Here is a 57,671-nt window from a genome sequence, read left to right as displayed (position 1 = left end):
GATTCCCGTGCCCCATGTTCCCGATCCATAGCGCTATCTTCCCATTCCACGGAAAGCGGACCTTGATAGCCAATTGAATTCAAAGCACGGATAATCTCCTCAAAATTAATCTTTCCTCGTCCTAAGCTACGGAAATTCCAATATCGACGGGGATCGCCGAAAGTAACATGACCGCCGAATATACCCACCTGCTTAGGGGTATCACTCCAATATACGTCCTTCATATGCACATGGAAGATACGCTCCGGAAACTGATAGATGAAATCCACATAGTCCACCCCTTGATATCCTAGATGACTCGGATCATAGTTAAAACCGAAAGCAGGATGGTTATTTACCGCCTCCAATGCCCTACGTGCGGAAAAAGTATCGAACGCGATCTCTGTAGGATGTACCTCCAACGCAAAACGTACACCCAGTTTCTGAAACTCATCCAAGATGGGCGTAAAGCGACGGGCGAAATCATCATACCCCTTTTGTATCATAGCGTCCGTTACCGGAGGGAAAGAATACAAATAATGCCAAATAGAACTACCCGTAAAACCTACAACCGTATCGACTCCCAACATCTTCGCCGCATGGGCGGTCCGGATCATCTCCTCGGTAGCCCGTTGGTGAACCCCTTCCGGATCGCCATCTCCCCAAATGTAATCCGGCAAGATTGCCTTATGACGCTCATCGATATTATCGCAAACAGCTTGTCCAACCAGATGGGTAGAGATCGCATAAAGCCGTAAGTCATATTTCTTTAACAGATCCTTGATTCCTTGATAATAAGCCGTATCCGTACGTCGGACATCCACATGATCGGGAAGTCCCAATTCCACACCGTCGTATCCGAATTCTTTCGCTTTTTGACAAACTGTTTCCAGTGATAAATCTCCCCACTGGAGGGTATATAATGTTACAGGACGTGCCATATATAGTATTATTTTTAGTCGATTATTTTTATCCATTTATTCTCTGTCGATCCGGTAGCTACAATCGTCTCGATAAACCGCATGCCACGGACACCGTCTTCGGCGGAAGGGAAATCCAAGGTTTCAGGAGCCGGTTCCTCACCAGCCAGAATCGATCGCAAAGCCAAGGCGAAATTCCGATACAAATTAGCGAATGCCTCTATATAGCCTTCCGGATGTCCACCCGGTGTACGGGAATTATGAGCGGCGATACCCGACATATATCCATTGGAAGTACGGACGATCTCCGCCGGACGATCCGGCCAACGCATAACCATCGTATTCGGTTCTTCTTGACGCCATTCCAACCCACCTTTCTCTCCATACACACGAATATTCAAGCCATTCTCTACACCTACGGCGATCTGGCTAGCGGTCAGCACCCCTTTCGCGCCTCCCTCATAACGGATCAATGCCGCCCCATCATCATCTAAAAGACGATCCGGCACGAAGGTATTCAATTCACCGCATAATTCCACGGCCTTCAGCCCTGTTATATATTCCGCCAGATTAAACGCATGAGTCCCGATATCCCCCATGCAACCAGCCTTGCCCGACCGACCGGGATCCACCCGCCAAGCCGCCTGCTTATTAACATCAGCGCAATCATTATATAGCCAGCCTTGAGGATATTCCACATAAATACGGCGTATCTTACCTAAATCCCCCCTGCGTATCCTTTCCCGAGCCTCCTTCACCATCGGGTAAGCGGTATAGGTATGAGTCAGCATAAACAATTTTCCGGTTTCCTTCACTTTGTCTCGTAATTGCTTCGCCTCATCCAAGGTATATGTCATCGGTTTATCCAGTACGACATGGAAACCATGTTCCAACGCCATCATGGCCGGACCGAAATGCACATGATTCGGGGTAACAATAGACACAAAATCCATCCGTTCGCCTTCAGGCAGGGCGGCCTCTTTCTCTATCATTTCCTGATAAGATGCGTAAATACGATTATCCGGTAAAAATAAAGATTGTCCGGTAGCCAATGAATTCTCCGGGCGAGAACTGAAGCATCCACAGACCAACTCGATCTGTCCGTCTAAATTAGCGGCGATACGATGAACGGCCCCGATAAACGAGCCTTGTCCTCCACCGACCATTCCCATTCTGATTTTTCGTTTCATGGTATTATTCCGTTTTATTAAACTAAGGTAATTACATTGTTGATTCACAAAGCTATGAAAAATAACCCTGCATACGCCAATTTAACAGCTTAATATTTTTTAATTCACAAAATATATCGTTCCTTTGCGTCAAACATTTACCAAAAATATCAACTATGAAGAAAAATGAATTAGTGGCTATCGCCTGTCTGCTTTGTTTTTGTTGTTGTAATGGAACGGAAAAGGAAGTACCTAACCCCGACCTACAAGAGGAATTATCCCCCATACAGTTTACGATCGATTTACAAAAGGAAGTATTACCCTTCCCCGTAACCAAGAGTATTCCCGAGCTGAATATCCCTGAGCCTATTCCCCAAAATCCCGATGCCGAGGAAGATCCTTCTACACCGGATATCGATCCGGATAATTTATACAACCGGATCGATTATATCGTATACCAAAGCGGAAAACCGGACATTCTGGTAAAACATAAGCAATTCACGCCTCAAGATCCGGATTTCACGATCATTTATGATTCACTGCCCTCCGGCAACTATCATATTTGTTTCCTAGCCCACTCAGACAAGAATATCTCCGTGTCCGGACAAACCGCACTATTCAGTAAAGTATCAGATACGTTTCATCTTTTTCTCACCCAAGAAGTACAAGCGGGAGAAAGAATCATTAAAGATATCACCTTACAAAGAATCGTCGGCAAAATAGAGTTCATATCCGCCGATGCCGTACCTAAAGCCCTAAAAAGCTTCACGATAAATGTCTCCAATTATCAAAACAAGATTGACTTAACCACCGGGAATGGCATTTCTCAAAACACGCCTTATACACAAACCGACACTTTTAACGACTCTGATATCGGGAAAACAAATTTCTCCCATTCCTTCTTCACGTTTATCCCGGCTCCGGAATTCATGCTCAAAGCACACCTCTCGGCCAAAAATCAGATAAATGAAGTAACCCGGGAAAGAGAGGTTAATGACATCCTGCCTCTCAAAAATCACATTATTCGTTATACTGGGATTCTCTACACCCCGAAGGAATCAGACGATACCTTCACCCTTGATATATTAAACGGTGGCAAATGGGATAGCCCCATCGACAAAGATCTAAAAGATTAATACAAAGCCGGTGTACCAAATTTGACACACCGGCTACCTTTTTCCTAACCTTCACACTTATTTTGCGTCTTCTATCTTGAAGAGAGCGTTAAATCCCGTCAAACTAAAGGTCTCACGAACCACATTCCGCATACCGATCAAACGTAAAGACCCTTTCTTGGCAGTCGTCATTTTTTGTAATATTAAAAACAATCGGAGGCCCGCACTACTCACATATTCCAAATCAGAACAATCGACACATACTTTTACTCCCGGATTCTCCCATACCGGCAAAACCTTTTCCTCGCATTCGCGAGCCGTATTCGTATCCAATCTTCCTTTGATCTTAATTACAGTCTCTTCACCTTTTTGGTCAATAACTACTTCCATATCTTTATATTTTATTCGGTTATTTTTTTCTTCATGATAAAGACATTCCGCTCATCTACTCTCTGATAAGAGACCTCATCCATAATCTTCTTGATCAAGAAAATACCCAACCCTCCGATTGGACGGTCTTCGGCAGATAAAGTAATATCAGGGTCTTTTCTTAAAGTCGGATCGAAAGCAATCCCATGATCTATCAAAGTCACGATCAATTCCCCACCTTCCCTGACCAACGAAATGTCTACGGCATCCTCAACATCTCCCTTATACGCATAAAAAATTATATTTGAGACAGCTTCTTCCATCACCAGATTCAGGCTCATCATGAAAGCGGTGCTTAATCCCAATTCTTCTCCAGCTTCCTCCAAGAACTGATTCATCATGGAAAGCTCATGAATATCGTTCTTAATGCGTAATGTTTTTTGCATATATCTGAAAATTTTGCGCTAAAGATATAAAAAAAAGAAATATCCTTTCCTTAAATTTGTATCTTTACCTCCGAATAGTATTTAAAGGTATAGAGTTATGGCTAAAAGATATTTAATAAACATATTCTTATTGATCGCCGTCTTATGCGGGTTCAGTAGTTGCGAGGAGGATCCGTATTATGATCCGTATGAGGAAATCACCTATGATTTATGTAATTATGTATGGACTGATTGGTTTGTCGTAGACGGTTTAGATTGTGAGCAGCAACTTACATTTAATCCGGATGGGAAAGGATGGGATACAAGAATTTATCATTACCCAAGCGGACGCATAGATCGAGAGGAAATTCCATTCTACTGGGACTGGGACAATTACTATACCGATATACTTTATATGGACTATGAAGACGGCCAGACGGTCTTGAAGGACATATGGATAAGCGGCCGAACTTTTGAATGTCAATACAATGGCGAATGGGTGACGTTTAAAGCCTATTAAATGATACTCACCTCTGTTGCGATCATATTAAGGGTATTATCGAATCCGCTTGGTAATGTTTTCCAAAAGCAATTAACCAATCGGTATAACCACCCTTTATTAATCAACTTCTTGACATTCCTACTATTGAGCGTATTCTGTATCATCCCGGCGATCCAAGTTCGCTGGCTTGAGTTGCCTTTCGAATTCTGGAAATATTGTATTCTAGCCGGAATCGTGGGAGCTACCGGGAATGGATTCTTAGTAAAAGCTTTACAATGCGGGGATCTATCGGTACTGGGCCCCATCAATTCCTACAAATCCGTAGTAGGTATTATTGTCGGTATCTTCTTATTAGGGGAGATCCCGAACCTATGGGGTATCGCAGGAATGTCACTGATCGTATATGGGAGCTATTATGTTTTGGATACGATGGATGAGCATTTTTCCTTGGCTCTTTTAAAACGGAAAGAGATTCAATACCGGATATGGGCTATGGTCCTTACAGCTATCGAGGCGGTCTTTATCAAGAAAATCATCTTATATTCATCCACCACCATCTCGTTCATTGTTTGGTGTTGGTTTGGCGCGATTTTCTCTTTCGCTCTTTTATTCGCTTTCAAGGTCCATCTTGTCAAAGAATTCAAGCGAATCAAAATACGGGATCTTTCCTCCTACTTTTATTTGGTCCTTTGTATCGGCACCATGCAATACACCACCAATTACGTATTCGATCATATGGAGGTAGGTTATGCGTTAGCCTTGTTCCAACTCTCTACGATCGTAAGTATCTTCTTAGGATACCGTATATTCAAAGAGGAAAATATAACGAAGAAATTGATTGGCTCCGTTATCATGGTAGCGGGATCGGTCATGATCATCTTATTAAAATAATACATTGAGCTTATTTACAGATCAACCGTTCTATCTTATCCTTAAGCGGAAATAGATCTGTTTGAATGGTTCCCCACACTATCTCATCCCGAATCTGATAATACCCATGCACTAACACATGGCGCATGCCTATGAGCTCATTCCATGCGATCTCTTGATGTTCCTCCCGAAATTCCTTTGTAATCAAATAAGCCGCCTCCCCTATAATCTCCAAATTCTTGATGACCGCAAAACGCAATATCTTGTTCCTGGAATACTCCTCAAAAGTCACATCTGTCGTGAACTCAATGACATTATTTATCGCCTCCAGCATATGCCGTAGACGTGTATTGTCTTTAGGCTTCTCTCTCATATACCAATATTTTATCCCGATCTACAGAAGAAACGGCAAAATCCTTCAATTGTCCTTCCTCCACCAAATCAACCTTACGATGCAACAATTGGCTTAGAGCTTCCACCATACCCGCATACTTGAATAATGTAATACGAGCGTGGGAGTCAAAACGAACCAGAATATCAATATCGCTATCCTTCGTCTCCTCTCCACGTGAACAGGAACCAAACACCCATGCTTTCTCTATTGGTTGCAAAGAGAAAAAGCCTCTTAGCTTATTAATTATCTGTTGTTTCATCTTTTAGTGATTACCTTGCGCAAATATAAACAATATTCTCACCACAAGAAACAACCTGCAGTAAGAAAACGCTTATTTTATTTACTCTCTCTTTATACAAGAGACAAAAAAACGTTTAACAATAAGGAGATCAACTTACTTGTTTTGACCAAGTTTGATAAAAAAGAGAGGAAATAAAAGTAGTCTCGCCGGGAATCGAACCCGGATCTAAAGTTTAGGAAACTTCTATTCTATCCGTTGAACTACAAGACCAACTCTTTTGAGATTGCAAAAGTATAATCTTTTCCTCAAATAGGCAACCGTTATCGGATGTTTTTCCCGCCTATCCGGAAGCTTCTCATTATTTCCGAAAAAACATGTACGTGTTTCCGGAAAAACATGTACGTCTTTTTCAAAAAACACGTACGTGTTTTCAAGAGCTAATATAACATCAAATAGATCAATCAAATAAGCTTTGCATCACCGATAACGATTTGATTTCCGGAAAATCCGGGAGATGTAGACGGTAATACTCAAGAATACGATGAATAATACGGACCCGCTCTTGCCGGGAAAAACCATAAAGCGACATATTCTCAAAACTGATACGCAGCAAACGGGAAAAGAAAGCGCTCTCCACCTTATTTAAATAATGCCGATGCATCGGGATATGATCCGTAAACACCCCATTCAACATATCGAAATAATATCCCACCCTATGCGATTCCATATTCGGGAAAATACCGAGATGGTGGAGAAGACCTAACAAGAAAACCATATGAAAATTAGCTATACCTTTATCCGCATACTCCAATAGATGTATGGACTCGTATAAATAATCAAATAAACGGGGATCCGGCTCCGTATCTTTCACGACCCTAAAAAGAACCTCCGAGAGGAAAAGCGCCAATACATTCTTAACCGGATCACAACAAACATCATTCAGCGGAAAACAAATGCGGGTCTCCTTAATCCGGTGCAAGTCCCGCTTATTCAAGTGCTCCACCTCCATTTCCAGAACGGACAAAGGTATAAACAAAGCCTTCGATACCGTGCTTTTCTTCCCTCGGCTACGACTAACCAGATACGAGGCCCGGCCAAACGCCTCCGTATACATATATATAATAGAATATTTATCATTGTAAGGGATCGTATGCAAGACAATCCCCCTCGTTTTACACAACATAATTCGTATCTTTGCGACGATGATTAAGAACAAAGATACTCAAATTAACGTTATACATATAATTAAAGTATAGAATTATGTTGGACTTAACGACCCCTTCTTTATTATTTTCCGCCATATCATTGATATTGTTGGCCTATACGAATCGCTTCCTTTCATACGCCAGCGTAGTGCGTGCCTTGAAAGAAAAGCATCAGCAAACCCATGACCCCAAGGATATCGCCCAGATAGCGAACCTGCGGAAAAGGCTCTATCTGACCCGTTCCATGCAAATATTAGGGATACTCAGTTTGCTGCTCTGCGTGATCGCTATGTTCTTCATTTATGTATCGTGGCAGGTTTTCGCCGCATGGATATTTGGCATAGCCTTATTGCTATTAGCGGCGTCGTTATGTGTATGTATCTGGGAAATAAATATTTCCGTTAAAGCCTTGGAAATTCATCTGGAAGATATAAGTTCTAAAGAGAAGTTAAAACAGTGAGTAGCATTAAATTTTCCTTCGAAATGTTTTGCCAGTTCAGAGAGATCGTCTATCTTTGCACTCGCAATCGGGAAATCACTTTCTTAGAACGCTATAAGTGAGAGCTTTGACATTTTGGCCCATTCGTCTATCGGCTAGGACGCAAGATTTTCATTCTTGAAAGAGGGGTTCGATTCCCCTATGGGCTACAATAAACAGGATTAAAAAACAATAAAGAGAAGATCTAGAAATGGCAAATCATAAGTCATCAATCAAGAGAATCAGACAGACAAACGCAAGACGTTTGCGTAACAGATATTACGCAAAGACAGCTAGAAACGCTATGAAAGTTTTGCGCGCTACTGAAGACAAGAATGAGGCACAAGCTTTATTCCCTAAGGTATGCTCTATGTTGGATAAGCTTGCAAAAAAGAACGTTATCCACAAGAACAAGGCCGGTAATCTGAAATCTAAGTTGGCTAAGCACGTTAACGCGCTAGCATAAGCAGAAGGTAATTACTTTTACAAGTATAAAGCCGGACTCTCAATAAGCCCGGCTTTTTTAAACCTAATGGCCCATTCGTCTATCGGCTAGGACGCAAGATTTTCATTCTTGAAAGAGGGGTTCGATTCCCCTATGGGCTACCAACCAAAAGGAGAGAGATAAGTTCATGGCTTATCTCTCTCCTTTTTTATTATACCCGTCCTTTTTTCGCTATTTTCACATCCCCCACTTCGCTATCTCGATAAAAATCACTACATTTGTTAGATTTTTTTTGAGGACATAGATAATTACAGATTTTAAAGAAAGATAAACTCATGAGTGAAGAAATTAAGAATACTTCTACAGAGTACTCCGCAGATAGTATTCAAGTACTTGAAGGGTTAGAGGCAGTACGAAAAAGGCCATCCATGTATATTGGCGATACCAGCGAGAAAGGTCTCCATCACTTAGTGTATGAGGTCGTAGATAACTCCATAGACGAAGCGCTAGCCGGATATTGTACATACATCGACGTGGTAATCAATGAGGACAACTCGATCACGGTTACCGACGACGGCCGTGGTATCCCCGTGGATATTCATGAGAAAGAAGGTAAATCAGCCTTGGAGGTAGTATTGACGGTGCTGCACGCCGGCGGTAAGTTCGACAAGGGAACCTATAAAGTATCCGGTGGTTTGCACGGTGTGGGTGTATCTTGCGTAAACGCCCTCTCTACTTATCTGAAAGCGGAAGTTCGCAGGAACGGCAAAGTACATATGCAGGAGTTCTCTTGCGGAAAGCCGTTGCACGACGTACAGGTTATCGATAATACGGATAAAACAGGTACTACGATCTCTTTCAAGCCGGACGGTTCTATCTTTACGGTCACGGAATACAAGTATGATATCTTGGCTACCCGTTTGCGTGAATTAGCGTTCTTGAACGCTGGTATTACGCTACGTCTGACAGATAAGCGAGTTCTGAAAGAAGACGGTTCATTCAAGTCCGAGGTATTCCATTCGGATGAGGGATTGAAAGAGTTTGTCCGCTATATCGACCGTTCTAAAGAGAAACTGATTCCAGACGTAATCCATATCGTTACCGAGAAGCAGGGTATCCCTGTCGAGGTGGCGTTAACTTATAATACTTCTTACAATGAGAGCGTATTCTCTTACGTAAATGATATTAACACGATAGAAGGTGGTACACACTTAGCCGGTTTCCGCCGTGGCCTGACCCGTACGTTGAAAAAGTACGCCGAGGATTCTAAATTATTGGAGAAAGCCAAGGTGGAGATTCAAGGGGATGACTTCCGTGAAGGTTTGACCGCCGTTATCTCTATCAAGGTAGCCGAACCTCAGTTCGAGGGACAGACAAAGACGAAGCTGGGTAATAGCGAGGTTACCGGTGCAGTGGATATGGCGATCGGTGAGGCGTTAGGCTATTATTTGGAAGAACATCCGAAAGAGGCGAAAATAATCGTCGACAAGGTGATCTTGGCCGCTCAAGCCCGTCATGCCGCTCGTAAGGCTCGCGAATTGGTACAACGCAAATCTCCGCTGACAGGAGGTGGGCTTCCCGGTAAATTGGCGGACTGTTCCTCTAAAGACGCGTCAATCTGCGAATTGTTCCTTGTCGAAGGAGACTCCGCAGGTGGTACGGCTAAGCAAGGACGCGACCGTAACTTCCAAGCGATCCTACCATTGCGCGGTAAGATCTTGAACGTGGAGAAAGCGATGGATCATAAGATCTTCGAAAGCGAGGAAATCCAGAACATCTATCGCGCGATGGGCGTAACCGTCGGTACGGAGGATGACCCGAAAGCGTTGAACATGGAGAAGCTGCGTTACCACAAGGTGATTATCATGACCGATGCCGATGTGGACGGTAGCCACATCGCCACATTGATCTTGACCTTCTTCTTCCGCCGTATGCGTTCCTTGATCGAGAACGGATATGTGTATCTGGCGACTCCTCCCCTCTATTTGTGTAAGAAAGGTAAGGTTGAGGAATACTGCTGGACCGAGCAACAACGTCAGCAGTTCATCTTAAAATATGGAGGAGGCAACGAGAACTCGATCCATACACAACGATACAAAGGTTTGGGAGAAATGAACGACCATCAATTGTGGGATACGACCATGAACCCGGAAAACCGTACGTTAAAGCAGATCACGATCGACAACGCAGCCGAGGCTGACCAAATCTTCGCCATGTTGATGGGTGAAGACGTAGGCCCTCGCCGCGAGTTTATCGAGGAAAACGCTACATATGCTAACATAGATGCTTAAAATCATGAAAGTCCGTCGTCCGAATCTAGAGGCCCTATACAAAGAAGTTGATAATTATATACCGGCTAAAGAAAGCCTTCAACCTCCCCGAATAGGAATATCCGCTAACCGGAGAGACGGACTTTCCTGTATAGCCGAGACCTACGTGCAAGCCGTGCTGGACGCAGGGGGAGCCCCGGTACTTATCCCGGTGATCACGGATCTGAAAGCATTGACCGTACTGGTTTCCGAACTAGACGGATTAGTTATGAGCGGGGGTGGAGACATCAATCCGCTCTATTTGCATGAGGAGCCTATCCCGCAATTGCAAGACGTAGATACGTTACGTGACGAATACGATTTGATATTGCTTCGCTTGGCCGCTAACCGACAAATTCCGATCATGGGTATTTGCCGGGGGCATCAGATCATGAATGTAGCGTTCGAAGGAAGTGTCTATCAAGACATCCATTCACAAGCCAATCATGCTCTATTGAAACACAGCCAGACATTGGCTCGGGAATATCCGTCGCATACGGTAACACTCGAACCGGGAATGAACCGCCTACGTACTATTTTCAATGGAGAAGAACAAATCCTTGTCAACTCTTTCCACCATCAAGCGGTAAAAGAGGTCGCCCCCGGATTTAGAGCGACAGCGACCGCCCCGGATGGAATCAATGAGGCTATGGAACATACGGAGAAAACGATATTCGGTGTACAATGGCATCCGGAGGCCATGGCTCCGCAAGGGGATGAGGCCATGAAAGCCCTATTCGCTTACCATATCGAGAATGCCCGCCGTTTCGCGAAAGCCAAAGCGATCCATCAACGGATCGTGACGATCGATTCCCATACAGATACCCCGATGATCTTTCCCGGTGAATTTAATATCGGGGAGAAAGAAGGAGGGAAAGTAAATCTTCCTTTTATGGAAGAAGGGCGTATCGACGCAACCTTTATGGTCGCCTATATCCCGCAAGGTAAACGAGATGAGGCATCCTTACAGGCAGCGACAGCGTATGCGATAGAACGGCTGAATCAAGTAAAACGCCAGCAAACCTTGCATCCGGACCGGATGGCTATAGCGACTACCCCCCAAGAGATCCGGACGATTAAGGCGCAAGGGAAAAAAGCGATCTGCCTCGGCATCGAGAACGGGTACGCTTTAGGGAAGCAGATCGAAAACCTACGGATGTTCAAGGATATGGGAGTTTCTTATATCACCTTATGCCATAATGGGGATAACGATATTTGTGATTCCGCTAGAGGAAAACAAGAATGGAAAGGACTAAGTCCTTTCGGTAAGGAAGTGGTAAAAGAAATGAACCGGTTAGGAATCATGGTTGATATCTCGCATGCGGCGGAAAGTACCTTTTATCAGGTACTGGAAGTGAGCGAGACGCCAATCATAGCCTCCCACTCTTCCGCACGTGCGCTTTGCGATCATCCTCGCAATTTAACGGATGATCAACTGAAAGCGCTGGCCGCTCAAGGGGGTGTCGCCCAAATCTGCCTATACAAAGGATTCATCAATAAGGAAGAGGACAAAGCTTCTTTAAGCGACGCTATCCGCCATATCAATCATATCGTGGATTTAATCGGTATCGATCATGTAGGAATCGGCTCGGATTTTGACGGAGACGGGGAACTGATCGGTTGCTCGGCTACCAACGAGTTGATTAACATTACCGTCCGACTTTTAGAAGAAGGATATACGGAAGAAGATATACGGAAAATATGGGGTGGAAACTTGCTAAGGGTTATGACCGCTATACAAGATTTCCCAAACAAATAGCAAACGAAAACAACTACATATTATGAAAAAGATCTTATACACAGCAATATGCGCCTGTAGTATCTTATGTGGAGCACAGGCACAGACACCCGGATCGGAGGTACCCAACTTAAAAAAGCTATATGAGTTGACAGACTCTTGCGATGTAAACGTGCGGGCACGATTCTCCCCATTGATCGGGATTTCCGCTAGTATCTCCAATGGTGCTTCCCGGGTGGGGGCCACCTATATCCAATCCATCGTAAAGGCAGGGGGAACTCCGGTTATCATCCCGGCTGTTACTGACGGTAAGGTACTCAGGAATATCGTATCGAATTTAGACGGGCTAGTTCTTATAGGAGGAGCGGATGTAAACCCTCTATGGTATGAGGAGGAGCCTCGGGAAAAGCTGGAGGAAGTCGATCCGGTACGCGATTTGTATGAGTTGAAACTAATCAAGATGGCTACCGACCAAAATATTCCCGTCTTAGGCATATGCCGGGGATTGCAACTGTTGAATGTAGCGTTTGGCGGTACGCTTTACCAAGACATCCCCTCACAACGTGGCGATCATTCTGTCAAGCATAGGCAAGATTTACCCAGTTCGTATGGCTCACACCGTGTCTTTGTTGACGCAAACTCACAGCTAGCCACTATTCTAGGGAAAGATACCTTAGCCGTAAACTCTCTTCATCATCAAGCGATCAAGGAGTTGGCGCCTATCTTCAAGGCTACCGCTTATGCGCCCGACAGTATTATCGAGGCTATCGACGCTTATCCGAACCGATCCATCATGGGAGTTCAATGGCATCCGGAAGCATTGACTTACGGAGGCGACACTACGATGTTAAAGATATTCCACCATCTGATAGGAAAGGCCGAGACTTTCCACCAAGCCAAAGAGATGCACAAGCATTTCCTTTCCGTAGATACACATACCGATACTCCTTTCTGGTTTAAACGTGCCGGATTCAGCATCGCCGACCGGGAACGTAACCGGGTAAACATCCCTAAGATGCAAGAAGGGAAACTAGACGGGGTGTTCCTTGCGGCCTTCATCGGACAAGGTAAACGTGATGAGGCCTCTTTACAAGAAGCCGTACAAAAAGTAACAGGCTTGATCGAAGGTATTCGCAAGCAAGCTGAATTGAATAAGGATTTATGTGGCATCGCCGTTACGAACCAAGACTTCATCCGCTTGAAGAATGAAGGGAAAAAAGCGTTCTTTATCGGTATAGAGAATGGATACGGCATTGGTAAGGATCTGGCGAATATCGCTAAGTTCAAGGCGATGGGTGTCAATTATATCACGCTCTGCCACTCCTACGATAACGATATTTGCGACTCATCCACCCATACCAAGAAAGAATGGGACGGTTTAAGTCCGTTTGGCGAAGAGGTCGTGAAAGAGATGAATCGCCAAGGTATCATGGTGGATATGTCTCATGCCTCTGAGAAGGCATTTTGGGATGTTATCAAATTGTCCAAGGCCCCGATCATCTGCTCGCATTCCTCATCCATGGCGATGTGCAAGCACGACCGTAACCTGACCGACGAACAACTAAAGGCCCTTGCCCAAAATGGAGGCGTAGCGCAAGTTTGCTTGCTCGACCGCTATATCAATGAGGATTATAAAAACGCGAGCCTTACCGACGCGATCGAACATATCGATCATATGGTGAAAGTCGCCGGTATCGATCATGTAGGTATCGGCTCTGATTTTGATGGCGGTGGCGGAATTATCGGTTGCGAGAGTGACAACGATTTCATACAGATCACTGTTAAATTAATAGAGAAAGGATATACAGAGGAAGATATCGCCAAGATATGGGGTGGAAACTTGATGCGTGTATTAGACGAGGTTCAAGCGACTGCCTCCGTAAAAACATTATAAACAAAACAGATTTATGATCAGATTATTTTTTGCGTTATTGAGTTTTGCTCTTTTATCATGTGGAGCCAAAGGAACCAAAGAGACAGGTAATATGCCGGAGATCAAAAAACAACCGATCGCCTCAGCTGTTCCCGATTTCAACGCAGACAGCGCTTACGCCTATGTAGCGAACCAAGTCGCTTTTGGTCCCCGTGTACCTAACACGGCGGCTCATAAAGCATGCGGGGATTACTTAGCATCTGAATTGAAGCGCTTTGGCGCCAAAGTCTACCAACAGGAAGCGATACTGACCGCCTACGACGGAACGAAGCTGGAAGCGAGAAACATCATAGGCTCGTTTGATCCGGAGAATAGTAAACGTGTTTTACTATTCGCGCATTGGGACAGCCGTCCCTATTCGGACCACGATCCCGATCCTTCCAAGCACCGGACCCCATTGGACGGGGCGGACGATGGCGGTAGCGGCGTAGGTGCCTTATTGGAGATCGCCCGCCAAATCGGACAAAAAGCCCCGGGTATCGGTATCGATATTATTTTCTTCGATGCGGAGGATTATGGTACGCCGGAATTCGTAACCGATTATACACCGGATAGCTGGTGCCTAGGTACCCAGTTCTGGGCAAAAAATCCGCATGTCCCTAATTATACGGCGGAATACGGAATCTTATTGGATATGGTGGGCGGCAAGAACGCCACGTTTTTCAAGGAGCAACAATCCTTACGTGCGGCAGCCCCGATCGTCGAGATGGTATGGAGCGCGGCCCGCGATCTGGGATATGGCAAATATTTCATTAACGCCGCAGGTGGAGCCATCACAGACGATCACCAATATGTGATTAGCGGACGTAATATCCCGAGTATCGACATCATTAACTACGACCCTGAGTCTAAAACAGGTTTCGCCAGTTATTGGCATACTCAAAAAGATAATATGGAGAATATAGACCGTGAGACTCTAAAAGCTGCCGGTCAAACCGTACTGGAAGTAATATACAATCGATAAAATACTGATAAAATGACAATCAATGAACTTCAAGACAATGTAATCGAAGAATTCTCAGTCTTCGACGATTGGATGGATAAATATGCGTTATTAATAGATCTGGGAAACTCCCTTCCCCCGCTCGATGAGAAATATAAAACGGAAAGCAACTTGATCGAGGGTTGCCAAAGCCGGGTTTGGTTCCAAGCGGATTATGCAGATGGAAAGATTATTTTCCAAGGAGAAAGCGACGCCGTGATCGTAAAAGGTATCGTATCCCTTTTGATCAATATCCTATCCGGCCATACCCCGCAGGAGATACTGGATGCCGATCTTTACTTTATCGACAAGGTAGGATTAAAAGAGCATTTATCCCCTACTCGTTCCAACGGGTTGGTAGCGATGGTGAAGCAAATGCGTCTGTACGCAATGGCTTACCGGGCAAAGGAACAACAATAAAAATAGGTGTTTTCACACGTATATAGGCACGAGCCGATACGTATATACGTGTAAGCCTACACCGATATAGGCATAGCCTCATACGTATATACGCATAAGGTTATGCCTATATACGTATTAAAAACCTAGTGTAAGCTGCTCCGGTAAGAGCGTAAAAGTCTTGCGATGATAGGGTGTGATCCCACAGGTACGGATCGCTTCCCTGTGGGCCTTGGTAGGATAACCTTTATTGTCCAGCCAATGATAAGCGGGGTATTCCAAGGCCAATTCATTCATATAATCATCCCGATATGTTTTAGCTAATACAGAAGCGGCAGCGATACTCAGGTATTTTCCGTCGCCTTTTACTACGGTCGTATGCGGAATATCGGGATAAGGGATAAAACGGTTTCCATCGATCAATAAATGTTCCGGCTGTACTTTCAATTGCTCGATCGCACGATGCATGGCCAAGAAAGAGGCTTTCAAGATATTAATCTTATCGATCTCTTCCGGGCTAACAATGCCTACCGCCCAAGCGATCGCCTCACGCTCGATGACGGGACGAAGCTTATACCGTTTCTTCTCGCTTAATTGTTTGCTATCATTTAAATTCTGATTCTTGAAATCCTCCGGAAGAATCACCGCAGCCGCAAATACCGCACCCGCCAAGCAACCTCTTCCCGCCTCATCACATCCGGCCTCTATACGCCCGGTTTCCATATATGGTAATAACATGTGTCTATCTCTTTTTATCGTAAAACACGCCACATGCTTACGATGCTCATTCAAGCATCCTTACAATGGGCATCGTAAGCTCCTTTGAATGGGCATCGTAATTTTAACTATTCAAATCCTTCACAATCCAAGGGCGAAGCACGAACCAAGCGAATGCCGTAGCGGCGATCACCCCGCAAGTATTCGCCAAGAAATCAAACCAATCCCCACCCCGGTACGTCGTACAATATTCTTGCAATATCTCAATAATCCCACTCATAACGATCGGGCATAAAACCGCCCCGATCCAAGCATGCCATAATACCGTCTCATACTTCCGGTGATTCCGCAAGAACTCCAGCCATAGCATACCCGACATCCCCCCATACATACAGAAATGAACCACCTTGTCCACACCCGGGAATAAAGGGATATCATCCATCTTCGGCGGCTTAAAGAACGACAAGTAAATAACGATCAATATAATCGCCAGTGAAAACGGATATTTCTTAATATAATACATCATACTCAAAACATCTTCCGAACTCGTTCCACGCCTGCGATGAACGTATCGATCTCCTCTTTCGTATTATAAAAAGAAAAAGACGCCCGCACCGTACCTTCGATCCCTAAGGCATGCATCAAAGGCTGGGCACAATGATGCCCTGTACGAACCGCTATTCCCAAACGATCCAGCAACATCCCCATATCGTAATGATGGATATTACCCACCAAAAAAGAAAGCACCGCTCCTTTATGATCCGCTTGTCCGAAAATACGCATCCCTTCGATCGTATTTAATCCAGCGGTCGCATACCGCAAAAGCTCATCCTCATAAGCAGCTATATTCTCTATACCGATCCGGTCTACATACCGCAAGGCTTCCGCCAACGCCGTGCTACCAATATAATCCGGAGTTCCCGCCTCAAACTTAAAAGGAAGCTCATTAAAAGTTGTCTTCTCGAACGAGACCGTAGCGATCATCTCGCCTCCTCCCTGATACGGAGGAAGTTTATCCAACCACTCCTCTTTGCCATACAAGACCCCGATACCCGTCGGTCCGTAAATCTTATGACCAGAGAAAACATAGAACTCCGCATCCAAGTCCTGCACATCCACCTTCATATGCGGAACGGCTTGAGCCCCGTCTACCAACACCGGTACGCCTTGTTCATGAGCGATCTCGATCATCGCCTTTACCGGATTTACCGTACCCAAGACGTTAGACACATGAGTCACGGAAACCAGACGAGTCTTATCCGAGAATAATTTACGATACTCATCCAAATTCAACTCCCCTTTCTCATTCATCGGGATCACCTTCAACGTAATACCTTTCCGGGCCGCTTGTATCTGCCAAGGAACGATATTGGAATGATGCTCCATCACGGACACGATCACCTCATCCCCTGCCGACATACATTCATCCGTAAAGCTGGAAGCGATCAAATTAATGGATTCCGTAGTTCCCCGGGTAAAAATAATCTCATTCGAGGAACGGGCATTCAAGAAATGCTGTACCGTTTTGCGAGCCTCCTCATGCGCCTCTGTCGCCGCTTGGCTCAAGAAATGTACGCCTCGGTGGATATTAGCGTTTACGTTATAATATCCATTCTCTATCTTTTCTACCACTTGACGAGGTTTCTGGGTAGTAGCGCCATTATCGAAATATATCAGCGGTTTATCGTATATCTTATGATCCAAGATCGGAAAGTCTTTTCGGATCGCTTGAACGTCTAACATAGTCTTACTTCTTTTTGTCTTAAAATTACGAGAGCCAAAGATACAAAAAAAAGGCTTTCTCGCTGAAAGAAAGCTTTTTTATCATTACCTAACAGATATTACGCCTACACTTTATCCTCTACTCGCACGCCTACTTTTCTCTTCCAAAGTCAAAGTACGGAGACTCTGTACGGGCGTTGTCCATTAAGGATACTAGTTCTTTTACCTTATCGGGATACTTCTCCGCTAGATTCGTATCCTCATGTATATCATTACTTAAATCATACAGTTCCAATATAGTTTCACCCACGATCGGTTGCCGGATTAGTTTCCATTTACCGGAGCGCAATGCTTCCCGGCCATTCAACTCGTGAAATTCCCAATATAAATAATTATGGGCCTGTTGATTTTTCTTTGATAACAAGGTTGGTAAGAAAGAGATTCCATCCGTCTGCTCGGGCAAAACCGTACCTGTAAGCTCTGCCAACGTAGGCATGACATCCCAGAATGCGCTTATATGATCCGATTGAGCTCCGGCCTTGATCGTACCCGGGCACCATGCCACCATAGGTATACGGATACCTCCTTCATATACATCCCGTTTGATCCCCCTGAAAGGTCCGTAGCTCTTGAAAAAGTCCGGATCAGCTCCACCCTCATGATGCGGGCCGTTATCGCTGGTAAAAATCACGATCGTATTCTTATCCAAACCCAACTCTTTCAATTCAGCCATTACATCCCCCACGTATTTATCCAACCGGGAGACCATGGCGGCAAAGGAGGCCAAGGGCTTCTCCGAGGTGTTATAACCGCCATACACTTTATCAAACTTACCAATATAAGGAGTCTCCTCGAATGAGTTCTCGTACATCTTATAAATAGAATCATGCGGAAGATTCAATTCCGCATGAGGCAGCGTATAAGTAAGCATCGCAAAGAATGGTTGCTCCTTATGATCCCGGATGAACTTCAATGCTTGCTCATGAATCAAATCTTGTGAATATGTCTTGCAAGCATTGTTCTCGTTTTCAGGAAAAAGAACCTTCTCCTCATTATGCCATAAATGATCCGGATAGAAGGAATGCGACTGCCGTTGGCAATTATACCCATAAAACTCATCGAAGCCCATCTTATTGGGAATGGAGACAGAGCCCGGATTTCCCAATCCCCATTTACCAAAGATACCGGTCGTATAACCGGCCGATTTCATTAATTTACCCAACGTATAGGTATCCTCCCGCATCGGCTGTTGGCCTTCGGGCGTGATCTCCCGGTTTCCCCGGACTTGCGTATGTCCCGTATGCAATCCGGTCATCAAGGAACAACGGGAAGGGGCACTCACCGTACATCCGGCATAATGCTGCGTAAACAACATTCCCTCCTTCGCCATCCGGTCTATATTGGGAGTCTTGATAATCTGTTGGCCATAACAGCCAACATCTCCATATCCTAAATCATCCGCTAAGATATACACAACATTCATAGGACGCTCCGGAGTTTTTTCGCAACCGGACATTCCGATAAGCAGCAATGTCCCGGATATACATAAAGTCAATTGTGTTTTCATATACCTTTAAAATAAATAGAAGTGTTAGAAACCAATTACAATCTTCTGATCCTGATTCGTAGACAAACGGTTCGTCCGTACCTTAACCCTTCCCATACGATCCGAGGCATCGAAGTACCAGCCTTCTTGTCCGGCATTGAACACTTCGGAGGAGATAGCAGATAGCGGCTTCCCGGCTACGGTTACGTTTGACGGGCTGGACTCCGAGCGGACATCCAATAGGTAAGTACGCTCTTGGTAACGTCCTTTATAATCTCCTTTCGCTTTCGCAATATCCACGGTGATCGTGCCTTTCTCTCCTTTTGGGGAGGAAACAGAGATTAAGGTACGGGCAAATTCGCCTTTCTTATAATCACGGGTGAGACCGTCGTCTTCATATAAGTTGAAAGAGGTATTCCCGTAGGGATATAAGTCCAAAGTCAAGACATCCGCAGGTTTCTCACCGACATAATTCATATCCGGGTACATCGGGATAATGGCGCCTTGACGGATAAATACCGGGCAAATATCCAGTTTAGCCTCATATTTATCCAACCACTTGCCACCCTCGTATTTCTTTCCGGTCCAATAGTCGTACCATTCTCCGGCAGGGAAGTAAATACTATCACGTACGTTCTTACGGGTATATACAGGAGCAACCATCATCCACTCGCCACTCATAAATTGATATTGGGTGATCGTATCACGGGTAACCACGTCATCCGGGAATTCCAGTACCATCGCACGAGCCATCGGTACACCGGTCGTATGCGCCTCATGACAATAGGTATAGGCGTACGGGTTCAGACGCATCTTCAGCTTTAAGAATTTACGGTTGATATCCGTGTACGGATGCCCATATACCCAAGGCTGACGGTCGGCATCCGCCCAGCCGCTCATGGTCATAAAGATCGGGGTGAAAACCTTCCATTGCAAGTCGCGGGTATAGGTTTTCGGAGAACCGCCGAAGATACCGTCCACATCGCTAGTAGCGGCGTTCATGGCGGAAAGGCCGGCACCCGTGATCGTCGGGATATGGTAACGGATATAATCCCAGTTGCTCACTTGGTCACCGCTCCATACTGTAGAATACCGCTGAGTTCCGGCCCAACCGCAAACAGCCCATACGAAGCCTCGTTCGTTCGTATTGCTCTCGATCCCCTCGAATGCGGATTTACAGCCATTCAAGGCAAACTCATAGCCTTCTCCAACCCAAGCCACATCCAATTTACACAGGCGGGTACCACATTTACCAACCTCGTAGGCAATCTTATCCACACCATTCTCTGTCCACAAGCCCGTATGGAAACCTCGTTTACCTAATTCCGTCACAACAGAATCCAATTTCACATAGCCGCAACCATAGCCATCGTTCGGCAAGATCCAGCCACGGGGCATATCATATTCCACATATTTATCGGCAACTTGGCTGATTACGTCCGGGGTGGATTGAGGCCATCCGGTGCGCTGTTCCCCTTTGTTATAGCAGTCGGCGTCTCCCATCGTAAGCATCCACATCGCCGGCATAAAAGGTTTTCCGGTGATATCCGTATAGTCGTTCAATAGGTCTTTCAAGGAAGGGCCGTAGAAGTAGAACGCGTCAAAGCGATTCTCGTTATGCGTCAACTGACTGGTGAAGCCCATCAGCTTAAAGCCATCATCATAGCTCTTGTCCAGCATCTCCGTGCCGTTGAAGGCATAATGGCCCGGGGCAAACGTATTGCGGAATACGCCATATCCTTTCGTGGACATATAGAAGGGAGCCGGGTTAGAGGATTGATCCTCATCCCAACCGGTCACCTCGATATCCGCTTCCTTCCCAGCGTATGAGAAATTACCTTGTTGCATACCGCAACCGTAGAAATCCTCATCACCGCTACGGCGCATCGTTTGGGTCGTTTTTAGTCCGAAGGCAAGTGGTTCGGCCTCCTCGTAGATCACGGCACAGTTATTCTTGTCATACATGGCGAAACGAATAGGGTTTTTATAGACACGTACGACACATTGGGGAGTCGTGAACTTATAATAGCTGCCGTTGTCGGCCATGGAGACTCTCGGGTTCTTTACCCCATAATCTACAACGATCGAGTTTGCCGCCGGATTGGTATACTCCCCATCCGGCGCCAACCAGATACGGAAGATATCATCCCGGTAAAACATCAACTTAACCTTAGCGTACCCGGAGACGAACTCATATTCCGTGTTGCTGATCTTATTGAACTTCGTCAACTTACCCAAGTTCATACGGGCAGCGAACAGGTTCGCTTTTAATACGTTGTTTGACGAACGCTCATCCTTCGGATATTGGATAGCGAACTCTATTTTATAGGAGCCCATCTGGGTTAGGTCGGTAGCAGGGAAAGCTACCTCATATTCCTCTTGTTTAGCGATCGGATGCTCGGAAGCGGTTACCGTGGCGGTTAGTTTCTGACCGTTGTTCAAGGAGGCGGTTACCGTGAAATCCTCGTCTACGGGCTGGGAACCAACGTTCTTCAGCTTCACTTTCAACACGTCTTCCTTCGTGAACGTATTCCCGGTTTCTTGGTGTGAGGTCACTTTCTCCAAAGCCAAATCATGCGCGAAAGGCTCTGTCAGCTCAATATCATCGACCATCCAGTACCAAGAGAAGATATCCCGCCAGAAGAAACGCAAGTAGACGGTTTTCTGGTTCGCGGCTACCTCGCTGATGTTAATCTCCTCATTCACCGGGGCGTGAAGCTGAGTAGCGGCGGGGATCTTATCCATCACGTTATACTCTTTCCAATTCACCCCGTCGTTGCTGACGCCAACCCAAAGGCCGGCACGTTTTCCGGTGAACCAATTATTCCAACGAAACAAGTGCTGGAATTTCAATACCACATCGTTCTTTCCCGCACAATCGATAGCGCTGGTCTGGAAATAGCCGTTCGGGTATTCCTCCCGTTGATTCCACTTCGTGATCTCCTCCCCGGTGACTACGCCCGGCCGGAATTGCATATGATAGCCACGACTCGTAGAGGCGATGGGAGGCGCTTGTTGCTCAAACTGGAAAGAACCGGGATAAGGCTGATCGGTAACAATCCATTCACACTTTGCCGATTTCGTCGAATCGACAATCATCCAGCCGTCGGGTAATTTCCCGGCGGAGAAATCTTCTTTCCAAAAACTTTGTTGTGCGGACAGGGAGGAAACGCAACCTGTCAGAAGCATGGATACAATTAGACTTTTTATCATTTGAATTAGTTGATTAGATTTAGGCAGTAAAGATAGTCTTAATTTACGAGGGTTCGCAAACGTTCGCGTGATTTTTATTCTCTTTTCGCTGGGCGGAAACGTGTTATTATCAATGGAATCCTTCTATCTTCGCGTATGTACAACCTTGTCATATAAATCAATAAACATATATCATGAACAGACATTTATTCTTGAGCCTTTTACTGGCCCTTTTCGCTTCCAGTACGCTTTCTGCCGATAACCTTAAAATCGAGCCGGCCTTCTGGTGGAGCGGTATGAAGAACCCGGAACTCCAGCTGATGGTGTATGGTAAGGATATCGCCGGATATCTCCCTAGCGTGAAATATCCCGGCGTACAGTTGAAAAGCTCGGTAGCGTTGGAAAGCCCGAATTACCTATTGATCTATCTGGACGTGGAAAAGGCCAAGCCCGGCAGGTTTGATATCACGTTCACGAAGGACAAAAAGAGTTTCAATTACTCGTATGAGTTGAAGGCCCGTAAACCGAACGCCGATCGGATCAAGGGGTTTGACTCTTCCGACGTGCTTTATCTCATCATGCCGGATCGTTTCGCGAACGGAGATCCCTCGAACGATCAAATCCCGATGCGTACCGCTTATAAGGTAGACCGTAACAGCCCGAACGCCCGTCACGGAGGCGACTTGGCCGGTATCGAACAGCATTTGGATTATATCGAGGATCTGGGCGTTACCGCTATCTGGCTGAACCCGGTATTGGAGAATGACATGGAGGGAGGCTCTTATCACGGATATGCCACGACGGATTATTATCGGGTAGACCCACGCTTCGGCACGAACGAGGACTACGTCCGCTTGATCGAGAAGACGCACGAGCGGGGCATGCGTGTCGTAATGGATATGATCTTCAACCATTGTGGGAGCGATCATCCTTGGATGAAAGATATCCCTAGCCACGACTGGTTTAATAATCTCGATAACTACGTGCAGACCAACCACGATAAAGAGGCTTATTTCGATCCTTACGTCTCGGATTATGATAAGGAGACGATGCTGAACGGCTGGTTTGTCCCGAGCATGCCGGACTTGAACCAAAAGAACCCACATGTAGCCAAGTACCTTATCCAGAACTCTATCTGGTGGATCGAGTATTGCGGCGTGGATGGTATCCGTCAAGATACGTATCCGTATGCCGACGTGGACATGATGCGGAATTGGTGTACGGAGGTCATGAACGAGTATCCGGAGTATAACATCGTAGGCGAGGCGTGGATGAACTACACGATCGGTTCCGCTTATTGGCAGAAAGGCAGCCGGTTGAACTTCGGACAGGATACCGAGCTGAAATCGGTAATGGATTTCCGCTTGATGGGTATCGCGAGCAAGGCGTTCCATGAGGAGACTGGGTATTCCGGAGGCTTGCATACGATCTTCGAGCATATGTGTTATGATTATGTATATCCCGATATCTATAATGTATTGCGTTTCTTGGAGAACCATGATACGGATCGTTTTCTTCCCTCCATGCCTAAGTCTGTCGATGATTTGTACGCGTTCAAGCAAGGGGTGACATTCTTGTTGACGATCCCCGGTATTCCCCAGCTCTATTACGGGCAGGAGTTGCTGATGAATGGCACCAAGGAGAAGGGAGACGGATATATCCGCTTGGATGTTCCCGGTGGCTGGCCCGGCGACAAGGTGAATCAATTCGAGGCATCCGGTCGCAGCGAGGTGCAAAATGACGCATGGAATTTCCTCCGGACTTTATTGAAATGGCGCAAGGGCAACGATATCATCGCTAAGGGCAAGATGAAACATTTCATGGTGAACCAAGGTGTCTATGTTTACGAGCGCAGTCTGGATGGCCGGAGCGTATTGGTCTTGATGAATGGCAGCGATAAGGAGGTGAACCTCCCGTTGGCCCGCTATGCGGAAGTATTGCGAGGTAAAACCTCCGGAAAAGAGATATTAACCGGAAAGGAGATTCCATTGGGAGACGAATTATCCTTGGCACCGAAAGGGATCTTCGTACTGGAAATGTGATGCCATTAGCCCCGATGATTTTTCATTCGAGGACCTATTCATAGATTACTAATAATTAAATCGGGAGGCCTTAAACCTCCCGATTTTCTTTTCATATATACTATTTTAATCGCTTTTCAAGAATCAATTGATGCCTGCATTGAATGCCGTTCTCCCAGATAGGCTCGGCATAGTTCCGTACGAAATAATCGCGATCTACGGCTACCAAGTCAAAGCCTTCCTGTTGATAAAGCATCATCGGGCCGGCGGCTGAGGTTCCGGTGCAAATACGCAAAAGCTCGACACCTTGGGCCGGAGCCCATTTATTAGATACATGCCGTAATAGTTTCCGGGCGATTCCTCGCCGACGGAAGATATCCGCCACGGCAAGGTTCATGATCTCCGCCTTGCCACCCTCCTCCTTGCGAACCACGATCACGCCGGCAACGGAATTTCGTACCGTAGCGATAAAGCAATCCGAATCCTTTAGGTAAGCCTCTACTTTCTCCCGATCCGGATCGGCTTCCAGCAGTAACTCATAAGGAGGAAATAAAGCTACTTGTATCTCCGGCTCCCCGCCCACGACGATCTCTACTATATTTCCGTCAGGATCTCGGATTACACCCTCATAGTAACCATCCCCGGAAGTGCGGGTCTCACCGGCGATCGTGTATCCATCCATCCGGAAACGTTCGATCATTTGATCCACTTGCTCCTTCGTATCCGCATGAAAAGCCAGATGAGCCAAGCCGATATGATCCTTGTCGTAAGCCTCAGTAATATCTTGCCGTTGCATGATCTCCAAAGCGGGGCCACTCTCGAAAGAGACGAAATAAGAGGCGAACCCTTTCTTTGGATTCACATATTTCTCATTACTCTTACCGTTGAAATACTTTACATAGAAATCCCGTAAACGTTCCAGATGATTCGTCCACAAAGCGATGTGTGTTAATTGCATAAGTTGGAGGTTTTAATTTGTCACTGCCAAAGATACGAAAAATCAGACATGGTTCCCTACATAATCGTCGGGATAATCCATGTCTGATTACTGTTTTCTTCTTATTCGCGATTATTTACAAATCCGGCAACCGGCGCATTTAGCCAGCTCACCGCGGAAACGTTTCTCTACCAGTTTATGCAAACGGTCTTTCAACGCCTCCAAGCGTACATGGTCGATCACGTCGGAAGTGAAAGCCACGCTCAATAACATACGGGCCTCGTCACGCGGGATACCGCGACTTTGCATATAGAACAAAGCGTTCTCATCTAACTGACCGGTCGTCATACCGTGCGAGCATTTTACGTCGTCTGCGTAAATCTCCAGTTGCGGCTTGCTGTACATACGGGCCTCACGGGTAGCGCACAGATTACGGTTCGTCTGGTAAGCGGCAGTCTTCTGGGCATCCTCTTTCACCAAGATACGTCCACTGAAGACACCTACGGCATGATCATTCAGTACGTTCTTGAACAACTCGTTGCTGGTACAATTCGGAACCGCATGGGTAATATGGCTATAGGTATCCATCTGTTGCTCCTTGTCCAGAACGGACATACCGCATAAGGTAGACTCGGCATACTCGCCATTCAGTTCCACATAATAATTGTTGCGAGTCAAGCCATTCGTCAACGTAATGCCGTTTACCAAGACATTGGTCGAAGCCGCCTGCTTTACGTGTACGGAAGAGAAACGGGTCGTAGACTCGCTGCTTTCTTCCAAATCATAATAATCAAAGCGAGCGCCTTCCTTCGCGAAAATCTCAACCACTTGAGTCGCCAAGAATTTCACGTCATCGATACTATGATCGCAAACCAATAGCTTCGCTTCCGAATGAGGTTCCATAATCACCAGAACACGACGGTTCGCCATCGTATCCACATCGCTACGGAAAATATTCACCAATTGGATAGGACGCTCAACCACGACATTTTTCGGTACATACACCACGAAACCATCTTGGGCTAACATCGTATTCAATGCGATAATACCATCCTTGCTACTCGGTGCCGCCTTTCCGTAATACTTGGAAGCGATCTCCGGATATTGCTCCGTAAAAGCCTTCAACCCTCCAGCATACACGCCTTCCGGCAAATGCGCTTTTGGCAATTCCTTATCGTAAAACGTATCGTTCACGACAAAGTATAACGATGTGCTCAGGTTCGGCACGTCACAACGGAACACGTCATAAGGATTCACCGGGATAGCGACCCGGTTGATATTCAAACCGTAATCCGGAGCGAACGCTTGGGCTACATCCGTATATTTATAATCCTCGCTTCTCGTGGAGGGGAATCCGAGTCGCTCAAAGTTCGCCAAGGCCTCAGCCCTGAGGGCATTCATCACCGGCGTACTATGACGACATACCAGATCCTCACATTGGGCGAAAAGATCGATATATTGTTGCTCGGCCTTCATATTACTCATCTCCCATCTCTTTCTTGATCCAGTCGTAACCTTTCTCTTCCAGTTCCAAGGCCAATTCCGGACCGGCGGTCTTCACGATACGGCCTTTGTAAAGCACATGAACCACATCCGGCTTGATGTAATCCAGCAGACGCTGATAGTGCGTGATTACGATAGCGGCATTCTCCGGAGTCCTCAACTGGTTCACGCCATGCGCCACGATACGCAAGGCATCGATATCCAAACCACTATCCGTCTCATCCAAGATCGCCAATTTCGGCTCCAGCATCGCCATCTGGAAGATCTCGTTCCGTTTTTTCTCTCCACCGGAGAAACCTTCGTTCACGCTACGGCTGGCTAGTTTATTATCCAGCTCGACGATCGCACGTTTCTCACGCATCAATTTCAAGAAGTCCGTAGCCGAAACCGGTTCCAGACCGTTATATTTACGGTGCTCGTTCAACGCCGCACGCATAAAGTTCACCATACTAACTCCCGGGATCTCGACCGGATATTGGAAGCTCAAGAAAATACCCTCACGGCTACGATCCTCGGGAGAAAGATCCAGCAGATTCTTACCGTTGAAGATAACCTCTCCTTCCGTTACCTCAAAAGCGGGATTACCTACCAATACACTACTTAACGTACTTTTTCCGGAACCGTTCGGTCCCATGATAGCATGTACCTCACCCGCTTTCACCGACAGGTTGATACCTTTCAATATCTCTTTGCCATTTACGTTGGCATGTAAATTCTTAACCTCTAACATCTTTTCTAATTGAAAATTGAAAGTTGAAAATTGAAAATTATTCTATCCTACGCTGCCTTCCAGCGAGATCGTTAGTAATTTCTGAGCCTCGACGGCGAACTCCATCGGTAACTTATTCATTACCTCACGGGCATATCCATTCACGATCAAACCGACAGCCTCTTCTACCGAGATACCCCGTTGCTGGCAGTAGAACAATTGCTCCTCGCTGATCTTACTCGTCGTAGCCTCATGCTCCACGATCGCCGTCTCATTCTGAATATCAGCGTAAGGGAACGTATGAGCTCCACAAGTAGAGCTTAGTAACAAACTATCGCATTGGCTATGGTTACGGGCGCCTTCCGCACGGGCGGACACCTTTACCAATCCCCGATAGCTATTCTGGCTATGACCGGCAGAGATACCCTTGGATACGATCGTACTTTTCGTATTCTTACCCAGATGGATCATCTTCGTACCCGTATCGGCCTGTTGGTAATTATTGGTCACGGCAACCGAGTAAAACTCACCTACCGAGTTATCACCCGCCAAGATACAGCTCGGATATTTCCAAGTGATCGCCGAACCGGTCTCTACTTGCGTCCAAGAGATCTTGCTACCCTCACCTTTGCACAAACCTCGTTTCGTCACGAAGTTATAGATACCGCCTTTACCTTCCTTATCACCCGGATACCAGTTCTGTACGGTAGAATACTTCACCTCGGCACGCTCGTTCGCCACGATCTCCACGATAGCGGCATGCAATTGGTTCTCGTCACGCATCGGCGCCGTACATCCTTCCAGATAACTTACATACGCCTCATCGTCTGCGACAATCAAGGTACGCTCGAACTGTCCGGTATTAGCGGCATTGATACGGAAATACGTACTCAACTCCATCGGGCAACGTACGCCCTTCGGTATATAAACAAACGAACCATCCGAGAACACGGCCGAATTCAAGGCGGCGAAGAAATTATCACGATAACCAACCACGCTGCCCAAATACTTCTGCACCAAGTCCGGATGATGTTGTACAGCCTCGCTGAACGAACAGAAAATAATCCCCTTCTCCGCGAGATTCTCCTTGAAAGTTGTCTTCACGGAAACACTATCCATCACGGCGTCTACCGCCATTCCGCTTAAATGCTTCTGTTCTTCCAAAGGAATACCCAGTTTATCGAATGTTTTCAACAACTCAGGATCTACCTCATCCAAGCTCTTTGGTCCCTTTTTTTTCTTAGGGGCGGCATAATAGATAATGTCCTGATAATCGATCGGCGGGATATTCAAGTGAGGCCATGTAGGCATCTCCAACGTCTGCCAATGGCGAAAAGCCTTCAAACGGAACTCGAGTAACCATTCCGGCTCGTTCTTCTTGGCAGAGATAATACGGACCGTCTCCTCGTCTAATCCACGATGGATCACCTCCGTATCAATATCGGTAACGAAGCCATATTTATAATCTCCGCTCGTTACCTCATTAATTATATGATTTGAATCCTGCATAATTAAAAATTAACCATTGATAAAAGCCCTTCATTCTCCTAATGAAAACAAATTATGTGGGAAAATTGTTGGTACTATTTGCTTCACGCTATAATAAAAACGAGATTCTATCTTCGATTGGCGATGAATCAAGACCGATCCACGATCCACGAACTCCAGCGCGTTCAACAGCAAACTGGTAAAGACCAAAACGACCAGCAACCCGAAAAAACCACCAAACAAATGGTTTATAACACTCAACGGTGTCGCCCCTACCACCTTGGTAACCAGTTCACCCGCTAGGATAAATACCCCCATAATCAAGATAAAACCCGCTATATAACTCAAGATCATAACCCCTTCTTCCGGAAACCAACCCAACGCCAAGATATATCCTTTCAGCCAAACCGCCGCTTTTCCGCAGAAAAATATCGCGATCACTAGGGCTATAAGCGAAACAACCTGTTTGATGATTCCATCAAACAGGCCTTTCACAAATCCTATCCCTGCCAGACATAGCAATGTAATGTCCAACCAGTTCATCGTTATAACGTCTTCTTAATTTCAGTCTCTTCGTAAGCCTCGATCATATCGCCCACTTGGATATCGTTGAAGTTCGTAATATTCAAACCGCAATCCAAGCCAGCCACGACCTCTTTCGCATCGTCCTTGAAACGTTTCAAAGAGCCTAGCTCGCCGGCATAGATAACGATACCGTCACGTATCAAGCGGATCTTGTTCGTACGTTTGATCTTACCTTCCTTAACCATACATCCGGCAACCGTACCGACCTTGGTGATCTTGAATACCTGCTGAACTTCCACATAAGCGGTAATCTCCTCCTTGATCTCCGGAGAAAGCATGCCTTCCATAGCGCTCTTCACCTCCTCGATCGCATCGTAGATGATAGAGTACAAACGGATCTCCACACCTTCCTTCTCGGCGTTTCTACGTGCTTGCAAAGACGGACGAACTTGGAATCCGATAATGATAGCGTTCGAAGCCGCTGCCAAAACCACATCCGACTCGGAAATCTGGCCAACCGCCTTGTGAATTACGTTTACCTGAATCTCCTCGGTAGACAAACGGATCAAGGAGTCGGACAATGCCTCTACGGAACCATCTACGTCACCCTTCACGATCACGTTCAACTCTTGGAAGTTACCCACGGCGATACGACGTCCGATATCATCCAAGGTAAGCATCTTCTGCGTACGAAGACCTAACTCACGCTGCAATTGCTCACGACGGTTAGCGATCTCACGCGCCTCTTGCTCAGTCTCCAATACATTAAATGTATCACCGGCCTGAGGAGCACCATTCAAACCGAGGATCAATACCGGCTCGGAAGGACCGGCCTTCTCCACCCGTTGATTACGCTCGTTGAACATCGCCTTGATACGTCCTTGATGAGTTCCCGCCAAAACGATATCTCCCATCTTCAACGTACCGTTCTCCACCAATATGGTAGATACATAGCCACGTCCCTTGTCCAAAGAAGACTCGATGATAGAACCAACCGCACGTTTTTTCGGATTCGCTTTCAAATCCAACAGGTCGGCCTCCAACAAGACCTTCTCCAACAACTCCTCGACACCGATACCTTTCTTAGCGGAGATCTCCTGACTCTGGTACTTACCCCCCCAGTCTTCCACCAAGTAATTCATATTCGCCAACTCCTCCTTGATCTTCTCAGGATTAGCATGTGGCTTATCGATTTTATTAATAGCGAAAACAATAGGAACACCGGCAGCCGAAGCGTGATTAATCGCCTCGATCGTCTGAGGCATCACGTTATCATCAGCGGCCACGATAATAATCGCGATATCCGTCACCTTTGCGCCACGGGCACGCATAGCGGTAAACGCCTCATGACCCGGAGTATCCAAGAACGTGATACGGCGGCCATTCTGCAACTTCACGTTGTAGGCTCCGATATGCTGCGTGATACCACCGGCCTCACCGGCGATTACGTTCGCGCTACGGATATTATCCAATAAAGAAGTCTTACCATGGTCAACGTGTCCCATCACCGTTACGATAGGCGGACGGGCTACCCAATCCTCCTCGTTATCATCTTCCTCATCAGCGTTGATCGCCTCGACAACATCCGCGCTTACATATTCAGTCTTATAACCGAACTCCTCAGCCACGATATTGATCGTCTCCGCATCCAAGCGCTGATTGATCGAAACCATAAGGCCGATGCTCATGCAAGTACCGATAACCTCCGTTACAGATACGTCCATCATGTTCGCCAAGTCGTTGGCCGTAACGAACTCGGTCAGCTTCAATACCTTGCTTTCCAGTTCTTCCTGTTCCATCAACTCGTGCTCACGTTTCACAGCGGCGTCACGTTTATCACGACGGTATTTAGCCCCCTTATTATTCTTATTATTCTTGTTGGTCAAGCGAGCCAAAGTCTCCTTGATCTGCTTTTGAACATCCTCTTCACTAACTTCCGCTTTCACCGGCTTCTTCAAGCGAGGCTTACGGTCGTTATTCGGACGATCGTCACGATTCGGGCGCGGATAATTCGTACCCGGCGTATTATTCACGTCTACCCGATCTTTCTTGATACGTTTACGCTTCTTCTTAGCGTCACCTTCCTCACCCGGTTTAGCAGGAGCGTTCGGTTTTATCAAAGTCGGCGAATTCGGACTCTTATGAGGAGCGCCCGGACCGTTGCTATTATTACCCGGCCGATTGTTATTAAACTTTTGCTTCTCATCACGCTCTTTCCGCTTCTCCTCCTTCGTTTTCTTTTTCGGACGAGTCGATTGGTTAAGCGCATCCAAGTCAATCTTACCGGTTACCTTGATCTTTGACTCCAATTTAACCGAGTTCAAACGGAAAAGATTATCATCCTTTTCCTCGGTCTTCTCTACTTCCTGTTCCGGTTTCACACTTTCCACCTTAGGTTCCGCAACAACCGGTTGCTTCTCTACGGTTTTTTCTTTTTCCACTTCCACTACTATAACTTTTTCTTCTTTTTTCTCCGTGGGAGCCTGCGCAGGCTGCGCGGGTTTAACAGGAGCTTGAGCAGCGGGAGCGGCAGGCGCTTCCTTCACTTTCGGCTCTTCCTTTACCTTAGGCTCTTCTTTCACCTTAGGCTCCTCTTTAGCCTTCGGCTCTTCCTGCTGTTTTTTATGTTGTCCACCATCCAAATCGATATGACCCTTCATTACGATCTTAGGTCTGAATTCTTCCGGTATCACTGTCTTTATTTCCGCGGTCTTCTCTTCTTTCACAGAAGGAACCTCTTTCCGCACACGATCCGCCGCAAAATTACGATCTTTCTCTGGCAGATCCTTTCCAAACTCTTTTACGAGCAAAGCATACTGTTCATCACTGATCCTCGTGTTGGGATTATCCTCAACCGAGAACCCATTCCGGTGCAGGAACTCAACCACCGTGTTGATTCCCACGTTCAATTTTCTCTGTACTTGAATTAATTTTATAGGCATATCTAACTTTGTCGTAATACTTATTCGTTACCTTCATCTTCAAATTCCGCAGATAAGATAGCTAAAAGATCGTCCACGGTCTGTTCTTCCAGATCGGCACGTTCAATAATCTCATTGCGGTCCATAGCAAGGACACTCTTCGCCGTATAGCATCCTATATTCTTCAGTGCGTCGATCACCCAGCTGTCGATCTCGTCGGAGAACTCATCCAAGTAGATATCCTCCTCGTCCGCTCCTTCGATATCACGGAATACGTCAATCGTATACTCAGTCAACATACAAGCCAACTTAATATTCAGACCGCCCTTACCGATCGCCAAAGAGACCTCCTCCGGACGTAGATAAACCTCAGCTTTCTTTTCTTCCTCATTTACACGGATAGAAGAGATCTTAGCCGGGCTTAAAGCACGCTGGATAAACAAAGAGAGATTTGAGGTGTAATTAATCACATCAATGTTCTCGTTTCTCAACTCGCGAACGATTCCGTGGATACGAGAGCCTTTCATACCTACGCAAGCCCCCACCGGGTCAATACGGTCATCGTATGACTCGACAGCCACTTTGGCACGCTCTCCCGGGATACGGGCGATCGCCTTGATCGTAATCAAGCCGTCATTAATCTCCGGAACCTCCAACTCAAACAACCGCTGCAAGAAGACCTTATCCGTACGGGAAAGAAGGATCTTCGGGTTGTTATTATAGTTATCCACACGTTGAACGATCGCACGTACGGTCTCTCCCTTACGATAGAAATCGGTCGGGATTTGCTCGGATTTCGGCAGTAGCAACTCATTACCATCGTCATCCAGCAACAGGATTTCTTTCTTCCACACCTGATAAACCTCAGCGGCGATGATGTGGCCGATTTTATCCTTATACTTAGCGTACAAGCTGTCTTTCTGCAATTCAAGTATCTTTGAAGCCAAAGTCTGGCGCAAGTTTAAGATCGCACGACGTCCGAAGTCCGCGAAATGCACCTCGTCGGTCACTTCCTCGCCCACCTCACAGTCGGCGTCGATTTTACGGGCCTCCGTCAACGTAAGCTGCAAGTTCTCATCCTCCAATTCATCATCAGCCACAACCGTACGGTTTCTCCAGATCTCGAAATCACCTTTCTCAGGATTGATAATCACGTCATAGTTCTCATCCGTGCCAAACATCTTGGCGATCACGTTGCGGAACGAATCTTCCAAAACGCTAATCATCGTATCTTTATCGATATTCTTCAACTCCTTGAACTCCGCAAGGGTGTCAATCATACTGATTGTTTCCTCTTTCTTGGCCATAATCTTACTTGAATCTTATTAAGTATTTTGTATATTTTATTTCATCAAATGTATACGACTCATCCTCTATCACGGTTACCTTCCGCTTAGCGCCCTCCGGTTTCACCTTCTTCTCAACAGAGACAACCACACCGTTCTCGTCGGCAGATTTCAACACACTTGTCAGCTTCGAGCCGTTTTTCAACAGCATCTCCACCTCGTTTCCGATGTTCTTGACGTATTGGCGAAGTACCTTAAAAGGAGAAGTAATGCCGGCGGAGCCAACCTCCAGCTCATAGTCCTCGACGTCACGATCCAGATGCTCCTCCAAATACCGGCTCAACTCAGCGCAATCATCAATGCTTACCGCTTCATCGTTATCAATTTCAACGACTATCAGGTTCCCCGGTTTAATCACTACGTCTACTAAATAATTGCTTGAAGAGGCTAGTTTTTCCTCTACTAATTGGCTTACCACTTTCTTTTCTATCATACACATATCTGTTAAGAACAAAAGAAGGGGACTACCCGCCCCCTCCTCAACTTCACTTAATCGCCCGCAAATATACAAAAAATCAATGAGTTCTCAAAATATCCTCATCTTTTTGCAGAAAAAATTAATACGACACAAACCGGATTACGATCGATAGTAATCAGAATTAATATCTATCGAAATCCGATTTACTATTGATAGTAATATTTATTAACACTTTTATGCCTATCTTTGCTGCCGAATACGAAGGGGTGCTCGCAAAATCATTCATGAAAGGAGCGGGCTGAGATCATACCCATAGAACCTGTACAGGTAATGCTGTCGTAGGGATTCATGCTTCTCCGATCCTTTCTATTCATCTATTTAGTTTTAAAGCAAAAAGATGAAAAGATGAAAAATGTATTGGTTATCTTGGCCGGCTCCTTACTGGCTACAACCGTCAAGGCACAAATGCCCAGTCCGGTCGACTCCTTGAAAATCTCAAAAGACGTATCTTTGGATGAAGTAGTTATTACCGCTACCAAAGTCGGGAAAGAAACCCCGGTAGCTTATAGCGACATCTCCAAACAAGAGCTAAGCAGCCGGAACAACGGGCAAGGTATCCCATTCCTTATCTCCCAATCCCCGTCTGTTATCATGACCTCGGATGCCGGAACGGGTATCGGTTACTCCGGTTTTCGTATCCGGGGTACAGACGCGAACCGTATCAATATCACGATCAATGGCGTACCGGTTAATGACTCCGAGTCTCATACCGTATTCTGGGCTAATATGGCCGATATAGCCTCCTCGGTAGAATCGATCCAGATCCAACGAGGTGCCGGAACCTCTACGAACGGAGCCGCGGCTTTTGGCGCTACGGTCGCCATGCAGACCGAGAAACCGTCCTTAAAGCCTTACGGCGAATATTCCGTATCAGCAGGTTCTTTCGGTACGCTGAAGCATACGGTAAAAGGCGGTACCGGATTACTTTACGATCATTTCGCTTTCGACGCCCGCTACTCCAATATCCGTAGCGACGGCTTTATCGATCGTGCCTCCGCCCGTATGAGCTCTTACTATGCCTCCGCCGCTTTCTATGCCGATAATACATTGATTAAATTCCAAGCCTTCGGGAACAGCGAGAAGACCTATCAAGCATGGAACGGTGTTCCGTCTTATTTACTTGACACAGATCGTAGCTATAATCCATGCGGAGAATATGAGGAAGATGGAGTGAAGAAGTTTTATAACAATCAGACGGATAATTATTGGCAACACAACTACCATTTAATGGCCAGCCAGCGTATCGGAGATTTCTGGAATATGAACCTGACCCTTCATTACACCGATGGTAACGGATATTACGAGGATTATAAATCGAAAGCCAAATTCAGCAGTTATAAGCTACCGGAATATATCGATCCGGAGGGTAATACCGTAAAAAAGACGGACCTTGTGCGTCGTAAATGGCTCGACAATTATTTCTATGGAGCCGTTTATAGCGCGAACTATCAACATGACAACACCCGCCTTACGCTGGGAACCGCCGTCAACCACTATGTAGGCGACCATTTTGGCCGGGTAATGTGGACCAAAAGCGCAAACGTCTTGCCACAACCGGATTACGAATATTACCGCAATACCGGTAAGAAATTAGACTACAACGTATATGCGAAATTGACCCAACGTCTTTCCCCTCTTTTCACCGGCTATCTGGACTTACAATACCGTGGGATCCATTACACCATTAAGGGAAACGATGACAAAGCCGAGGAAGAGCTGGACATTCATAAGAACTGGAACTTCTTCAACCCGAAAGCCGGTATAAACTTCCATAATAACGGCCATAACGCATTCGTCTCTTTCTCCGTCGCAAATCGGGAACCGAACCGTGACAATTTCACGGAGGCAGGCCCCGAAGAACGTCCTACCCACGAGACCTTATATGATTACGAGGCCGGTTATAGTTTTGGTAACAACCGTTTCCGGGTTGGAGCCAATCTCTATTTCATGGATTACAACAACCAATTGATCCTGACCGGCAAGATCAGCGAGATCGGTGAGGCCCTCACTTCCAATATAAAGGATAGCTACCGAATGGGCATCGAGCTTACCGGAGGTGTACAAATCACCTCTTGGCTGAATTGGAACGCGAACGTAACCCTCAGCCAAAATAAAATCAAGCATTTCGTGGAATACGTGGATAACTGGGATACCGGAGTACAAGAGATCAACGATCTAGGTACAACGAATATCGCTTTCTCCCCAGACCTAATCGCAAACAGCATGTTCGATTTCGCTTACAAAGGATTTATCGCTAGTTTCAACTCGCAAGTAGTAGGCCGCCAATACATAGACAATTCAAGCAGCAAGGATCGTTCCATCGATCCCTACTTTATCAATAGCCTACGTATCGGTTACGCCTTCCAGCCTAAGTTCATGAAAGAAATAACCCTAGACGTGACTATCAACAACCTCTTCAACGAGAAGTACGAGACCAACGCATGGGTATACTCGTATATCGAAAACGGCACACGTAAAAAGGATGACGGTTATTTCACCCAAGCCGGCACGAACGCCATGGCCAGGATCACCTTCAAATTCTAACTTAATTTTCAATTACTAAAATGGTTTGGCTAGAATACTTCGGAGTAATAACCGGTCTACTCTATCTCTTTCTAGAGATTAAACAACATAAGGCCATGTGGGTGGTGGGATTCCTCACCTCCCTCGTGTATGTATTTGTCTTCCTGTCCGCTAAGATCTATGCGGACATGGGATTGCAAACCTATTACGTAGGAATCAGCATATACGGTTTCTATCAATGGACCCGGAAGAAACATGAGACACACACGGAAAACGACAGTCTTCCCTCCGACCGTATCCTATACACCCATCTGAGCCTTCCGCTTTTCGTGGGGATTATCGGAACATTGGCCGTTGTATTCGCCATCTTATGGTATCTCCTTCATCAATTCACGGACTCTCCCATCCCCGTAGGCGATGCGTTCACCACGTCGGTAGGCATTGTCGCTACTTGGATGCTGGCAAGGCGAATTATCGAGCATTGGATTTTTTGGGTAATCGTAAACCTCGTTTCCGTATATCTTTATTACCTTCGGGGCTTGTATCCGACGATGCTACTCTATTTTTGCTATGCGACACTAGCCATAGTAGGCTATTACAATTGGCGGAAGAAAGGGGAAGAGTTTTGAATTATGAATTTTGAATTATGGGAGATAATATGGAAAGTCTGGAAGGAGGATGTGTGATCGTAGCGAATGGGAGATTTCCTTCCGCTGAGTTACCCTTGAGATTATTAAAGGAAGCGAAAACGATTATCGCTTGTGATGGAGCCGTAAAGACACTTTATGAAAAGGGTATTCATCCGGACGCTATCGTAGGAGACTTGGACAGCATACCCGCCGGCCTGCGCAAACGCTACGCAGACCGAATCCATCATGTAGAGGACCAAGAGATCAACGACCTCACCAAATCCGTCCGCTTCGCCCATGCCCAAGGCTATCGAGAAGTTCTTATATTAGGAGCTACCGGATTGCGTGAGGATCATACATTGGGAAATATATCCCTTCTTATGGACTATGCCCACTTATTCAAGCGGGTGGAGATGTTATCCGACTATGGCCTTTTCACTCCTATCTTAGAAACAACAACCTTCGCTTCTTATCCGGGACAACAAATCTCCATTTTCGTTCTTTATCCCGAAGGGGAGATTAGTACGGAAGGACTCCGTTGGCCCATTCGCCGACGAAAGCTCACCTCATGGTGGCAAGGAACTCTCAACGAGGCTTTGGGAGACCAATTCACTGTCACTCTCTCCCCGGATTGCCGGGTAATCATTTACAGGGAGGCATCCCATACAAAAGAATAGTCCTGAAAAGTATCACTACTTTCCAGGACCCTTACACCCCTCAACTTTACATGCTTAAATAAGAAGCGTTCGCTTCCTTATCAAGCTGATAATTTTTTTAACTCATTCTCTTTCCATTCGGAAAAACCTTCTACCCTATCCCTTATCTGGAACTGTAGCTTATCGTCGGCAACCAACTTCAGCACAGCCGTGGGAGAAAGCGGCAAATACATATCATTCACGGCGAAAAAAGCTTTCAGTAAGACCACATCATAGTCGCTGCGGATCACTTCTTTCTTTAATACAACCGGTACCTCCATCTGAGTCAGATAATAGGCTGAACGTTCGTATGCGCACCAAGCATCTCCTTCCAGATACAGATAGACACTGTTTGGATTATCTACCTCATGAGGCAGAACCAACTCTACTACATCTGATGCTTGTTCCATATAAAAGAAATTATTATTAATATTTGTCTTCATGACATTTACAAATTAAGTGCCTTCTGCCCTATACCTAGGGAGGAATAGCTATCATTTTACAGCGTTGAAACTATCAAATACCGCATTATCCTCTATTTTCTTGCGCAATTCCTCTAAATTTATCGCCGCGGCCTTTACACCCATATCCTGAGCCTGCTTCAATAGGGTCTCCGCTTCTGTCAAATCACCGGTCAACATACTTAACACTCCTTTTGCGTGAACCGCCTCCGGAGCGTTCCCCGCCTTCGCCAAATAGTTCTTAGCGGAAGCATAATCACCCTTGCCCATAGCGATATTCGCAGCGTTAAGATTCGCTACCGGATCATTCGGGAACATACGGACAGCAATATCAAATACATTATCATATTCGTCACTACCGATCTCATAGCTGTTAGCCACCGCGAACATCTCCCCTAAACTTAGCTGTTGCGGACGAGTCTTGATGATCTCACGCCCCTCATCCACCGTAAACTCACGTACCGTATAATCAATCTTATATTCCGAACGACGTAACGAAGGGAAAATATCTTTCAACACATAACGGAAAGCGGCGCCACCACCCAAGGCACGTAACTTAGCCTCCTTGCGATCCGGATCATCCGAGCTATCGATAATCGCCAATACCTCGCTACGATTCGGCACATTCGGATCGGCCTCTACCTTTTCCTTAAAACCGACCCAATCTTCCGGTTCCGAGCTCATCGTGAAGAAATCAGCCTTGAAGTCATTCTTCTGGCGGATATAGTCACGTAACGCTTTGACACGATTATCCGCCAATTTCTTATTACTAGCGTAAGAGCCTTCCGGTGAGGCATATCCTTTCAGTACGATACCTGTCGGTTTCACGTTCTTATCCTCTGTAACGGTACGGATCGTATTATTGATCTTCGCCAACTCCACCGCATTATTACGGAAATCAGGAAGAATCTGATATTTACCCACTTGGAAGTCCAAGAAAGCCGTACCGACTTCCGCACGATGCTTCTCCGTCTCTGCCATCGGCGTGATATAAGAGAATGTAGGCTGAACCTCATAGCGCTTATCCGGACGACGACGAATCTTGTCCGCGATCAATAACGGACTACCGGCCTCTTCCTTACCGCAACCGCATAGATTCGGGTCTAACACGACACGTGCGTCTTTCATCCAATCCTCAAAAGGTACGGCGGTTTTATAACTTACCACTTGATCTTCCTTCCCGGCTTTCAAGATAGTATAATGAGGTACGTCGTTCAAATTATCCAAGGCGACCTCACGGTTATATACTTTCTGGCGGATACGTCCGTTCACCAAAATAGAAGGAAGCCCCTCCTTTTGCGAAGCCGATTCCAAGACGGGGGTCAGTTCCAAATAGCTACGGGATTTCACCGCATCGCTACTTACCGTCACCACGGCATCGATATATACCGAGTCACCCTTCTGTACCACGTCGTTACAAATCACTTTAACCCCATCCGAGGCAGTCTGTCCCATGATTGCCGGAGACACGACGGCCATCATAGCCGCCATCATATATGCATTTATCTTCTTGTTCATCGCTTGGGTCATTTAATAAAGTAAATAATAGAAATAGCGGCTTTCGTAACCCCGAAATAATCTTTCGTATCGCTTTTCAATACGGTTCCGCAAGTGGAACAAGGATATTTATCATAATCCAGATGCGCCCAACCAATACCCAACACGGCTTCCATGCTCCACCGATCGCTTAACAACCACTGATAACCATAAGAGAGTCCGGCGCCATACAAATTACCTTGATAACGGTGATTCTCCATATTCTTGCTCAAGAACTTTAGGCCTCCAACATTGTAATCCGCATAATGCGCATGCAAGCCGAAGAAATGTCCATTAAACTTCTCACACAACCAATAACGAGCTTCTGGTTGTACCAGCCAATGTTTCATACGAGCCTCATCACCAAACTTCCATCCATTATAGTTGCCGGATAGATCCAGCGACCACTTTTTCGCCAAGCCAACCTCTACACCCAAGTTGATCGTAGCAGTCGCATCATAGAGCAAGTTCGACTTCACCGCGAACTTCTGGCCGTAAACGCCTGTCGTAGCTACCAAGAGCAGGACTAGGAAAAGAATTCTCTTCATATCGAATATTTTTTCGTTTTTATTATACATACGTGAATGCCTTCACTTCGACGAGCTCGCATTCAACTGTTTAAGTAATAATTTACCGGGCTTAAACTTCACGCTTTTACGAGCTCTTATCATATAAGCCACCCCATTCTTAGGATTTCTGCCGATCCGTTCGGTTTGTTCCCAAGCGGAGAGCGTTCCAAAGCCCAATAGCATCAAAGAACCATCACTTTCCAAAGCCTCTGTCGTAGTCTCTTCCCAAGCTTGAACAAAGCGCATCGCCTCCGCTTGCGTAACCGACAATTTATCAGCCAATGTTTTCACGAGTTCTCTCCTATTCATCCCTTTCACTTTTAATTTGCATCACAAAAATAGATTATAACATTTCTTAGCACGATAGGTGTGAGTTTCAACTTTAAAGGGTAAACCTACCAACTATCCTTGATTGATAAGAACACCTATTCATTTCAAAGAAGGTGATAGGAACACCGACACTTTATAAAGACAGCAAGGGGCAGACTTGTGTAAGCCTGCCCCTTATCAGTGATACTGTATTTATCAGACTCGGATTCTATTAACACCATCAATCCGCATCATCCACTTCTAATTCTTAATCTCCTCCTTGCGGATAAGGTTCTCAAGGTCATTCACCTCCTCCAAGGAAAACCCCGTAGATTGGGCGATCACAGCCGGATCCGCCCAAAAGTCTTACCTGTTTGCTCGTTTGCCAGAACCACGTCCGTTCGCCATGAAGGGAACTCGGGAAGGCTGAAGTTCAGAAAACGTATCTATGTCGTAAAAGTAAGGACTATTTTCCGAATAAAAAATCTCGTCTAGATAAAATAAGCCATTCATATCACTTTAGTATCAAAGATCAACCTGTCATCCAAACGGACATTATCTGATCCTTTTGATCGATATAAGACGTATATCGTGACATGCCCTTTTAACGAAAGTCACACAATAAAGACATAGAGAGCCGCTTTATTCATGTTTTAGGATAAAAAAGGACGGTTTTCAACGCACATTAGGAGGCAAAAGCCTACACATACGGTGGCGTTGGGCAATACCTACCGTGCCGTTGGGCATCGTAAGCGGTTGCGAATGGGCATTCTTGCACTGTTACACCCCAATCGTAAGCCTTGTTTTTCTCCTTTTCAACCTACTTGATATGAATTACGATGAATTAATTTAGCTAGAATGAAAGGGCATTTTTCAGCATCTACGTATATGCTAAGCAATTACTGTTTTTTTCTTGCGTATTTGGAGGCTAGCCGTAGGTTGGGGCAGAAAAAGGGATTCTTCGGGAGTTAAGAATACAAAGTGTCAGATTGATTTCAGTCAAATAGAGAGAGACGCAGCATGCTGCGTCTCTACAACTAGATATATATTAAAGTTTTCTGGATTTTAATTCTATTTGTAATTATCTTTTACACAACGGATATAACCTTTATTTTGATCACTCTTACCCACTAAAGATATATTTGCTTTTTCAAGCAATCTATAGCCATGCTGTCCGAAGCTGCTACCTTTAGCAATACCACTATATGAAGTACGAGCAAAAATTGTTTGCCCTTTTAAACCAGAAAACTTTCCTTTGCTATATTCCCCATAAGCACTTGCGTCAGTTCCAACCAGATAAATAATTGACAATTCCGCTTGATTCGGCATATGCCAACCAGACTCACCCATAATTTTCAAGCACGGATTTTTAATATTCGTTTTTCCTTGCCAAGTACTCAGTGTCTGATTTTTACTCACATCGCCTCTAACAATACAAAAAGACTTATATACCCTGTTTATATCATTATCACGTTCATTATGTGGATCCAATTCGCCCATAGAAGGAGCCGGCTTTAATGAATTTATATTTAAATAGTCGAATGTCACTGTAAGCGTTCCATCACTAGTAGAAGTACCATCAATAACAGAAGTTATATTGAAAAGTGTTTCTGGTACCTCCTTACCAATATTCTCTAAATTAGTATTATCCTCTCCATTTTTATTCAAATCGCGTACACAACGATAATTTCGGAGCTTTCCCAACGTATGTCCATATTTAGCATCATCACCAATTGTAATTCCTTCTTCCGCCCAAAATACGTCTTTTCCACTTTTATCACTTGGTATATAATGATATTTAGCGGGAATATTTTTAGCAAAACCTTCAGCTCTCCAATCTCCTATATTAAAAAGGGAAGATTCCTCAGGTAAAGACGAACGGCCCAGCCATAATGATATATATTGCCCGGAAGAAGCTAAATACCATTTTTTCTCCTTATTGCTTATCGTACCATCTCCATCCTCATCGCGATTTCTTTGTAAGCAAGCATAATACGCATTTCTATAACCGTCTTTCATCTGATTAGAGTTACTTTCCATTGAATAATCTAAAAACTCACTCCAGCCGTTATTATTAAATTTAGGTGGTAGATTTAAACGACCATAAGTAATATTCTTGCTTCCACTTGGATTACCTCCTGTATTTAATAAATCTGTCTCGTTTATAGTCTCAATCCCCCAAGCGTTATAATCTGTTCCTTTATTTAAATCGTATACCGTCTGGATTGAACGTTGTTTAATCACGAACGAGGCATCCGAAGTAAGAGTACTATTTCCCCCAGATGTCTGTTTCTGAGTTTTATCCATAATAAAGAATTCACGATCAAGTGTATTGACAAACTTTGGCCACTCTATAGTTTGATAATAATACTCATTCACAAAACAAACAAACTCGATAGATTCCTCACTTGTGGAAGTTAGAAGAGAATTTTCTCCCTTTATCCATTTATTCAACGCATCCAATAATTTTTCAGTGGTAAGCAAGTTCTCATTGCCATCACCCGGGTATTTAAAGGTTTCGTCCGCAGGTACATCTTTAAGCGATTTAAAAGAAACCCAATTTTTTGATTCCTCCTTTAGTTGAGAGAATTCAGTTAATTGGAAATTAGTCAAAGGATCTTTTACATAAACTCTCAAATCGGATGTGTTAAAATCTGATTTACGAAACGTTATTTTTCTTGCCTCAAAATGAGCGTCTAACCGAATTGATTTTCCTTCTCCCGAAACCGTTACATCTCCTTCTTGCCGCCAAACATTATTATCGGTAGCTGTAACTTCCGTTTTTATACTTTCAACCCCTTCTATCCGAATATTATACGTATAATTCATATTACGCTTTGTTGAAAAATCTTTATGATCAACGTTAGCGCCACTCCCCGCTCCTAAACCTAAATGGACACAATATACAACTTCCGCACTGGTTTCTTTTCCGTCTGTATCTTTTGCGTAATAAGAACCTTTTAATAATACATAATGTGGCAGGGTTATCGACATATGTAAACCCTCTTTCTTCCGGAGTTGAATTTCTTAAAGACCCTTTCGATAATTTTTCACGATCATCCGCAGAATTACAACCCTCTTTTCCATTAGCTATATTTTCAGGCATATAAAAAGTAAAAAAGCCTTCATCTTTTGAGATTGTCAGTTCCGGAGTTGAATAAGAAGCAATCGTTCCTAAAGTAGACCCTTCCCATACATTTACCTTTTTAGGAACTTCACAAACTTGGTAACTTTTCAATTTAAATTCCCGGCCATCTGCCACTTCAATTTTAAAAGTCACCTTAGCCGCTACTCGCTTTAAGTAAATTTTGCCTTTCTCAACCAATGTCCCATCCACTTTGACAGTACAATAATCTTTTGTATCATCCTCATTATTCCATAATCCACTTACCAATGAGGTAGTATTCGCAAACTGGACCGCTTTATCTCCTCCAACTTCCGCTAAAAGAGAAGTCAAATCAGATTTTGAAGGATGATTATTTTCCAACCACGACTCTAATCTTTCCGAAAGTCCCGGAAACATATCATAATTCACATTTCCTATCGCAAAAATCCGTTGTTCTCCGGACAAGGTAGAGAAAGATATGGTAGATCCGGAAAGTTCCGTATACTTTTGAGCGGTTATAAACTCATCATTATCCTTTTTAAAGGAAAACACATATAAATCAGCAACACCACTATCAGAAAAAGCCTTTGTCTCAATCTTACCGCTCATAGGAATCGCCACAGATAATTTCACCACCGTAGGGATACCTTCTTCCACTTCTGTTCTTTGAGTCAGATACTCATCATTTGTACAAGCACTTAGGATCAATAATCCTAATAACCACATAATATATCGTTTCATCATCTTGATTTTTTTAGCAATTAGACATATTTTCGAATTATTTAAAAGGGTCAAGAATGATATTCTCGTTTATAATCTCTTTTAAAACCCATTCTATTTCCGTAGAAGGTTCATATAAACCTTTTATCTCATAATAGTTGCCTTTTATAAACTTATCGGCAGAAAAAGAGAAACTCTTTTCCTTTGATCCGTCTTGTTGCACACTCAATACAATTTCTTTATTCGCATCACTAATTTCATATGTATAAAACGTAGTCGGCTTATCCTTCAAAGGATAAGTCAATGCTTCGAAAGCTCCATTTTCCACAGAAGAGGTCTTAAAAATAGCGACTTGCGAACTTGCATTTAAGCCTTGCACATTGGTTAATGAGAATTGATCGTTAATCAAGTCGTTGCTATTCTTATTATAGATCCCTATATATTTTATTTTAGCACTTAGCTGAATCAATGAGACTTTTATAGCTTCATTAGCCGCATTATATCTTAAAGTAGCGTCCGATTTTCCTATTTTCACTAACCGAGAAGATTGAAAAGATGTTGTTTGTATTGTTTTTGAGGTATAATCAGCATAGGTAGCACAGTCATCAAATAATGAATTATCCGCATTTGCCACAACCAACACCGACACCGCTTTATCTTCCTTGCCGAATGTACGCACACCAACCAAGCCTAATTCATAACCCGATAGATTATCGATAGCTTTCATATCTCCCATATTCGCAAAATCCTGAAAATGGATACGATTTCCATCCGTGTCAAAAACAGCCACATGACAATTCTGAATCGTAATTTCGTCTGTAGTGGCATACTCGTAATCAGGAGCCGAAGCCTTCGTCTGTATATCCCCCATCAATAAAACTAAAGACATATCTAAAGTCTGAGAATCTATCGGCTCTTCGGAGGAGCAGGCAGATAATCCACCCAATAAGCCCAATGTCAATATAAATAAAATTACTTTCAATCCCATAGCTCAATATTTTTATTTATTACCCTATTATTTAAAATGTAAACTCAAATTCATGATCCTTATCAAAAATCCAATCCTGTGTCACACATTTCACCGCCACATCAACAGTAGCATTCCTAAGCGTCACCTCCAACTTATACAAATAACCAGCCCATACAGCTAAGCTAGGACCAGAGGTCTCATTTAAACGGGATTTTATCGGGAAACTACAACTTCCTGTTTCTCCATTATTGTACACATAATCAATCTTCAGTGTAGTAGGCTGACTAGTTGTGGTGTTTTCATAGCTATACAAACGCTTTGCAGAGTCATCAACAGATTGCGACACATATAAATTCTCACCTGAAGAAACCTCACCCGCTACTTTACCTATAGCCTTACAATTCTCTAAAGACAAACAAGTGATTGCCACATCGTCATACGCACTCCCATTAGATTTTAGAATCTTAAACTGCTGCAACATGATAGCTGCCGTACGCTGGATAAGTTTTATCTCGACAGGGGTATGAGCAGGCTGTTCCAAATTCAGAATCTTCTCGGATATATTCACATAGACACCCCCTTTATCATCCGGATAGTTTCCTTCATCTCCTTTTTGAATTTCAGTTTCCCCTACTTTTACAAAAGCACCAGGAGCCTCAACCAAGGTCTTACCCTTTAAATCCGCATAAGAGATCTTCCCGGCTGAAACTAAGTCATATTTGGATACAGACGCTGCCGCATTCGCAATTACCACGATCTTGAGATCCGTACGCTCTGATTTATCTTTTGAAATCTTAAAAATTAGGGATTCGCTTATCGATCCGTTCGAAGAATAATAAGAGGTTAAAAAGTCCCCTACATTCTTAGTCTTGGAATCATACTTAAAGATAGCGATGTAACAATTAGAAACAGATTTCTCATTCTCGGTCATATCTTCCTCCGTTCCATTAGTTGGCCCAGTAAGTTCAGAGCTTTTCGTAGTAACATTCGCATTTCCTACAAGAAGAGAGATATCTAATGACGCATAAACCTCTTTAGCATCGATACCAGCAGATCCTTTCGTATCCACACCGCTCAAAATATCGTCTTCCGTCGAACAGGAGAGTGCGATAAATAAGAAGCACAATACCTCTATTATATTCTTTATTTTCATAATGGATTGAATTTTTCTCTTGTTTTACGCTAGCAAAATTAGAGGAATCCATTATTCGACACGATAGGCGTAACTTTCAACTTTAAGGGGTAAAACTAGCATATTGGAAGTAGCGTTTTAAGGGTGTGGTTAAAGCTATCTTAGGCGATAGGGATACCTATGCAGGGCGCAAATCCATCCATCATAGGACAAAAAGCGGAGTACGAAAATTTCGAACCCCGCCTTTCGCTGTTTATTTAAATATAAAATAGCCTATTCAATTAACATCATCCTCTGTTTGCGTGATGACTTTCCAAGGCTCAACCTTAATACTGAAACTGATACAAGCGTTCAACTCGCTTGTGTCAGGGTCCTTTGAGCCTTCACCGGTTATCGTAGCGTATATCTTATAGATGGTATTACGTTGTACACCAATAATGCCACTAGTCGCATCTTGCTTAATTGGTATACGGTAGTAGCGATCTTTTTTAACCACATCATTACCGAGTCCTTCCGTTTTTCCATTTGGATACCAATTGCCTCGAAGAATTAACATGGTCTGTATCATTCCAGATGGAGAATCACTTTTACCCGGATCTGAAGGCATAGGTTTATCCCCCTTCATTTCAAACACATAAAATTGAGGCATCTCTTTACGTCCTTGTTCATCTCCGCTAATCGTTTGATCATCAAAAGGGAACCAATTTCCAGCATTATAATTTATGGAACCATCGGCATTCAAATTAGAAGAATGACTATGACCCGTCATTGCGATAAGTACCCCCTCCATTTCCTTATGTAAAGAAGATATATTTTTACTACCGTTCACTAAGAAATAGTCATCCCGGTTATAGCTACAACCATGAGAATATGCGGCAGCATTATCCAAACTATACGGTTCTGCGTCAGCATAGATAAGGGAAGTATTGCTAGCGTTGGCGATATATACATCTGTCAACTCAAATGACGCGTCAGCATAATTGTTCTTAAAGTCGCAATCAATAGCTTGAAGTTGGACACGGGCTACATGGCGGGTTAATGGGATTTTATCTTCATCTGGAATATTTGCCGGATCATAAAAGGAAGTTTTTTCAGTCCATCCTTCCGCTCCACTTTTTTTCTCAATCTCCTTATGTGCTGCACCTACTGCCGCATTGTTTGTATATATAATAGAAGGGGACGCAGATCCTTTCACCCAGTTATCATGTATTGTTCCAGCAAGCAACTTATGCTCACCTCTACCAATCGTTACTATCTGGCTGAACATCGGTACATACGTTTGCATACCAGCACCTTGCGCTGGATGCACTTGCGTAAAATCAACAAGACTTTCAAGTTGGGCAACTTTCACATCCCCCAATTTAGAAGGAGGCGTAGTAAGTTTCGTATTCGCTAAAAAGACCACCGCCAATTGCGTATCAGAAAGTTCGTCGGGCGCCGTAGCCTTTACCTTAACAACGATATCCTCAATGGTTTTCACGGAGTTGGTGCCATCCGAAGTTACCGTTTTCATAGCGGCGAATTTATATGCATCCTCCTCCCCATTGTCTACATAGAACAAATAGGCAGTCAGTTCATTTATAAATTGTTCTTTATCACTACCAGGCTCCGTTGTCGCTTTTGTCTGTATCCCATCCAAAGCTGTAGCGGTAAGAGAGATGTTCGCATCTATCATCTGATAGTTCTCTTCCGGTATCTCGATGCCATTCGAGCTATCGTCCGAGCAGGAGGCGAAAGTGCATGCGGCGAAGGAGGCTAATAATAAATGTCTTAGTTTCATATCCTTTTGTTTTTTCTTGTTTATACTAAATTTCATTCCCTATGATTCCATAATTTAGTCTATTACCGGATGTTGCATTACCGGGCCCCAGCCTACTACCTGCACGGCTATATTCAAGTTGGTATCTACCTCGGGTTCCGGATCCGGACCTGGGCCCGGGTCTGGCGTTACGGGAATATTGTCGAAACTTTCGCCGTCAAAATAAATACGGAGACGGTAAACGTAGTTGCGACGGATGAAATTATGATCATAGCCGTTCTGCAAGCCACCCGCATTGATCACCGCCGTGAAGATTTTCGTATGGTCCTGATAACTGGAATTTCCCCGTAAGGTAGCTTTTACGGCGATCATCGTGTGATCGTCGCTTTTCATATTTTCCATTACATAATGAACGAATGGCGTATTGGATATCGAAGTGCCATCATTTACCAACAGATCCTCGAACGAGGTATCTTCCGAATTTCGCACGGCATCGGGAGCCTCTGTCTCTCCCCAATCCGCCTCACTGAAATAGTAAGACTTTGTCTTCATATTGTAGATACCTACCGCATCGATTCGCACCTCACGTCCGGCGAACGGCGTTCCGGCAAAACGAGTGGATATATTCACCAAATCAATACGTGCGGCTACACGGGTCAAAAGGATCGGGTCGGAGATGCCATCCACATTCTGATCGCCAAGATCCGTATATCCTAAATAGTTATCTTCCTCAGATAAAGCGGATTTTGTAACGATCACTTGACTACTCATCGTTAGGTTCGTTTGCGATTGCGAGGAGAGGTCTACCAAGCGAGTCTGGAACTCATCGTAGGTAGAAACGGTAGATAATAAATCTCTCGGTACGTTCGCCAAGACAATGATCCGTGCCCGGACAGCCTTCGTTGTCGGCACATCGGCTATTATGGCGGAATGTTCCGCCCCGGAAAGAGCCTCCCATTTATAACCGAGCAGTTCCGTACCGGTCTCATTAAATACTACCACTGCCAAATTATTGATATAAGCCTCACCCTCCAACTCATTCACATCATTGGGATTATAGGCTTTCGTAGCCGTACCGGACGCCTTGACAGCGACGGACAGCTTAGCGCCTTCCAAGGGAAGAACCGGATCCTCATCTTTAGAACAACTCACACAAGCGAGAATCGCCAAACCGGATAAAAATATGTTCGCTAATAATTTCATGTTCGTATCGTATTTCTTAATTATATATGATGAGGTACCCTTTAATGCATCGGAATATCTTCTTCCACTACTCCCCAAGGACGAACGGTTGCCCGGACGGATAAGGTTCCGCCCTCACCCCATTCAAGGATCAGATGGGTATTCTCTCCCGCGCTCGTATAAATAGGATCACCATTCTCGTCTACCTTGGCCGAGCCTAACGAGACTCCATTGGCGCTTATCGACACAGCCATATCCTGTCCCGGACAAGCGGTTTGCATAGTAGGGGTTATCCATTCAACCCCGGACTCGTTCCACGCACCTTCCGGATTATAATATACACTATCGCCAATCTGCGTGCCACGGTAATCAAAACCACTTAATGTATTATTCAAGTAGAAGTCGCAATCCACGGAACTTCTCAACCCCATCCTGCCGAGTTGCTCTTGCAACCCTCGGGTCTCGATCGTGACCGTACCCACTTTCGGACGAATCACGATCTCAGTTTCCTTCGCTACGCCTCCGGCTTTTGTCAACACTTGTTCGCTACCATAATAAAGGCTATCCGGGGTAACCGCCAAACCATCTTGGCTTTTCAACATCACTTTCAAGTCCTCTATGGTCTGGGCCTCCGATACGGATTGCTTTTCACCCAAGGCATTCACGTTGCCCCATGCCACGATACGTAGACTACGATCGGCGGTATAGCCATCCAAAACGATCTCATTGCGGGAACGGATAAAGTTCTTATCCAAGCTACGTTTCTCCAAGTAATTCAGATTCTCGTCGAATATATACAGATCGGTAGATTCCATCCATCCGTATTCCGTTATATCGTCTCCCTTGATATTCTCGACCTTCAGTTTGAGCGTATAGCATTGATCCAAATCCTCCCTGATACAGCTAGTCGCAATAATAGCGAATAAAGCCACAGCCGAGAGAAGCAATTCCTTTGTAAACAGTATGTGTTTCATAATCCTAATTTTTTCTTATCAATTATTTTACCCTATATTGCTTTATTCTACTTCCTCATGGATAGTCTTTACGTTCCATGGCTCCACTTTCACGGATGCGCTCACATTGGTGGAGATCATCGGATCGTATGGGATCTCGGAACCGGGGCCGATAATCGTTAAAGAGATCTCGTATTTGTAGTTACGTTGGACGTAAAACTTACTCTTTTTTTCCGTGCCATCAATCGTCACTTCTTCTCCGACAGGAATCGCGTAATAACAATTCTCTTTCGTAATAGATTCTTTCGCACCTTGCGGGAGATAGGTATAATCACCTTTTACGATCAATAAGGTATGGTTGGCGTAAGCCTCATTAACGTTAGATTCACCGGACTTCACCTCACCCTTTGTATTCTCGTAAACATAAAATTCATGATTCAAAGCCTCATCACTTGTTGTATTTTCTTGAACTAACATCTCTTTTAACGACTGAGTCCCTTTCTTGTAAGAACCTTCGTCAATATTCCCTGAAAACTCTCGACCAACCATATATCTTAAATATCCAAGAACCGGATCTGTAAAATCAATTATTTTCTCTATCGCTCCCCACTCTTCTTTAGAAGCCACACTTGAAACACCTTTAGCGCTAGCGATAAAGACCTCCTTTAAAAGGAAGGATACACTTTTATAATTTGCGTTTTCCGGATTGCTTGTCTCTACTTTTTTTAAAGCGATCGAAGCGACATTACGAACCAAAGGAACGGGGCCTCCCCCACAAATTTCCCTACCTAAAGTCTCATTTATCGTTATATCACCAATATTCTCAGCATAACCGATATAATTGATGGTATTGGCAATTAGCGTTACGATAAACACTTTACTACTCATCGTCAAGCCTTTTGTTAAGGTCTCATCAGCCAAATTGATTGTTGTTCCAATAAAACCATCTATATCCTTTGCCTTTGCCAATTCAGCTTGGATAGCCGGGGCAGCGTTCGCCACAACCACCACCTGAGCATCACCCGCATACACGTCTTGCGGACCGACATCCTTTGTCCCATCAGAATTAGGAGTAGCATCTTTTGTATATATCACACTCCATCCATCAACTCCAAACACCCCAACCGTTAGCGTATTCACGTCCGCATCCGTTGGAGTAGTTTCTCCGGTCTTCGTAACCGCCCCCTCCTCACTCTTGATAGCCAAAGCTAGTTGAGCTTTCTCCAAGACAGGAGCCTTTGGAATTTCTATTTCATTATCATCGGAACAAGCGGCAAATCCGCATAGCACCAACGATAAAAGAATGTATTTCTTGAATCTCATAGTATAATATTTTTTGTTCTCACATTAATATGTGACAAAAATAGGAAGGATATATCGTGGCGCTGATAGGCAGAACTCTCTATAATAAGAGACAAATGTATCAATTTCATAAAAGTGATAGGTTTCCCTACCTTTTGCAACTTTCACCTATAGAAAAAGGCTCAATCCGTGTATTTTATGCTACCGGGGTGGTACTCGGATCATCCTAGTAACAAATATACATAATCACTTAAATTCAGCAAAATCATGGCAAGAAAAAAGCAAGACCCATTTCCATGCAGGGATCACCTTGATCTCCTTGCCTTCTCTATTGAATGTATTTTCCTCGTCTTTCGTGACAATGATAAGATTCTCGCATCCGGTCACCGAGGCGGCTTCCAGCAAGCCTTTGATTTCCCTTTCTCTCGTACTCGCATCCACCATATCCCAAGTGACCTGTATGAGTTGTATCACGTTATCCTCCCGTTGAAGCACAAAATCGCACTCACAATTTCCTTGATAGTAGGCAATCTTGTCCGAAGGGAGCCGCATCCGGTTCAGTTGCATGAACACGGTGTTTTCCAGATTTTTCCCATTGTCGTTGCTCTGCGGCATAAGCACGGCACCACGCATACCGTTATCTATACAGTAGTATTTATCAAGCGATTTCTGTTCCTTTACCAGCGAACGGTCGTATTTGGAGATTCGTGCGAACATGAAGATGCTACAGATATAATCAGCCCAAAGATACAGGTCATCCTTACTGACTTTAAGCCCTTGGGACTTGATGTCCTTGTAGATGGCATTGATGGAGGTAGGCTTGGTGAGATTGGCCATGACGCGCTTGACGAAATACCGTACCACACCCGTATTGGATATCTTGTAATGTTCGGCCAAGTCCTTCAATATCATCGTGTCGAAATAGCCGTGAAGCAGTTTCAACTGCTCCGACCGGGATGACGTCAATACGATTTCGGGAAAAGCGCTTGCTTGATTGTATGCCTCGAAAGCCATCTTCAATCTAGCCCTGTCCTGTTCCAAATAGCTATTAGTGGCGATCCCCTTGAAGCGGCAATATTCATTGAACGAAAGCGGGTAGGTCTCGTATTCCAAGGGATATCCGCGCAGAGCCGAACTTAACTCTGTGGACAGCATGGTAGCATTGCTTCCGCACACATAAATGTTCTTACAATAAGATTTATAGACACGCAAGACGAAGTATTCCCAATCCTTAATCAATTGTATCTCGTCGAAAAACATATACACATCTTTTATGGGTATATCCGGAAACATCTCCATGTATGAAACTATCACATCATCCAAATCATCGGATGACATATTTTTCAAACGCTCATCATCAAACCCCAGCCATAATATGTTTCTAGGGGAAACCCCTTCACGGACAAGCCCATTGATAGCGATCTCCATTAATGTGGACTTACCGCAACGACGCACACCCGGAACCGTAATGATCTTGTTTCGGTTGATCGGTAACTTTATGTCTCGCTCAATCACATCAAACGGAATTTCGCTTTGCTTGATGGCAATAAGAGATTTGATGACATCTTTCCTCATGATTTCTTTTTTTATAGGACAAAGATAGGATTTATTTCCTAAATTACAGGAAACAAACATATTGATATTTCCTTGAAATTAGGAAATACTATACTGAAAAACTTACATAATCACTTAAATTCAGCAAAATCATGGCAAGAAAAAAGAATGAGATGAAAGCGAAAGAGCCCATAAAGCTCCGGTTCAAGAAACTGTCGAATGCGAACCTGTCCATATATCTGGACATCTATTACAAAGGAAAGAGGTATTATGAGTTCCTCAAGCTCTACCTCACCCCGGAACGTTTCCTTGAAGACCGTGATAAGAACCGGATCACTTTGCGCTTGGCCAATAGTATCAAGGCACAACGGATCATTGATCTTCAGAACGAGATTTATGGTGTCCGTATGATAAACGGGCTCGGGAAAAAAACACTTTTAGAATTCCTCTCGGAATTGTCCACCGATAAATCCGCGCATGGCGACAAAGCCTATTCCCTACGATTAAGAAGTCTGGCCAATCATCTTAGAGACTATATGCCGCAATGCTTGCTTAAAGACATAGATACCGGTTTCGTGAAAGGTTTCATCGCTCACTTGCGTAAACAACCCTACCTCAAAAGCGACTTCACGATTCACGGTTATTACCGGCTCCTGAATGTCACACTCAATAAGGCGGTCAAAAAAGGGCTGATCCTCTCGAATCCTTGTGGTTCGCTGGATACAGACGAAAAACCTCACAAACCTACCAGCCTGCGTACTTATTTGACCCTAGAGGAACTAAAGAGGTTAATCCGGACAGATTGCGTATGCCCAGAGGTAAAAAAGGCTTTTCTGTTCTGCTGTTTCTGCGGACTCCGGATCAGCGACTTGACCGCTCTTAGATGGGAAGATATGCAAAAAGAAGGAAATGATAAATTCCGTTTACAGATCATACAGAGAAAGACGAAAGAGGCTATTTATCTCCCATTGTCCGAGGAAGCGATAAAATACCTTCCCGCAAAGGAGAATGACAATGACAGGGTCGGCTTGATATTCCATCTACCTAGCCTCACGATTATATGTCAGGTATTAAAAGGCTGGGCCTTAGCCGCCGGCATCAAGAACAAGAAAGTGACCTTTCACGTAAGCCGCCATACTTTCGCCACTCTTTCACTAGCTCTTGGCATTGACTTGTATACGGTATGTAAATTACTAGGACACAAGAACATCATCTCCACACAAGTATACGCGAAAATCATCGATGCTAGTAAAAGACAGGCAATAGACCGGTTTAATGGGGTGTTAGACGCATGAGACGGAGATCACTTCAGATTCGGATGGCACGGATCAAGAAAGATACTTCTCCCCAAGATCCGTGTCATCCGCTATAGTTTCAGTCCGCAACCGGCTTATCAGATCAGAGACTTTGTATTATTTCCAACGAAAGCCCCGTGCATTCCAGTGCGGCATTGATGAAATCCATCGCCACTTGCTTATCTCCAAACACAGCCTTGAAGCCGCCATCCAACATGATGTTCACGTAATGTTCCATAGTTTTATGGGTTTTAGTTGATTAATAATTCACGTATAATGTTGTAAAGATAAAGACTCTTCTGTTGAAAAACAAGCTTATTCCGATAAATTCTCATCATGCCATCCGCTCCCATATATTATTATAATAATAGTACTGAGTTGTTACTTACCTGCATATAACAAAAGCATAATTATGCTAAAAACAATCTCTTATAGCCATTCCCAAATAGAACTTAGAAATTTATTATTCGGGACAATGATCGCTTGCGCGTTCGCGGCTTGTTCAAACGAGGATGATCCTATCGTAGGACCGGATCAACCGCAAACAGGGGAAAATAACGCAACACTGACTATTTCTGTGAAAAATGTGGCTAGAAGTTTGACTAAAGCTGCAGCGGAGGGGACACAGACTGAAAATGAAGCTAAAATTACAAACTTAACAGTTGCTCTTTATGACGCTGAAACTGGAGCGCTTGTCGCTTCAACCTCTGATATTGCCAATGAGGATGCTGCTGCGGATAATGATGAGGTTCAATTTGCCGGACTGACAGAAGGTGCGCAATTACGTGCTATCGCATTTGCTAATATGCCTGAAATCTCATTGGCTGGTACTACAATTGGTAACTTTGTATCTCCTGTATATACGATGCCAACTACCGGATTTGCGGAAGACTATTTACCAATGAGTAGTGGTTTGTCTGATCCGTTCACTTTACAAGCCGGTAAAAACTATTATGGATATAATAAAACACAGGAAGAAGGTGTGAATATTCTTGTAGCAGAACCTTTGTACTTGATAAGAAATGTAGCGCGGATTGATTTTAAAGGACTTAGCTTAGACATGGCTAAAGCAACAAAAGATGTATACGTTGAAGGAACTGCGACAATTGTTCCAGAATGTGTATTCATTATGCATGGACGGACGAAATCCAATGCGGCTGATATGGGTGATGGCGATAGCTGGTGGAGTACTGCTAGTAATACCGTATGGGGTAATGTGTCCGCAACTTATGCTGCTAATGCTACAGATTATGCTTCAGGTTATAGAGGAGATTTCGTGAATGATGACGCTATGTTTACGAATATGAGTGGTTCTATTATTGAAGGATACAAGGCCAGTTTACCAACTGAGGCATTGATACAGGATATCGCAAGTGAAGGTGCTGCATCTGCGTCTATCACAACCGCCCCTAAGTTTTATGTGTTTGAGAATCCTCAAGTTAAGGCTGCTCGTGAAATGAATGGTGCTGATAATTTCAAATCCGAGGAGCTGGCAACTGAAATTGTAGTCAAAGGCACTTATAAGCTCGAAAATGCCAAAAAGGTTGGAAGTGATGCGGTATACAACTATGCGGAGAAAACAGCCTATTGGCCAATTAAAATTGCGGTGACGAATGAAATGGCAGCAGGTACGGCTGACTATTTAAATGATGGAAAGATCCATCGTAATATAATTTACAGTATTGACGCGACTTTAGCTGGTAGAGGATATGATGATCCTACTGTTCCTCCAACAGACTTTGTTGAATTGTTTGTTAAGACAAAGGTTCTTGATTGGGGCAACGCAAATCAATCTTCAGTTGTCGAATAATATCTATTTTCTGAATAACAACCAAAAGGCATTCCTTTTACCGGGAGTGCCTTTTTTGCATATATAATTCTGGTTATAAATTGATTCGGAGACTACAAAATTTACTATCCTTTCCTTATGATAGCGATCCCATATGTCTTGAACCTAAGAGCCGGAATATTATTTCATGAGAACATCTACAATATCTACAATTCAACCTCATACTTATTGTAAATAAATATGTTATATAGTGGTTGCAGATGGAATAACATCTACAATTTTCATTCTGCATCTACCATGTTTTAATGGGAAACGCAAAAAAAATCACTTCTCAAGCTTGCGGACTCGTATATTTAGTATTTGACGATTTCATAAGAGACAGACAAAGGGATTAAAGCCAATAAGAGTTTCAATAGGTGAAGTTAGTGGTTTCATACTGAAGAAACTTTTATTTCATACTGAAGAAACAAAAGTTTCTCTATAGCAAAACTTTTGTTTTTCTATGCAAAAACTATTATTTATTGAAATACAGAATGTCTTTTCCTGATTTATCTAGACACTTTTTTTGTTTATAAACGTAATCAGTAGACAGTAGTTATAAAGTAATAC

General features: G+C 44.5%; 49 protein-coding genes, 3 tRNA genes and 1 riboswitch (1 of these 53 running past the window's edge). Of the genes, 18 read left to right on the top strand and 34 right to left on the bottom strand.

Annotation, left to right across the window (positions count from 1 at the left end):
* Both D7V92_RS08355 and D7V92_RS08350 read right to left on the bottom strand, forming a co-directional pair.
* Positions 1 to 920, bottom strand: partial view of a sugar phosphate isomerase/epimerase gene (locus D7V92_RS08355; protein WP_005859333.1) — the 5' portion only. 73 nt of this gene lie to the left of the window's left edge; 920 of the gene's 993 nt are visible here — the first part of the coding sequence; it begins with the start codon at positions 918 to 920; its stop codon lies off the left edge, out of view.
* Between the two features lie 14 nt (positions 921 to 934).
* A complete protein-coding gene (locus tag D7V92_RS08350; RefSeq protein WP_121772673.1) occupies positions 935 to 2,089 on the bottom strand; it encodes a Gfo/Idh/MocA family protein in 1,155 nt (384 codons plus the stop codon).
* A gap of 155 nt (positions 2,090 to 2,244) precedes the next feature.
* On the opposite strand from D7V92_RS08350, the gene D7V92_RS08345 reads away from it, so the two are divergent.
* The gene (locus D7V92_RS08345) at positions 2,245 to 3,204 is read left to right on the top strand and encodes a hypothetical protein (protein WP_008772762.1); all 960 of its coding nucleotides are present in this window, start codon (positions 2,245 to 2,247) and stop codon (positions 3,202 to 3,204) included.
* A gap of 57 nt (positions 3,205 to 3,261) precedes the next feature.
* Here D7V92_RS08345 and D7V92_RS08340 read toward each other — a convergent pair whose 3' ends face one another.
* Together D7V92_RS08340 and D7V92_RS08335 are read right to left on the bottom strand one after the other, a co-directional pair.
* Positions 3,262 to 3,573: an STAS domain-containing protein gene (locus D7V92_RS08340; RefSeq protein ID WP_005859339.1), complete on the bottom strand. Its 312-nt coding sequence runs from the start codon at positions 3,571 to 3,573 to the stop codon at positions 3,262 to 3,264.
* 11 nt (positions 3,574 to 3,584) lie between these two features.
* Positions 3,585 to 3,998, bottom strand: coding sequence for an ATP-binding protein (locus tag D7V92_RS08335; RefSeq protein ID WP_005859341.1), 414 nt, complete (start codon positions 3,996 to 3,998; stop codon positions 3,585 to 3,587).
* Positions 3,999 to 4,095: 97 nt separating this feature from the next.
* On the opposite strand from D7V92_RS08335, the gene D7V92_RS08330 reads away from it, so the two are divergent.
* Both D7V92_RS08330 and D7V92_RS08325 read left to right on the top strand, forming a co-directional pair.
* Positions 4,096 to 4,497, top strand: coding sequence for a hypothetical protein (locus D7V92_RS08330; RefSeq protein WP_008772763.1), 402 nt, complete (start codon positions 4,096 to 4,098; stop codon positions 4,495 to 4,497).
* The gene (locus D7V92_RS08325; RefSeq protein ID WP_036633345.1) at positions 4,498 to 5,370 is read left to right on the top strand and encodes a DMT family transporter; all 873 of its coding nucleotides are present in this window, start codon (positions 4,498 to 4,500) and stop codon (positions 5,368 to 5,370) included. It begins immediately after the preceding gene.
* Between the two features lie 10 nt (positions 5,371 to 5,380).
* On the opposite strand, the gene D7V92_RS08320 is transcribed toward D7V92_RS08325, so the two are convergent.
* The 4 genes from D7V92_RS08320 to recO all read right to left on the bottom strand — a co-directional run bounded on the left by D7V92_RS08320 (position 5,381) and on the right by recO (position 7,167).
* Positions 5,381 to 5,722, bottom strand: coding sequence for a DUF86 domain-containing protein (locus D7V92_RS08320; protein WP_121772672.1), 342 nt, complete (start codon positions 5,720 to 5,722; stop codon positions 5,381 to 5,383).
* Positions 5,706 to 6,002 carry a nucleotidyltransferase family protein gene (locus tag D7V92_RS08315; protein ID WP_005865085.1) on the bottom strand — a complete coding sequence of 99 codons (297 nt, stop codon included), beginning with the start codon at positions 6,000 to 6,002 and terminating at the stop codon, positions 5,706 to 5,708. The genes D7V92_RS08320 and D7V92_RS08315 overlap by 17 nt, the downstream gene beginning before the upstream one ends.
* Positions 6,003 to 6,182: 180 nt before the next feature.
* A tRNA-Arg gene (locus D7V92_RS08310) sits at positions 6,183 to 6,254 on the bottom strand.
* Positions 6,255 to 6,441: 187 nt separating this feature from the next.
* Positions 6,442 to 7,167, bottom strand: a complete 726-nt coding sequence (recO, locus tag D7V92_RS08305; protein ID WP_034530164.1) for a DNA repair protein RecO — start codon at positions 7,165 to 7,167, stop codon at positions 6,442 to 6,444.
* 77 nt (positions 7,168 to 7,244) lie between these two features.
* Between recO and D7V92_RS08300 the strand changes: the two genes are divergently transcribed.
* The 9 genes from D7V92_RS08300 to D7V92_RS08260 all read left to right on the top strand — a co-directional run bounded on the left by D7V92_RS08300 (position 7,245) and on the right by D7V92_RS08260 (position 15,494).
* Positions 7,245 to 7,649, top strand: a complete 405-nt coding sequence (locus tag D7V92_RS08300) for a DUF2721 domain-containing protein (protein ID WP_005859368.1) — start codon at positions 7,245 to 7,247, stop codon at positions 7,647 to 7,649.
* A gap of 116 nt (positions 7,650 to 7,765) precedes the next feature.
* A tRNA-Glu gene (locus tag D7V92_RS08295) sits at positions 7,766 to 7,837 on the top strand.
* Positions 7,838 to 7,878: 41 nt separating this feature from the next.
* Complete coding sequence (rpsT, locus tag D7V92_RS08290) at positions 7,879 to 8,133, top strand: 30S ribosomal protein S20 (protein WP_005859369.1); 255 nt, start codon at positions 7,879 to 7,881, stop codon at positions 8,131 to 8,133.
* A gap of 68 nt (positions 8,134 to 8,201) precedes the next feature.
* Positions 8,202 to 8,276 (top strand) — tRNA-Glu (locus D7V92_RS08285).
* Between the two features lie 171 nt (positions 8,277 to 8,447).
* On the top strand, positions 8,448 to 10,403 hold the full coding sequence (gene gyrB / locus D7V92_RS08280) for a DNA topoisomerase (ATP-hydrolyzing) subunit B (RefSeq protein ID WP_012056068.1): 1,956 nt from the start codon (positions 8,448 to 8,450) through the stop codon (positions 10,401 to 10,403).
* Positions 10,396 to 12,180 carry a gamma-glutamyl-gamma-aminobutyrate hydrolase family protein gene (locus tag D7V92_RS08275; protein WP_121772671.1) on the top strand — a complete coding sequence of 595 codons (1,785 nt, stop codon included), beginning with the start codon at positions 10,396 to 10,398 and terminating at the stop codon, positions 12,178 to 12,180. The genes gyrB and D7V92_RS08275 overlap by 8 nt, the downstream gene beginning before the upstream one ends.
* 22 nt (positions 12,181 to 12,202) lie before the next feature.
* The gene (locus tag D7V92_RS08270; RefSeq protein ID WP_008772769.1) at positions 12,203 to 14,053 is read left to right on the top strand and encodes a fused gamma-glutamyl-gamma-aminobutyrate hydrolase/peptidase; all 1,851 of its coding nucleotides are present in this window, start codon (positions 12,203 to 12,205) and stop codon (positions 14,051 to 14,053) included.
* A gap of 13 nt (positions 14,054 to 14,066) precedes the next feature.
* Complete coding sequence (locus D7V92_RS08265; RefSeq protein WP_005859373.1) at positions 14,067 to 15,056, top strand: M28 family peptidase; 990 nt, start codon at positions 14,067 to 14,069, stop codon at positions 15,054 to 15,056.
* 12 nt (positions 15,057 to 15,068) lie between these two features.
* Entirely contained in the window at positions 15,069 to 15,494 is a 426-nt protein-coding gene (locus tag D7V92_RS08260; RefSeq protein WP_005859374.1) for a SufE family protein, read from the top strand.
* Between the two features lie 117 nt (positions 15,495 to 15,611).
* Here D7V92_RS08260 and D7V92_RS08255 read toward each other — a convergent pair whose 3' ends face one another.
* The 5 genes from D7V92_RS08255 to D7V92_RS08235 all read right to left on the bottom strand — a co-directional run bounded on the left by D7V92_RS08255 (position 15,612) and on the right by D7V92_RS08235 (position 22,671).
* Positions 15,612 to 16,211: a ribonuclease HII gene (locus D7V92_RS08255; RefSeq protein ID WP_121772670.1), complete on the bottom strand. Its 600-nt coding sequence runs from the start codon at positions 16,209 to 16,211 to the stop codon at positions 15,612 to 15,614.
* A 103-nt stretch (positions 16,212 to 16,314) separates the two neighbouring features.
* Positions 16,315 to 16,716, bottom strand: a complete 402-nt coding sequence (locus D7V92_RS08250; protein ID WP_121772669.1) for a VanZ family protein — start codon at positions 16,714 to 16,716, stop codon at positions 16,315 to 16,317.
* 2 nt (positions 16,717 to 16,718) lie between these two features.
* Positions 16,719 to 17,933 (bottom strand): aminotransferase class V-fold PLP-dependent enzyme, encoded by a 1,215-nt coding sequence (locus D7V92_RS08245; protein ID WP_005867594.1) that lies wholly within the window; start codon positions 17,931 to 17,933, stop codon positions 16,719 to 16,721.
* A gap of 130 nt (positions 17,934 to 18,063) precedes the next feature.
* Positions 18,064 to 19,479, bottom strand: a complete 1,416-nt coding sequence (locus D7V92_RS08240; protein WP_121772668.1) for an arylsulfatase — start codon at positions 19,477 to 19,479, stop codon at positions 18,064 to 18,066.
* Between the two features lie 24 nt (positions 19,480 to 19,503).
* A complete protein-coding gene (locus tag D7V92_RS08235; protein ID WP_121772667.1) occupies positions 19,504 to 22,671 on the bottom strand; it encodes a TIM-barrel domain-containing protein in 3,168 nt (1,055 codons plus the stop codon).
* Positions 22,672 to 22,844: 173 nt separating this feature from the next.
* Between D7V92_RS08235 and D7V92_RS08230 the strand changes: the two genes are divergently transcribed.
* Positions 22,845 to 24,692 carry a glycoside hydrolase family 13 protein gene (locus D7V92_RS08230; protein WP_008772777.1) on the top strand — a complete coding sequence of 616 codons (1,848 nt, stop codon included), beginning with the start codon at positions 22,845 to 22,847 and terminating at the stop codon, positions 24,690 to 24,692.
* A gap of 100 nt (positions 24,693 to 24,792) precedes the next feature.
* Here the strand turns inward: D7V92_RS08230 and D7V92_RS08225 are convergent, their stop codons facing one another.
* The 8 genes from D7V92_RS08225 to rimP form a co-directional block, all read right to left on the bottom strand.
* Positions 24,793 to 25,629: a GNAT family N-acetyltransferase gene (locus D7V92_RS08225; RefSeq protein WP_036633255.1), complete on the bottom strand. Its 837-nt coding sequence runs from the start codon at positions 25,627 to 25,629 to the stop codon at positions 24,793 to 24,795.
* 111 nt (positions 25,630 to 25,740) lie between these two features.
* Entirely contained in the window at positions 25,741 to 27,093 is a 1,353-nt protein-coding gene (gene sufD, locus D7V92_RS08220; RefSeq protein ID WP_121772666.1) for a Fe-S cluster assembly protein SufD, read from the bottom strand.
* A complete protein-coding gene (gene sufC, locus D7V92_RS08215; RefSeq protein WP_005859388.1) occupies positions 27,086 to 27,841 on the bottom strand; it encodes a Fe-S cluster assembly ATPase SufC in 756 nt (251 codons plus the stop codon). Before sufC ends, sufD begins: the two co-directional genes overlap by 8 nt.
* Positions 27,842 to 27,883: 42 nt before the next feature.
* Entirely contained in the window at positions 27,884 to 29,329 is a 1,446-nt protein-coding gene (gene sufB, locus D7V92_RS08210; RefSeq protein WP_121772665.1) for a Fe-S cluster assembly protein SufB, read from the bottom strand.
* A 30-nt stretch (positions 29,330 to 29,359) separates the two neighbouring features.
* Positions 29,360 to 29,851 carry a CvpA family protein gene (locus D7V92_RS08205; protein ID WP_121772664.1) on the bottom strand — a complete coding sequence of 164 codons (492 nt, stop codon included), beginning with the start codon at positions 29,849 to 29,851 and terminating at the stop codon, positions 29,360 to 29,362.
* 2 nt (positions 29,852 to 29,853) lie between these two features.
* Entirely contained in the window at positions 29,854 to 32,775 is a 2,922-nt protein-coding gene (gene infB, locus D7V92_RS08200) for a translation initiation factor IF-2 (protein WP_057316352.1), read from the bottom strand.
* 20 nt (positions 32,776 to 32,795) lie between these two features.
* Positions 32,796 to 34,061: a transcription termination factor NusA gene (nusA, locus tag D7V92_RS08195; RefSeq protein WP_005859396.1), complete on the bottom strand. Its 1,266-nt coding sequence runs from the start codon at positions 34,059 to 34,061 to the stop codon at positions 32,796 to 32,798.
* Between the two features lie 4 nt (positions 34,062 to 34,065).
* Positions 34,066 to 34,533: a ribosome assembly cofactor RimP gene (rimP, locus tag D7V92_RS08190; RefSeq protein WP_199486259.1), complete on the bottom strand. Its 468-nt coding sequence runs from the start codon at positions 34,531 to 34,533 to the stop codon at positions 34,066 to 34,068.
* A gap of 237 nt (positions 34,534 to 34,770) precedes the next feature.
* A riboswitch (TPP riboswitch) is annotated at positions 34,771 to 34,881 on the top strand.
* A 42-nt stretch (positions 34,882 to 34,923) separates the two neighbouring features.
* Here rimP and D7V92_RS08185 point away from each other — a divergent pair.
* From D7V92_RS08185 to D7V92_RS08175, 3 genes are read left to right on the top strand one after another with little or no spacing between them, the layout of a single operon-like run.
* Positions 34,924 to 37,122, top strand: a complete 2,199-nt coding sequence (locus D7V92_RS08185) for a TonB-dependent receptor (protein WP_121772662.1) — start codon at positions 34,924 to 34,926, stop codon at positions 37,120 to 37,122.
* 20 nt (positions 37,123 to 37,142) lie between these two features.
* Positions 37,143 to 37,730 (top strand): nicotinamide riboside transporter PnuC, encoded by a 588-nt coding sequence (gene pnuC, locus D7V92_RS08180; protein WP_012056059.1) that lies wholly within the window; start codon positions 37,143 to 37,145, stop codon positions 37,728 to 37,730.
* Between the two features lie 17 nt (positions 37,731 to 37,747).
* Positions 37,748 to 38,407, top strand: coding sequence for a thiamine diphosphokinase (locus D7V92_RS08175; RefSeq protein WP_121772661.1), 660 nt, complete (start codon positions 37,748 to 37,750; stop codon positions 38,405 to 38,407).
* A gap of 80 nt (positions 38,408 to 38,487) precedes the next feature.
* Here the strand turns inward: D7V92_RS08175 and D7V92_RS08170 are convergent, their stop codons facing one another.
* From D7V92_RS08170 to D7V92_RS08115, 12 genes are all read right to left on the bottom strand, one after another.
* A complete protein-coding gene (locus D7V92_RS08170) occupies positions 38,488 to 38,868 on the bottom strand; it encodes a hypothetical protein (RefSeq protein ID WP_008779217.1) in 381 nt (126 codons plus the stop codon).
* 51 nt (positions 38,869 to 38,919) lie between these two features.
* Positions 38,920 to 40,404 (bottom strand): DUF3868 domain-containing protein, encoded by a 1,485-nt coding sequence (locus tag D7V92_RS08165; protein WP_005859410.1) that lies wholly within the window; start codon positions 40,402 to 40,404, stop codon positions 38,920 to 38,922.
* Positions 40,405 to 40,412: 8 nt separating this feature from the next.
* Positions 40,413 to 40,970 carry a DUF3575 domain-containing protein gene (locus D7V92_RS08160; RefSeq protein ID WP_121772660.1) on the bottom strand — a complete coding sequence of 186 codons (558 nt, stop codon included), beginning with the start codon at positions 40,968 to 40,970 and terminating at the stop codon, positions 40,413 to 40,415.
* Between the two features lie 42 nt (positions 40,971 to 41,012).
* Positions 41,013 to 41,300 carry an HU family DNA-binding protein gene (locus D7V92_RS08155; protein ID WP_005867570.1) on the bottom strand — a complete coding sequence of 96 codons (288 nt, stop codon included), beginning with the start codon at positions 41,298 to 41,300 and terminating at the stop codon, positions 41,013 to 41,015.
* Between the two features lie 1,071 nt (positions 41,301 to 42,371).
* On the bottom strand, positions 42,372 to 44,294 hold the full coding sequence (locus D7V92_RS08150) for a hypothetical protein (protein WP_233572818.1): 1,923 nt from the start codon (positions 44,292 to 44,294) through the stop codon (positions 42,372 to 42,374).
* Between the two features lie 890 nt (positions 44,295 to 45,184).
* A complete protein-coding gene (locus D7V92_RS08145; protein ID WP_087342175.1) occupies positions 45,185 to 46,114 on the bottom strand; it encodes a fimbrial protein in 930 nt (309 codons plus the stop codon).
* Between the two features lie 31 nt (positions 46,115 to 46,145).
* The gene (locus D7V92_RS08140; protein ID WP_008772791.1) at positions 46,146 to 47,249 is read right to left on the bottom strand and encodes a hypothetical protein; all 1,104 of its coding nucleotides are present in this window, start codon (positions 47,247 to 47,249) and stop codon (positions 46,146 to 46,148) included.
* A gap of 256 nt (positions 47,250 to 47,505) precedes the next feature.
* Positions 47,506 to 49,008, bottom strand: coding sequence for a fimbrial protein (locus D7V92_RS08135; RefSeq protein ID WP_121772659.1), 1,503 nt, complete (start codon positions 49,006 to 49,008; stop codon positions 47,506 to 47,508).
* Between the two features lie 54 nt (positions 49,009 to 49,062).
* Entirely contained in the window at positions 49,063 to 50,190 is a 1,128-nt protein-coding gene (locus D7V92_RS08130) for a fimbrial protein (RefSeq protein WP_009016908.1), read from the bottom strand.
* A 41-nt stretch (positions 50,191 to 50,231) separates the two neighbouring features.
* Entirely contained in the window at positions 50,232 to 51,143 is a 912-nt protein-coding gene (locus tag D7V92_RS08125) for a FimB/Mfa2 family fimbrial subunit (protein ID WP_121772658.1), read from the bottom strand.
* 42 nt (positions 51,144 to 51,185) lie between these two features.
* Positions 51,186 to 52,445 carry a fimbrial protein gene (locus D7V92_RS08120; protein ID WP_121772657.1) on the bottom strand — a complete coding sequence of 420 codons (1,260 nt, stop codon included), beginning with the start codon at positions 52,443 to 52,445 and terminating at the stop codon, positions 51,186 to 51,188.
* A 225-nt stretch (positions 52,446 to 52,670) separates the two neighbouring features.
* Positions 52,671 to 53,999 (bottom strand): ATP-binding protein, encoded by a 1,329-nt coding sequence (locus D7V92_RS08115; protein ID WP_121772656.1) that lies wholly within the window; start codon positions 53,997 to 53,999, stop codon positions 52,671 to 52,673.
* Positions 54,000 to 54,130: 131 nt separating this feature from the next.
* On the opposite strand from D7V92_RS08115, the gene D7V92_RS08110 reads away from it, so the two are divergent.
* Positions 54,131 to 55,273: a site-specific integrase gene (locus D7V92_RS08110; protein ID WP_121772655.1), complete on the top strand. Its 1,143-nt coding sequence runs from the start codon at positions 54,131 to 54,133 to the stop codon at positions 55,271 to 55,273.
* A gap of 103 nt (positions 55,274 to 55,376) precedes the next feature.
* Here the strand turns inward: D7V92_RS08110 and D7V92_RS22615 are convergent, their stop codons facing one another.
* A complete protein-coding gene (locus D7V92_RS22615; protein WP_008772798.1) occupies positions 55,377 to 55,511 on the bottom strand; it encodes a hypothetical protein in 135 nt (44 codons plus the stop codon).
* Between the two features lie 174 nt (positions 55,512 to 55,685).
* Between D7V92_RS22615 and D7V92_RS08105 the strand changes: the two genes are divergently transcribed.
* Positions 55,686 to 57,083: a fimbrial protein gene (locus D7V92_RS08105; RefSeq protein WP_233572817.1), complete on the top strand. Its 1,398-nt coding sequence runs from the start codon at positions 55,686 to 55,688 to the stop codon at positions 57,081 to 57,083.
* The last annotated feature ends 588 nt before the right edge of the window (positions 57,084 to 57,671 follow it).

The organism is Parabacteroides sp. CH2-D42-20, from assembly GCF_003670185.1.
GTDB lineage: Bacteria > Bacteroidota > Bacteroidia > Bacteroidales > Tannerellaceae > Parabacteroides > Parabacteroides distasonis.
This window is presented reverse-complemented; position numbering and strand designations above follow the sequence as displayed.

What these genes read in the sequence shown, in the direction of transcription:
- D7V92_RS08150 (WP_233572818.1), bottom strand. Translation starts at nt 44,294, where the DNA reads ATGTCGATAACCCTGCCACATTATGTATTATTAAAAGGTTCTTATTAC.
- D7V92_RS08145 (WP_087342175.1), bottom strand. Translation starts at nt 46,114, where the DNA reads ATGGGATTGAAAGTAATTTTATTTATATTGACATTGGGCTTATTGGGT.
- D7V92_RS08105 (WP_233572817.1), top strand. Translation starts at nt 55,686, where the DNA reads ATGCTAAAAACAATCTCTTATAGCCATTCCCAAATAGAACTTAGAAAT.
- D7V92_RS08140 (WP_008772791.1), bottom strand. Translation starts at nt 47,249, where the DNA reads ATGAAAATAAAGAATATAATAGAGGTATTGTGCTTCTTATTTATCGCA.
- D7V92_RS08265 (WP_005859373.1), top strand. Translation starts at nt 14,067, where the DNA reads ATGATCAGATTATTTTTTGCGTTATTGAGTTTTGCTCTTTTATCATGT.
- D7V92_RS08330 (WP_008772763.1), top strand. Translation starts at nt 4,096, where the DNA reads ATGGCTAAAAGATATTTAATAAACATATTCTTATTGATCGCCGTCTTA.
- rpsT (WP_005859369.1), top strand. Translation starts at nt 7,879, where the DNA reads ATGGCAAATCATAAGTCATCAATCAAGAGAATCAGACAGACAAACGCA.
- D7V92_RS08205 (WP_121772664.1), bottom strand. Translation starts at nt 29,851, where the DNA reads ATGAACTGGTTGGACATTACATTGCTATGTCTGGCAGGGATAGGATTT.
- D7V92_RS08320 (WP_121772672.1), bottom strand. Translation starts at nt 5,722, where the DNA reads ATGAGAGAGAAGCCTAAAGACAATACACGTCTACGGCATATGCTGGAG.
- D7V92_RS08260 (WP_005859374.1), top strand. Translation starts at nt 15,069, where the DNA reads ATGACAATCAATGAACTTCAAGACAATGTAATCGAAGAATTCTCAGTC.
- rimP (WP_199486259.1), bottom strand. Translation starts at nt 34,533, where the DNA reads ATGATAGAAAAGAAAGTGGTAAGCCAATTAGTAGAGGAAAAACTAGCC.
- D7V92_RS08155 (WP_005867570.1), bottom strand. Translation starts at nt 41,300, where the DNA reads ATGAATAGGAGAGAACTCGTGAAAACATTGGCTGATAAATTGTCGGTT.
- D7V92_RS08245 (WP_005867594.1), bottom strand. Translation starts at nt 17,933, where the DNA reads ATGTTAGACGTTCAAGCGATCCGAAAAGACTTTCCGATCTTGGATCAT.
- recO (WP_034530164.1), bottom strand. Translation starts at nt 7,167, where the DNA reads ATGTTGTGTAAAACGAGGGGGATTGTCTTGCATACGATCCCTTACAAT.
- D7V92_RS08225 (WP_036633255.1), bottom strand. Translation starts at nt 25,629, where the DNA reads ATGCAATTAACACACATCGCTTTGTGGACGAATCATCTGGAACGTTTA.
- D7V92_RS08270 (WP_008772769.1), top strand. Translation starts at nt 12,203, where the DNA reads ATGAAAAAGATCTTATACACAGCAATATGCGCCTGTAGTATCTTATGT.
- D7V92_RS08120 (WP_121772657.1), bottom strand. Translation starts at nt 52,445, where the DNA reads ATGAGATTCAAGAAATACATTCTTTTATCGTTGGTGCTATGCGGATTT.
- D7V92_RS08135 (WP_121772659.1), bottom strand. Translation starts at nt 49,008, where the DNA reads ATGAAACTAAGACATTTATTATTAGCCTCCTTCGCCGCATGCACTTTC.
- D7V92_RS08345 (WP_008772762.1), top strand. Translation starts at nt 2,245, where the DNA reads ATGAAGAAAAATGAATTAGTGGCTATCGCCTGTCTGCTTTGTTTTTGT.
- D7V92_RS08115 (WP_121772656.1), bottom strand. Translation starts at nt 53,999, where the DNA reads ATGAGGAAAGATGTCATCAAATCTCTTATTGCCATCAAGCAAAGCGAA.
- D7V92_RS08130 (WP_009016908.1), bottom strand. Translation starts at nt 50,190, where the DNA reads ATGAAATTATTAGCGAACATATTTTTATCCGGTTTGGCGATTCTCGCT.
- D7V92_RS08255 (WP_121772670.1), bottom strand. Translation starts at nt 16,211, where the DNA reads ATGTTATTACCATATATGGAAACCGGGCGTATAGAGGCCGGATGTGAT.
- sufC (WP_005859388.1), bottom strand. Translation starts at nt 27,841, where the DNA reads ATGTTAGAGGTTAAGAATTTACATGCCAACGTAAATGGCAAAGAGATA.
- D7V92_RS08165 (WP_005859410.1), bottom strand. Translation starts at nt 40,404, where the DNA reads ATGAACAAGAAGATAAATGCATATATGATGGCGGCTATGATGGCCGTC.
- D7V92_RS08125 (WP_121772658.1), bottom strand. Translation starts at nt 51,143, where the DNA reads ATGAAACACATACTGTTTACAAAGGAATTGCTTCTCTCGGCTGTGGCT.
- D7V92_RS08235 (WP_121772667.1), bottom strand. Translation starts at nt 22,671, where the DNA reads ATGATAAAAAGTCTAATTGTATCCATGCTTCTGACAGGTTGCGTTTCC.
- gyrB (WP_012056068.1), top strand. Translation starts at nt 8,448, where the DNA reads ATGAGTGAAGAAATTAAGAATACTTCTACAGAGTACTCCGCAGATAGT.
- D7V92_RS08160 (WP_121772660.1), bottom strand. Translation starts at nt 40,970, where the DNA reads ATGAAGAGAATTCTTTTCCTAGTCCTGCTCTTGGTAGCTACGACAGGC.
- D7V92_RS08230 (WP_008772777.1), top strand. Translation starts at nt 22,845, where the DNA reads ATGAACAGACATTTATTCTTGAGCCTTTTACTGGCCCTTTTCGCTTCC.
- D7V92_RS08240 (WP_121772668.1), bottom strand. Translation starts at nt 19,479, where the DNA reads ATGAAAACACAATTGACTTTATGTATATCCGGGACATTGCTGCTTATC.
- D7V92_RS22615 (WP_008772798.1), bottom strand. Translation starts at nt 55,511, where the DNA reads ATGGAACATTACGTGAACATCATGTTGGATGGCGGCTTCAAGGCTGTG.
- D7V92_RS08340 (WP_005859339.1), bottom strand. Translation starts at nt 3,573, where the DNA reads ATGGAAGTAGTTATTGACCAAAAAGGTGAAGAGACTGTAATTAAGATC.
- D7V92_RS08170 (WP_008779217.1), bottom strand. Translation starts at nt 38,868, where the DNA reads ATGAAGACAAATATTAATAATAATTTCTTTTATATGGAACAAGCATCA.
- pnuC (WP_012056059.1), top strand. Translation starts at nt 37,143, where the DNA reads ATGGTTTGGCTAGAATACTTCGGAGTAATAACCGGTCTACTCTATCTC.
- D7V92_RS08325 (WP_036633345.1), top strand. Translation starts at nt 4,498, where the DNA reads ATGATACTCACCTCTGTTGCGATCATATTAAGGGTATTATCGAATCCG.
- D7V92_RS08300 (WP_005859368.1), top strand. Translation starts at nt 7,245, where the DNA reads ATGTTGGACTTAACGACCCCTTCTTTATTATTTTCCGCCATATCATTG.
- D7V92_RS08185 (WP_121772662.1), top strand. Translation starts at nt 34,924, where the DNA reads ATGAAAAATGTATTGGTTATCTTGGCCGGCTCCTTACTGGCTACAACC.
- D7V92_RS08250 (WP_121772669.1), bottom strand. Translation starts at nt 16,716, where the DNA reads ATGATGTATTATATTAAGAAATATCCGTTTTCACTGGCGATTATATTG.
- D7V92_RS08275 (WP_121772671.1), top strand. Translation starts at nt 10,396, where the DNA reads ATGCTTAAAATCATGAAAGTCCGTCGTCCGAATCTAGAGGCCCTATAC.
- D7V92_RS08315 (WP_005865085.1), bottom strand. Translation starts at nt 6,002, where the DNA reads ATGAAACAACAGATAATTAATAAGCTAAGAGGCTTTTTCTCTTTGCAA.
- nusA (WP_005859396.1), bottom strand. Translation starts at nt 34,061, where the DNA reads ATGGCCAAGAAAGAGGAAACAATCAGTATGATTGACACCCTTGCGGAG.
- sufB (WP_121772665.1), bottom strand. Translation starts at nt 29,329, where the DNA reads ATGCAGGATTCAAATCATATAATTAATGAGGTAACGAGCGGAGATTAT.
- sufD (WP_121772666.1), bottom strand. Translation starts at nt 27,093, where the DNA reads ATGAGTAATATGAAGGCCGAGCAACAATATATCGATCTTTTCGCCCAA.
- infB (WP_057316352.1), bottom strand. Translation starts at nt 32,775, where the DNA reads ATGCCTATAAAATTAATTCAAGTACAGAGAAAATTGAACGTGGGAATC.
- D7V92_RS08175 (WP_121772661.1), top strand. Translation starts at nt 37,748, where the DNA reads ATGGGAGATAATATGGAAAGTCTGGAAGGAGGATGTGTGATCGTAGCG.
- D7V92_RS08350 (WP_121772673.1), bottom strand. Translation starts at nt 2,089, where the DNA reads ATGAAACGAAAAATCAGAATGGGAATGGTCGGTGGAGGACAAGGCTCG.
- D7V92_RS08335 (WP_005859341.1), bottom strand. Translation starts at nt 3,998, where the DNA reads ATGCAAAAAACATTACGCATTAAGAACGATATTCATGAGCTTTCCATG.
- D7V92_RS08110 (WP_121772655.1), top strand. Translation starts at nt 54,131, where the DNA reads ATGGCAAGAAAAAAGAATGAGATGAAAGCGAAAGAGCCCATAAAGCTC.